Raw genomic sequence first — 57,671 nt, forward strand, 5'->3', positions numbered from 1 at the left:
GATTTTTCTAATCTAGGTAACATTTCAGGATATAAAGTGGATGTTTCCAATATTCAGAACATCCAAGATACTGCTATAAAAGTAAAGCAAGACCATGGGAACGTTGATGTGCTGATCAATAATGCAGGCATCATTGTTGGCGAATATTTTCATGACCATTCCACGGCTGACATCATTAAAACCATGGAGATCAATGCGAATGCTCCCATGTTAATTACCGCGGAATTTTTAAAGGAAATGCTCCAACAAAACTCAGGTCACATCTGTAATATTGCGTCTTCTGGAGGTCTTATTTCGAATCCAAAAATGTCAGTATATGCTGCCAGTAAATGGTCGTTAATTGGATGGTCAGATAGTTTACGACTTGAAATGAGGAAATTAAAGAAGAATGTAAACGTGACTACCATTATGCCCTACTACATTAACACCGGCATGTTTGATGGTGTACAATCCAAAATTCCAATTCTCGATCCTGAAGCTGCTTCCTTAACGATTGTAAAAGCCATTGAGAAAAATAAAAAAATGGTCACAATTCCCGGATACATTTACAGAGTAACACGTTTCGGACAAGCCATCATGTCTGTTAATGTTTTCGATTGGTTTACAGGTAGCGTTTTAGGAATCTACAGCACTATGGAACATTTCACAGGACGGAAAAAGTAACGTAAAATCAGAAAAATCAAATTAGAATTTCTTAGGTGAAACACCTAAACCCTACTCGTTTATCAAAGTTTAATTTTAATTAAAGCACTTTTTAGCTAAACTTTAATACAACTCCATACCCTTACACTCTCCGAATAGATTAATTTTGCAAAATTAAATTTTGAAGAAATGGTTTCTGATTTATTCATTGCAATGCTTTGGAGTATTTCACCTTTTGGCGAAGCAAAAGTTGGTATTCCTTATGCCCTATTGAATGGTGTGAATATTTATATAGCGTTCTTGTTTTGCTTTTTGGCGAATGTTTTGGTGTTTCCTATGATGATGTTCTTCCTTAAAGTAATCAATCTTTATTTTTTTAAGTGGTACTATTATAAAAAAGCAGCCCTCTATGTGGCTCGACGTGCTAAAGTTGGTGCGGGAGAAAATGTGAAGAAATACGGATTTTGGGGCCTTATTGTTTTTGTTTTGATTCCACTTCCGGGAACGGGTGTTTACGCTGGTACTATTGCTGGGTATTTATTTGGGGTGGAGCGTAAACGCGCGTTCTTAGCAAATACTATCGGTATCTTTATTTCATGTGCCATTGTTTGGACAACGACATTATTGGCGATGAAAGGCTTTAATTAAGATGTAAATTTCCGATATCACTCTATTGGAACATTGACAATGCTTCCCTTCTACTTTTAGTATCCAGAAAAACATACACAATGTTGCTAATAAAATGACTGGCCAAAACTGCAACAGCAGCACCGTTCACTTGCCAAATTGGGATCAGCAGATAACACAGTAACAAGTTTGAAACACATCCGAGAATAAAACGATACACATTCTTCTGTATATCGTTGGCGTTAATTAAGTGCTTCTCGTAAATCATTCCAACAAAGACAAAAAGTGGCGCCCAACAAAAAATCAACAAGGGATATTTTGCTTCGGCATAAGAGGAGGTGAAAAAAGTATCCAAAATGACATCTCCAAATAGCGTATAGAATCCACCAATTCCAACTCCAAGCAATAGCATTATTTTAAGAAGTCTCTTTATTTTTATTTTATAGAGCGTTACGTCATCCTGAAAGGATTCGGCGAGTGAAGGATATAATGCATTAATTATAGAAAATCCGATATTCCAACTCAATCCAATAACTAAAAATTGAACCGTTGCAAAAATCCCAATGGCATGATCGTCATGATAGTATTTTAAAAACAATTCATCAATAGTAATGTAGAACATGATTAATCCATTGGAAATAATCAATGGAAAAGACATTTTTAATAAGGTCTTTGCGTAGCTCCACGAAAACTTCCATTGGCTAAAGAAAACCAACTTCTTATACCTTAATATCACAGAATAGATAAGCCCTTGAATGAACATATCCAGCACAATAAGTTTGGCGAAATAATACACATCAAACTGATTTTGCACGCCATAAAACTGCAACGCCACAATAAGCATTAAGCTGGCTATTTTACTTATAAATATGATTTTAGTCCATTTTTTTGCCAATAAATAGTATTCAAATACATCCGTCAATTTGAACAAATAACTAAATGCTATTATCAGGTATAAACCTCGTAGCGGACTGCTATCAGTAAAACTAAAATAGATAAGAATGCCTATAAAAATCAGCAACCAACTGATGAGTCGGAGATAAAAAGCAGTGGCTAAAATCAGCTGCGTCCGTTTGGGATTAAATATAAGTTCCCGAATACAAATGGCAGATAAACCCAGGAAAAACAAAGGTGTGATCATTCCAAAAACAGATTCTACAAACTTAAGTTTCCCTATATCAACCGTTCCTAAAGCGCTAAATATCTTAGGAACTATAAAAACACCAGTTACAAGTTGTATAACTTTTTCGAGTGTAAACCACTTGGTGGCAATAAAATCTTTTCTACTAAAAACCGCTGTCATGAACTGGATTTGGGTGGGTAAATATATAAAATCCGATTCTCTATAATCGATTGAAAGTAAATTATTACATTCGTTTATCTAATCAACTTTATGACTCCAGAGTTTCTACGTCGTTACTATATTTTACGCGTTATATCAAACCCAAAAGTGTATGGGATTGAGAAAAATGGCTTTGTTCCTCTAACCGATTTACAACGCGCATTAGATCAATTACGTTTAGATAATATTGATGATCCGCTGTATGATAAATTAAGTCAAAATGGCCAAAAAACTATAAAACGTGATCTTCAAAAGATAAAATCCTATTACCAGACCATTATCTTACACAAGCGTAATTACGGGTATTATGTGGAAGAAACTGATGTGAGTGAATCGCTCAGGGACGTCTATGAGAAAACGGAAATCTACCTCCTCCACCACCATGCCCATAAATGGAAATCGTATGTCACAACCTCGCGGAACTCACTAAGCGATCAAATAGATTTGGTGCCCCTAATTCACGCCATAGAACAACAATACAGAATTGAGTTGGAGTATCAAGGTTGGTATGATGATAATGGATTTGAGACTATTTCTGGTTTTTTTCAACCCTTACATCTCAAAGAAATCAACAAGGCTTGGTATTTAATAGCGCATAAGGAGCAGTATGGAATTTATTCGTTTTGTTTAGACGAAAGGATTAAAACTTTTAAAATCAGCAAACAGCAAGTAAAGCACCCCATAGAATTCGATGCATTTGAGTATTTCAAAAATGCCATAGGTATTTTAAAGACAGGAATACTACCAGAATGGATTCATATTGAAGTGGCCAACCATCATTTTAAATACGCCATAAACAATCCGCTACATCATTCCCAGGAAATTGTCGCCTACCCAAAAATTCTAAATTCACACGAATTAGATTATAGCAATCCGGACATTTGGGGCGAAATAAAAGTGTTTTTAGAGCCTAATTACGAGTTCTTAATGGAGATTTTGAAATATAATCTTTGGGTAAGAATTGTTAGTCCGTTACATGTTAAAGCGTATGTAAAAGAGCATGTTGGAATGATCATGAAATATTACGAATAACATCTACTCCTCCAATCCTATTATATAGTCACGCTTAGATTTTTGTGGTTTAAAATTAAAGTTTTTTTAAACGGACATATTTTGTCCATTTAAGAAATAGCTTTGAAACTGAAATCAAAATATTAAACCCCAAATCTACCAACCTATGGCTACCTATAAATGTCGAAAATGTGGCATCCACAAGAACGACACGCTAACTTCCCAGTTAAATACACGTATTACCTGTACTGCATTTGAAAAGGACGCCGACGTGGTTTTTCACGACTGGCAGAAACTTTCGGAGGAAGACTTGGTGTTGCATTAACAATCAAACTATTAATTTATTTGGAAAAGTAAGGATAATGAACCTTTTAATTTTTCATGATGACATGTGGGTTACCGCATAATCCGATGAAATTTTAAAGATAGGGTTCAACAATTATGATTTTACAAATTCAATTTAAATCAGATTATAACGATGCTAACATTCGAGATTTTATCTAATGTTACTATAATATATCAACGATTTTAGGACTACATCAACTAATTATAATTTAAAGAAACAATAAAATGGATAAAGAGAAAATAGAAATCGATTTAGGAATTGAAGAGCAAAATTTACTTGCGGAAATAGAAGAACTCCAAAGTAAGATGAATGAGGTGGACCCCAAAAAACTTAATGGACAATTAATGGATGCTATTAAAGAAAAATCGATTGAGTCAATAACAATGGCTCTAGGTGTTTCCGATATTTTAGAACAAACAGGTCATACAAAAGCTATTAATTTTAAAAAAGAATTTGAAAATAAAAAAAAATGGGACAATACTCCCATAACTGAAAGAAGCAAAAAGTACAAACCAAAATTCACCAATGGTGATGAATTTGAAAAATTATTAAATAAAGAAATCCCAAAATACAATAGAGAGGAATATGTTGGTAAGGGAAAAGGGCTATCACAGGCGGAGACTCAAAAGGAAAAATGGTTAGAAAGTAAAAAAGAAGGAGGTATCTATGATGCGTTTAGAGGCAAGTTTATTGCGAACGATGAAAAAGATAAGAAAAACAAAGCATATGAGTGGGATCACTTCAAATCAGCTTATGAAGTACATAATGACCCTATCTTAAGTTTATTAAGTTTAGAAGAAAAAAGAAATTTTCTAAACTCAAATGAGAACTTAGTTCCTGTTTTAGGAAAATTAAATAATCATAAAAGAGCTGTAAGTCTTGACGATATTCCAAAATGGTTAAACGCACCTTCAAAAGAAGATCCAAATAAAACCAATAAACAATTTTTTGAAATTGACGAGGAGCGGATTAATAATGCAATGGAAAAGGTAAGAGAAAAGAAAATGAAATCTTAAAAAACAAAACAGTTATATATGGTCTTAAAACCCAATCTAAAATTGCGGTATCGAACGCTGCCAAAAGTGGTGTTAAAGCTGCAATTGGCAAATTGCTATCAATAACGGTTATTGAAGTAATTAATGAATTTAAAAATGAAGAAGAAGTTGATTTTAAAACTAAAGCAAATAATATTACTGCAAGAATTAAAGCGAAATCAAAAGATATTTTGAGCTCGTTTAGTCATCATTCAGTTAATAGTTTTCTCTCAACCTTTATAGATGCCCTACTGAATTCGGTATTTAAAATAGCGAAGAACATCTTTAAATTTGTTAAAACGGCAATTATGTCAATATTAAAAACTATTAAAATTTTATTTTCAAATAAGTACACTTTGGAAGAAAGGCTCAATGAGGCTATGAAAATAATGGGTGCTACAGTAGCAACATTAATAGGCGTAGCATTAGACGAGGTTATTGGAAATGCATTGATGACCTACTTACCTTTTACCGCTCCGTTTGCCGGTTACATCTCACCAGTTTTATCTGGTTTAATTGTTGGAATCAGTTCTGTATTACTTTTACAAGGATTTCAAGTGTATAAGAACGAAATTGCTTTTAATAAATTAGAAGGAGAAAATATTGATAAGTTAACAAGACTATCGAAAGTCAATATGGCCCAAGTTGGTGTCAGTGATTACAAGACGACACAATCTGTTGGTTTATCAATTACGGTTTTTCAAGGAGTACTACCTATTATTGCATCTTGCAAAAGTCAAATAAACGATGCAATTCAAGATTTATCAGAAATGAAAAATGAATTTACTTTAAGATCTATTAACGTAGAAAATGCACAGGACGAAGCAGACCATCTACTAGCTCAATTAAAATCCCTATCCTAATGACTAATACTCAACAAGAAATTATTCCGTCAAATCTTGTTCCTGAGGTAAAAAGACTTCAAAGTAGACTTAACGAATCTGGCAAGAACCTGGAACGACTTACTAAAAATTTAGAACAACATAGAGACTTAATTGGGGAAACACAAAAATCCGTTGACGATCAATGGTTCTCAAGTAGTCCAAGTAGAAATGAGTTGTGGAAATTAATCAAAAGCGATCAAGAATCAAATAGTAAAACAACTAAAGATATCGCTAACTTATTTAAAAGTGTTAATCAAAACACAGCAGATCTGGCTCAAATGGTTAGAGGTCTTGCTCAGTTATCATGTATGACGTATGAAGATTTAAATAAAAGTTTTAATGAAATCAAAGATAACAGAAAACAAACTAATGTTAATGGAGAGATACTTGAGAAAGGGCAATCACAGTTAAACCAACTTATAAAACTACATCTTGACAGAGCAAAAAATGAACGAGAAAAAGAGATATTATTTAACCAAAATATGGAAAAAATTGATTTTGCATTAGACGTAACTAATAAATCTGTTAATCTCAAAATAGAAGAACTTAATTCCGCTATGGAACAAATCTATTTTTTAAAAGAACTAAATAATAAATTAGTTTTAGAATCTAACCGATTTGATAGCGTAAAGAAGAGGTTAAAATTACTGACAACTTTAAGTGTAGTCGCGATAATGTTGTCAATAGCATCAGGAATTTTTATTTATATACAGCTATTTTAAAAAATGCCAATAAGAAATTAGATTTTGAAGACAACACATTTGCTGATTTTTATAATGATTTCATAATTGAAATTTAAATTTACAACTATGCAAACCACCACCCGCCCCTACCACCGCTCCGAAATAGATCTTCTATTCACTAAAATAAAGCAACAAATGCACCAAGAGGCCTTAAAGCAAGGCGGAGATGGTATCGCACTTTATAGAGATTGCTACACAGGTAAAATTCTGCGTGGTGGCGATCGCTATGATTATGAGCATATCCGCTCTTCAGAATCCATATTCATGAAGTATTGCGACCAATTGACCAATTCTGAAATTGCGGAAGTGGTCAACTGCCCAGAAAATGTGGCCGTGACCTTACGAACTATTAATCAGTCTAAAGGTAAAATGAGAATGGAAGATTGGCTTGCTAATGCGAACAACATTACCACCCACAGGATTGATCTTGGATTAACTAAAAGCACTTTGGCTTATGCTGATATCGGCATTCAGCGGAAAGTAAACGAAATACTTGCTAGGAAGTAATTAATTATAAGGGACCTAGTTACACGAAAACCAGAGGTGAATCCTCTGGTTTTAGTTTTTAAGCATTTTTTTAAAAGTAAGTTTGTTCTAACGATTCACCAAAAAATTCTGTGGATCAAGACGATCACGACAATCCTAATTAGATATTTCTAATTACTACTCCTGCTCGAATTCTAAAATATCTTTAGAATTGAATCCGATAAAAATAGTGTCTGCAATATTTTTGTCTTGTGTCATTACCGTCAATTGCTCGCCTGATTCCAATTTTAATAACAGTTGAATAGAATCGCCAAGTTCAATTTTTTTAATGACTTGAGCTGAAGTTAAATATTCACAATCGGCTTCAGCAGACGACGGACTCACAATAATCTTTTCATTCCTAATAGCATGGCAACAGGTTTCCTTTAACGGACATCTAAATGCATTCTGTAAATTTTTATTGATATGTATGGTGCTACCAAATAAAGACGCCACGTACAAGGTATTTGGTTTTACGTAAAGGTTTGTGGCCACATCTTTTTGAATCACTCTGCCCTTTTGTAAGATTAGAATTTCATCTGCAACGGACAATGCATCTTGGGTATCGTGGGTTACAAATAACACAGTGACACCTGTTTTCTTTATAATATCAAACACTTCATTGCGCAACTGTGTTCGCAACATGGTGTCCAAATTACTAAATGGTTCATCTAAAATCAATAAAGAAGGTTCTGGCGCAAGCGCTCTTGCCAAGGCCACACGCTGCTGCTGTCCACCTGAAAGTTGATGCGGGTAACGTTTCCCTAAATCGCCCAAGCCAACCAATTCCAGCATTTCTTGTGCTCTTTGCTTTTTATGCTTCATTTTTGAAATCCCGTACAGCACGTTGTCCAAAATTGTTAAGTGCGGAAATAAAGCATATTCCTGAAAAACCAATCCGATTTTTCGCTTCTCCGGTTGCACAAACTTATCCAACGAAGCAATCACCTTATCCCCCATGACGATACTTCCATGATCAGGCCTTTCAAGTCCTGCAATTAAGCGCACCAATGTGGTTTTTCCACTCCCACTCTCTCCAACAATAGCACACACTTGGCCAGCCTTCAAATTGAAAGTCACATTCTCTATGGCGTAATTTCTGCCTTTGTCAAAACTTTTAGAAAGAGCGTTTATAGTTAACATGGTTATTTCTTGATCAATAATTTATTTAAAAATATCACTGGTAGCATTGCTGTAAAGATAATAAAAAGTGAAGGGATAGACGCCTCCATGACCATCTCATCACTGGCATATTCAAACGCCTTTACTGCTAAAGTGTCAATATGATACGGTTTTAAGATGAGTGTTAATGGTAATTCTTTCATCACATCAATAAAAACCAATATTACCGCACTAAAAACACCTGTTTTTATGAGCGGAAATTCGATTTTAAAAAATGTTTTTAAATTTCCAACGCCCAAAACCTTCGAGGAATCTGGGATGGAATTATCCACTTTTAGAGCTGTCGAATCTATCGGATTATAAGCCACTGCCAAGAATCTGACGGCATAGGCATACAATAGCGCAATTAAGGTGCCATTGATGATTAAACCAGAATCTATTCCAACTTTTGCCAACATATTAATCAGCCATTTGTCTAAAGCCAAGGTAGGAATCATAATACCAATGGCAATCACAGCACCTGGAATGGCATATCCTAAAACCCCAATTCTAGAAATATTTTTAATAGAACTCAAGGTGCTCCATTTTGAAAAATAGATGAGCAAAAGAGCGAAAAACACAGTGATGAGCGCTGATGAAATGGCTATGGCAAAACTCTGAAGTGAAATCATAATAAATTCCATATCAAAAACAGTCGATGCTGTGATAACCGCCCAATACACCAACTGTGCTACGGGCAGCATAAAACCTAAAACTATTGGCAACAATACCACCGAAAATATCAGCCATTGCAAGCCTCCTTTAGGTTGCTTTCTCTGAATTTGCGTACTATTGGTTTTTGAAGAAGTGAATTTAACCTTTCTGACTTGCCATTTTTCAAACAAGATTAAGGCAAAAATAAATATGATCAATAAGGCCGATAAATAGACTGCTGTTTGTGGTTCTTCAAGTGAAAACCACGATCTGAAAATTCCCGTGGTAAACGTATTGACACCATAGTATTTAGCGGCACCATAATCATTGAGCACTTCCATCAACACCAACACCAAACCGGCAACAATAGCAGGACGCGCCAAAGGCAACATCAATTTAAAAAATGTTTTGAGCTCACTGACGCCTAACATTTTTGAAGCTTCCAATAAATTATTCGCTTGATTGAGAAAAAAGGCGCGAGCGCTCACATATACGTAAGGGAATAGAGAAATACTTAAGACGAAGGCAAGTCCGGCCCTATTCATAATATCGATGCGGACAAATTCCAATCCGAGTTGTCTAAACAAGAGATCCATACTGCCGCCGTAATCAAAAATTCCGGCATAGGCATAGCCAACAATGTAGGATGGGATGGCCAAGGGTAGAATTAATAGCCATTCCATTTGTTTCCGGAACATAAAGTCGAACCGCGATACAAACCACGCTGAAGACACGCCAAAAACCAAAACAAGAATACTGCAAAAAAAGACAAGGTATAAGGAGTTCCAAATATATTCTGGCAACAGGTACTCCACAATGTGGCCCCATGTTTCACCTGGTCCAGAAAACAGCTCTACACCAATGAATATGATTGGCAACGCTAAGAAAAAAACAATGGCCAGTGTAAAAACTGACCACCTGTTACTATCTCTTTTAAGCCTTTTTACCCTCGTTTTTAATGAGAACGCTTCATTTTTATTTCCACCCTGCTGCATCAAAAATCAAAACTGCTTTCTTGTTAAATTCTCCTAATTTGTTCAATCCTAATGTATCTTCCTTAAAGTCTCCCCAAGCTTTAATATCGGCAACAGGGGCAACACTTTCTAAAACAGGATACTCGTAATTAGCATCGGTAAACACTTGCTGTGCCTCTTCGCTAATTAAATACTCTATAAATAAAATCGCATTTTCTTTATTAGGTGCGTATTTAGCAACACCAGCACCGCTGACATTAATATGTGTTCCTCTATCGTTTTGGTTAGGAAAAAACAATCCTATTTTCTGAGCTGTATTTACTTCTTCCGCATCTGGCGAATTCAACATTTTACCGATGTAATAGGAATTGACAATCGCTATATCCCCTTCTCCAGCAACAACTGCTTTTACCTGATCTCTATCTGAACCTTTTGGAGAACGTGCCAAATTCGCAACGATTCCTTCAGCCCATTCCTTAGCAGCCGCTTCGCCATTGTTGCCAATAATTGACGCCATTAAAGATTGGTTGTAAATATTAGAGGATGAACGTACCAATATTTTACCTTTCCATTTTTTGTTTACCAAATCTTCATAAGATGATAAATCTTCAGGTTTTACACGGTCTTTTGCATAGGCGATAATTCGCGCTCTTTTTGTCAATCCGAACCACTGATTATCCACATCCAGTAAATGTGACGGAATGGCGTTTTCTAAAATTTCAGATTGTATGGATTGCAATAGACCTTCCTCCTTAGCGCGACTTAATCTTCCCGCATCTACGGTAATTAAAACATCAGCAGGCGATTGTTTGCCTTCCATTTTCATTTTCTGAATCAACTCATCGGCACTGGCATTAATCACCTTTACTTTGATTCCCGTTTTCTCTTCAAACATTTTGAAGATATTTTGGTCTGGCTCGTAATGACGGTGCGTGTAGACATTAACAACCTGTTCTTTGGCTGCCTTTTGTTCAGAAGTAGTGTCTTTCTTTTTGCTCTCGTTTCCGCAAGCAACTAATAAGGAAAATGTGGCTACTGCAAATAGTATTTTTTTCATGATATCTGTTTCGAATTGCAAATATAACAATTTAGAATAGATATAAATAACGAGATGGACATATTAGGAAAATAGCAGTAAATACATGTATTAAGCGCTAATAATATCTTTAATCTCTATCAGACCTCCCGTACTTAACATCTCGAAATGTAGGAAGATTTTCGGTAATGCGTCCTGCACCCTTTTTGTTAATTTTGAAGGTAACGTCCTTTGTGGTAGTGAATAAAAGTACCGATGAAAAAGAAGTTATGAGATGCGATTTTACCAATTGATAAGCTTCCTCTAAACTAAGTTCTTGCTCCTCATCCTCTATTTCTTTGGACCTGTAGTGTGTTTTTACCAAGACTTGAGAGTCATCCTCTTCATCTAATGGTCTGACGAATATGTTTTTCAAGTCAGGCTTACCAATGGTTTTTGCCATGGTCAATTTCGCAAAGCGCTTCTCTTTGATACTCTCCATTACTTGGTCCCAGAAAAGGTCGAAAACAGCTTGATATGACATATATGTAAAGATTATTGATAGGTTAATTTGAAGTTTCAAAAGTAATATTAATAATTTGATTAATGATGACACTGAACTTTCAGAATCGGCATTCCCTTTAGATATCAAATGAAGCGAGCTATTGAAAACTAATAGTCCACTGCCTTTCCCGGATAACTATAAAATAGTAAATTAGTATAATTGTTTCAATCTTGGAATACTATGCAAAATCAATCACAAAACCAATTCATTAGACCTTATGCGCTTCAAGACGAATTTCAGGTTATTGAACTTTTAAGGCAAAATATCCCTGCGTCTTTTGATCCTTCTGAGGAACAGGATTTTATAGATTATCTTAAAAACGGCTTGGAAGATTATTTTGTGTATGATGAACATTCCAAAATTTTGGGTGCGGGTGGCATCAATTATCTTCCCGAGGAACAACTGGCCCGAATTTCATGGGATATGGTGGATCCAAAGATGCATGGAAAAGGCATCGGTAAAAAATTACTTGAATTCCGCATAAACCATGTTAAAAACAATCCAAATGTAAATATGATCGACGTTCGCACCTCGCAACTCGCTTATAAATACTATCAAAAATTCGGTTTTGAATTGATGCATATCGAAAAAGACTATTGGGCAAAAAACTTCGATCTGTATCACATGCAACAGCGTAACAAAATATCATAGAAATGGAGCTGAATCTGGCAGACCCATACCCTATCATTTTAAATACATAAATCATGAAAACAAGAACAGTACAATTAGTTGCGAGCCCTGGCCAACCTCATTTTGTTGGCGATGGATTTCGCGTTCATAACTTTATACCTAGCAGCTATGGAATGAATATGCAACGCATGAGTCCGTTTTTGATGCTAGATTATAATTCCACCTATGCTTTTCCTCCGTCCGACAAACCGAAAGGCGTCGGAGTGCATCCACATAAAGGATTTGAAACGGTAACCATTGCCTATAAGGGTAAAGTGGCACATCATGACAGCAGCGGCGGTGGTGGCATTATTGGTGAGGGCGACATCCAGTGGATGACCGCTGCCAAGGGCGTACTTCATAAAGAATATCACGAAGAAGAATGGAGCAAAACAGGAGGCGATTTCCAAATGGTCCAGCTTTGGGTGAATCTTCCGGCCAAGGACAAGAAATCCGACCCGAAATATCAAGCTATAAAGAATGCAGACGTTCCTCTAGTTACATTACCGGAACATGCTGGAAGTATTGAAGTCATTGCCGGAGACTATAAAGGGACAACAGGAGCAGCTTCTACTTTTACCCCGGTACATTTATTCAATGCCAAGTTGCATAAAGGCGGCACAGCAGATTTTCACTTTCCTGAGCATTATAACACCGCACTCCTTGTATTGGAAGGATCAATCGTGGTCAACGACAAAGAAAAAGTTCCTACAGACCATTTGGCACTGATGGCAAATGATGGCGAAGCTTTTAAAATTGAAGCTACTGAAGACGCTTTGGTATTGGTATTAAGCGGGGAGCCTATCAATGAACCCATTGCAGCCCAAGGTCCTTTTGTGATGAATACTCGAGATGAATTGATTGAAGCGTTTAATGATTTCAATAGTGGAAAATTTGGTTATTTAGAAGATTAACGTCGAGGTAGCTATTATATAGAAATTAGGCGACCTCCTTCTTTTATAAATTTCCTCAATTCTGAAGCCAAAAATGACAATCCGATAATTACGCTGAGAGTATTATAATTCTCTACAGATAAACTTATAGAAATCTAATTATCAACAATCTAAAACCTCAGAATTAGTTAAAAGTGATTTAAAAAGCAGGTATAAAAGCGGTAATTTGATTAACTTTTAGAATTATTCACAGTATTCAACGCGAATAATCAAACTAAAACTATCGATTATGGAACATACGCAATGGCCAGAATTGTCTTTTAAATCCTCCAAAGACACCTATGAAACGATACACTTATGGACACAGATTATTGGTAAAATAAAATTGGCCTTAAATCCGTGGATCAATCATTCATGGCACTCTACATTAAAGGTGACCACTAACGGCTTAACCAGTGACCCGATATTTTCTGAGGATAAACAACTTGAAATTATACTTAACTTTTTAGAGCACCGTTTGGAAATAATTTCGAGCGCTAATGAAAAGAAAACCTTTGATCTCGAAACCCTGAAAGTATCCAGTTGTTATAAAAAGGTGTTAGCCTATCTTGAAGATATTGGGATAGCCATAAAAATAAACGCCGTTCCGAATGAAATTGAAGGCGCAATCCCATTTCATGACAATCATGACGGCACGTATGATACTGAGGCTGCCATTAACTTTCATAAAGCCATGCTAAAAGTGAATCAGGTTTTCACCCAATACCGTTCGGAATTTATGGGAAAAAGCAGCGATGTGCAGTTTTTCTGGGGCAGTTTTGATTTGGCAATTTCGCGATTTTCAGGACGTAAAGCACCCCAACATCCCGGTGGCATTCCAAATTTGCCCGATTGGGTAACACGAGAAGCCTACAGCCACGAAGTGATGAACTGTGGCTTCTGGCCAGGTAATGAATCCACACCTTTTGCTGCATTTTATAGCTACATCTATCCAGCACCCGACGGATTTAAAAAAGCGGCCATCAAACCAAGCACGGCCTATTATGACGACAATTTGGGGGAATTTATTTTGAAATATGAAGATGTTCAAAAATCAGAAAACCCTTCTGAAACGTTATTAGAATTTCTACGCAGCAGTTATGACCACGCGGCAAAACTCGCCGATTGGGATATAGAAAAATTACAATTTAAGCTAGAAAAAAAATAGAGTTCACACAACACATTATCAGATTCCCACCCTTCTACCCTAAAGGGTTTGTAATTTCATTCTTTTTTACTATTTTGAATTTAACAATCTATTGAGACATCATCATAATGTGAATTATCCCTAACAGAAAAATCCAAAACGATAACAAAAGCTATTATGGACACAAAAGAATATTCAAACGGAGAAATCACCATTTTATGGAAAGCAGAAAAATGTATCCATTCTGGAATATGCGTAAAAACATTACCACAAGTTTACAATCCAAAAGAAAGACCGTGGGTGAAACCCGAAAATGCAAGCACGCAAGAATTATTGGATCAGGTTTCAAAATGTCCGTCAGGGGCTTTGAGTATTAAGTAGTGAGCTGTTAGTATTAAGTAGTGAGATGTGAGTATTAAGAACTTAGATGTGAGTATTAAGAATTGAGTAATGAAATAAGTAATGGACAGAGCACATTGTTTAAATGATACGCTCATGTCCATTTTCATATGTACGCTACTCCTGTGATGACTTAGAAATTTAACTTTTAAAAACAGTTTGCTTTTCAATACCCAATTTCTTCATTTTGGCAAATAGGGTTTTGGCATTCATATCCAAAATTCCTGCTGCACCATTTACGCCACTGACCTTTCCTTCAGTGCGTTTTAAAACTTCAATAATATGCTGTTTTTGCATCTCCTCAAACGTTAGAAGCTCTGAGGTTTTAATCGGACCTGATTCTGTAGGCATCCAACTCCCCACATTTAGCGGGGTCTTTTGGCGACGAAGATATTAGCGCATGGACCATTTCCTTTATTGTAGAAAAGGAATTTAATACGTCGCATCCCTTTACGCTGGGTCTCAAAACAGAAGCTATAAGCGGCGATTCTGATGCTGATGACCATACTTTAAACACTTTTGATGCACTTTACCCAAGAGGCGCCTATTTTGGTCGTGTGGCACGTTTTGGCCCATCCAACTTAATAGATGTCCACCCCTATTTTAAAAGCACTATTGGTAAGGTAAATATCGAAATGGACTATGTGGCATTTTGGCGATTTTCTACCAATGACGGACTTTATAATCCTGCATTAATGTTAGATTATCCATCCGTCAACAATGAACGCTTTATTGCCAATCAAATAGGTGCCATTGCAGGTTACGAGATCAATAAATTTATCTCTATAGAATTAGAATCCAACATCATTTTTCCAGGTGCATTTCTAAAACAAAGCAATCAAGGAGATCCCTTATATCATTTTGTCTTTACTACTGCAACAAACTCATTTTTACAATACTCACAAATTCGTACAACTTCTATATTACTGCTCATTATTTAGTATCAATAAATACCTTTAAGGTAATTTAGCATAATTTAAGTGCCATTAAGCGACAAATAAAAAGGCAAAAACATAACATTTGTACCTCAACTACTACGAAGGTACAAATAAGGTACAAATTTGTACCTTGCAAACCTATAATACTTATTAACAGATATTAAACAATAGCAATAAAAAAGCCCTAATTAAAGGGCTTTATAGTGTTTCGTTATGTTTTTATTATTCTTTGTTTAATGATGGTTACTTTCCGATGCAAAAATTAGCAAAAATATTCCCCAGCAAATCATCATTGGTGATCTCTCCGGTGATTTCCCCAAAATGAAGAAGTGCTTGTCGGATATCAATGGCTAATAAGTCGCCAGACAGTTCGGAATCTAAGCCATATTTCACTTTCTGAATTTCTTCAAAGGCTTTTAATAAGGCATCATAATGGCGCGTGTTGGTCACAATAGTTTCATTGTTTCTAAGCGCTCCAGTATTGATTAAATTGAGTAAGGTATCTGTCAATTGCTCTACACCAGCTCCTGTTTTAGCAGAAATTGGAATGAGGTGTGTGGCATGAGGTGTGAGCGCTTTTATGAAGGACTCTAATTCACTCTCTGAAATTTGATCAATTTTATTGAGAACAATCAACAGCTGTTTTTGTGGAAATTTATTCTTTATTTTTTCTATTTCCACTGTAAAGGATTGCACGACTGTAGGATCATTTGCCAACTGAACACTGCTGATTAAGAACATCACTACTTGTGCCTGTTCAATTTTTTCGAAGGTCTTTTTGATTCCGATGCTTTCGACTACATCTTCGGTTTCTCTGATACCCGCGGTGTCAATAAATCGGAAGCCCATCCCTCCTATTACAATTTCGTCTTCGATGGTATCTCTTGTAGTTCCCGCTATTTCAGAAACGATGGCGCGTTCTTCATTAAGTAAAGCGTTTAATAAGGTCGATTTCCCCACATTCGGTTCCCCTACAATGGCGACAGGAATTCCGTTTTTGATGACGTTCCCCACCGCAAAAGAGTCTATCAATCGTTTTAAAACGTGAATGATTCTCGTGATCAACTTGTAAAACTCATCTCTATTGGCAAATTCAACATCTTCTTCAGCAAAATCGAGCTCTAACTCAATTAAGCTGGCGAAATTCAACAATTCATCACGTAAGTGCTTGATTTCATTACTGAATCCACCACGCATTTGCTGCATCGCTATTTTATGGGATGCTTCGCTATCACTAGCTATCAAATCGGCAACGGCTTCCGCCTGACTAAGATCTAACTTTCCGTTTAAAAAGGCTCTTAAGGTAAACTCGCCCGCATTCGCCATGCGACAGCCGTTTTTAAGGAATAGCTGAATGATTTCTTGTTGAATATAGAGACTGCCGTGACATGAAATCTCAATCACATTTTCGCCTGTATAGGAATGCGGATCTTTAAAAATGGTTACTAAAACCTCATCAATCACGCGAGGGCCATCAATAATATGACCTAAATGAACGGTATGCGACTTTTGCAAATTAAGCGTCTTTCCTGAAACCGATTTAAAAAATCGTGACCCAATATTTATGGCTTCTTTCCCCGAAAGTCGTATTACCGCAATAGCACCACTTCCTGATGGTGTTGCCAATGCTACTATAGTGTCATTTAAAATCATAAGTTTTGATTTATCAGTAAATCTAGTTTTAAAAAAGTCTCATCCAACAGATAGCAATCTATTAAAGTTTACCCATTTTGTGCATTACAAATAATACAATAATCGGTAATGCCAATAAGCCAATCATCAACAAATCTGTTTGAAAAAGTGATGGCATAAGTATCAAGGTTGCCACATAGCCGCCAATCGCACCTCCAAAATGGGCATCATGACCAATATTTCCAATTTTACTTTTCATCCCATAAATGGAATACATCAAATATAAAATCCCGAAAACATACGCAGGAATTGGTAACGGAATGAACAACAAACCTAACTGCATGGAAGGCTGTAACAAAATGGCAGAATATAACACTCCCGTAACCGCACCACTCGCTCCTACTGCACTGTAATAATGCTCGTTTTTGTGGAAATAAAAGGATAACAAATTCCCCAACAACAAACTAGCTACATAAATAACCAGAAAATGAAAGGTACCTAAATGGAAAACAACCACCGGTGCAAAAAAGTAAAGGGTAAACATATTAAAAATGAGGTGCATCATGTCTACATGCAAAAAGCCAGAACTGAACATTCTGATTTTCTCTCCTCGGACAATGCCACCAACATTAAACTTATAGCGTTCAAAAAAACTATAATCGTTAAAACCTTTGTAGGAAATAATGGCATTTGCCGCGATTACAATAATGGTGACCAAATCTAAATTACCCATAAACTCCAAACGTATTAATTATTTTTAAGCATATCTTTGCACCTGCAAATCTAATATTAAAAAATGCAATTTCTCATTTACATCTTGGTTTATCCACTAATTTGGTTGATTTCAATCTTACCTTTTCGGTTGCTTTACGCCTTTTCAGATGGTCTTTATATTATTATCTACAAACTTGTAGGCTATCGAAAAAAAGTGGTACAGGACAACCTTAGATTAGTATTCCCTGATAAACCTGAATCTGAAATAAAAACCATTACAGAGAAATTTTACCACCACTTTTGTGATATGATGGTTGAAGCGATAAAATCGTTGACCATTAGCGAGAAATCAATGAATGAGCGCCTAAAATTCACGAATGTGGAGCTCATTAATGAATTTGGCAGACAAAATAGAAGTATTGTTTTAATGTGTGGGCATTATGGGAGTTGGGAATGGATTTTTATTCTACAAAAACACGTTATCCACAAGGGTTACGCTGTATATAGCAAATTAAGCAACAAGTATTTTGATAGGTTGGTAAAGAAGATTCGCGCCAAATACAACAGTACTTTAATAAGCACCAAGGAAACGGTTCCTACACTAACCCGAACGAAACTCAATGGTGAGCTGACCATTAACGGCTTTGTTTCAGATCAATCACCACAATTGTCGAGAACATTCCATTGGAGTGAATTCATGGGAATTAAAGTTCCGATCCATACCGGGGCTGAAATGCTCGCCAAACGATTGGATATGTCCGTCGTGTTTTTTGGCGTGAAGCGAATTAAGCGCGGCTTTTACGAAGTTACTTTTGAAACCCTTGCGGCTAATCCGCACGATTTTAAGGATTACGAAATTTCAGATCTTTTTACCAAGAAAGTAGAAGCGCAAATCTACGAGGCACCGGAGTATTATTTATGGACACACCGACGCTGGAAACATAGAAATTCAGTGCCTGAGGAGTTTAAATAATCCTAAGCACCTAAAGGTTATTAAGCGAAATAAACTGATGAATTCATGTTTCAGACCTAGTTCGTGCTAATTCGTGAAATTCGTGTCTAAAACTTACTAAAGCAAAGTTCTAACGCCATAATCATTCATACACATTCGTCCCATTAATGTCTAAAAGCGACACCTCAACTTGAGTAGTGATTCGTGACAATTCGAGTAATTCGTGGCAAAACTTTCAAGCAAAGTTCTAACGTCACAAGCATTTATCCGCATTCGTGAAATTAACGTCTAAAAGCGACACCTCCAACTTGAGTAGCGATTCGTGACAATTCGTGCAATTCGTGTCAAAAAATATGCGCCCATCTGTACAATCAGCATCCCTAACAAGGTCTGCGTTCCATACAAATTAGGCCAAGTATTGTTTGCGCAATTCGTGTCAAAAAATCTGCGCCCATCCGCACAATCAGCATCCCTGACAAGGTCTGCATTCCATATAAATCAAGTATAGTGTGTAATTCTTATCAAAAACTACAACTCAAACCAAGCATCCACCGGCAACTCGAACTTATTTTCCACCGCAGTCGATTTATGAACAAACTCATTAGTCGCCGCTATATAATCATAATCCTTAGCCCATTCTTTATGGTGCTGTGCCAATTCCTTTAAACTTTCACAGAAATAAACAGCCTCCTCAGTGGACGTTGTTGGATGGATGGACATACGGATCCAACCTGGTTTACGCATCAATTCACCTAAAGAAATCTCTCGCGTTAAAGCGTTGGAAGTTTCCATATCTACATGCAATAGGAAATGGCCGTATGTACCCGCACAACTACAGCCACCACGGGTTTGGATTCCAAAACGATCATTCAAGAGTTTAACTCCCAAATTATAATGTAAATCGTCAATATAAAACGAAATAACACCCAATCGCTCTTGGTGCTGACCTGCCAGAATATTGATATTTTCAACTGGACTCAATTCGCTGAAAATATAGTCGATGAGTTCATGTTCACGTTCCAAAATTTTAGCGACATCCATTTGCTCTTTCAGCTTAATAGCCAACGCCGTTTTAATGGTTTGCAAGAACCCAGGCGTACCGCCATCTTCACGATCTTCAATATTGTCAATATACTTATGTTCGCCCCACGGATTGGTCCAACTCACGGTACCACCACCCGGACTGTCAGGAATCATATTTTTATATAATTTCTTATTGAAAATCAACACTCCCGAAGTCCCAGGGCCGCCCAAGAACTTGTGTGGTGAAAAGAAAATAGCATCCAAAGCTTCCTCCTCATCATCCGGGTGCATATTGATATCTACATAAGGAGCAGAACATGCAAAATCAACAAAACATACGCCACCATGCTGGTGCATCACTTTTGCAATATCGTGATACGGGGTTTGGATTCCCGTTACGTTAGAGCCACCAACTACCGAAGCAATTTTAATTGGTCGGTCTTCATGTTTCTTAAGAAGCTCTTTCAGATTTTCAATACAGAACAAGCCGTCTTCCCCTGGAGGAATGACCTCAACCTTAGCCATGGTTTCCAACCAAGACGTCTGATTTGAGTGATGCTCCATGTGCGTGATAAACACAACAGGTTTCATTTCATCAGGAACTGTAGTGTGTTTTCGTAAATTTTCAGGCACTTTCAAGCCTAAAATACGTTGGAATTTATTGATGGCTTCAGTCATCCCGCTGCCACAGCAAATTAGCACATCATCCGCATTACTGTTAACGTGATCTTTAATTATGTGTTTAGCTTTATGATAGGCTTTAGTCATTGCCGTACCTGAAACTGTAGTCTCCGTATGCGTGTTCGCAACATACGGCCCAAAGTCATTCATCAACTTTTCTTCAATTGGCCTGTACAAACGCCCAGAAGCCGTCCAATCCGTATAAATGATCTTCTGTTTTCCATAAGGCGTCATGAACTCCTGATCAATGCCTATAATATGCTGTCTGAATTGCTGGAAATAAGCTTCTAGTTCAGTTGTAGTGGTTTCTGTTGTCTGTTTTGAAATCATTTGGATTACATTTTTCAAGTCAATAATTCCTACAAAATAGTAGGTCAAATTCATTAGGTAATAGCGATGTCATTATTTAAAATCCATCGCCATTACAGTCAATAATAAGTCTTAAATATTAGCAATGGCCTTGATTTCAGAAATAATCTTATCGCCAAGTGCATCCGCTTCTTCTTGCGAAGGTGCCTCGGTATAAATTCTGATAATTGGCTCCGTATTACTCTTACGTAAATGCACCCAACTGTTACTAAAATCTATTTTAACACCATCAATAGTGGTTAAATTTTCGTTCTGATAACGATCTTCCATTTTCGCCAAAATGCCATCGACATCCATTCCTGGCGTCAATTCTATTTTCTTTTTACCCATAAAGTAGTTAGGATACGTCGCTCTAAGTTCGCTGGTAGTCATTTGCTTTTCAGCCAACAGACTTAAAAACAACGCTACACCAACAAGTGCATCACGTCCGTAATGAAGTTCAGGATAAATAATTCCGCCATTTCCTTCTCCACCTATAATGGCGTTATTTTTCTTCATCAGTTCAACAACATTCACCTCACCAACGGCACTCGCTTCATAACTACCACCATGCTTTTCGGTAATATCTCTCAAAGCTCTTGTGGAACTCATATTACTCACTGTGTTTCCTGGAGTTTTGCTCAATACATAATCTGCACAAGCTACAAGGGTGTATTCTTCGCCAAACATCTCACCTTTTTCATCCATAAACGCTAAACGGTCAACATCCGGGTCAACTACAATACCTAAATCGGCATTTTCTTTAACAACTTCAGCAGCCAAATCGTATAAATGTTCCTTTAAAGGTTCAGGATTATGTGGGAACTGGCCATTTGGCTCACAAAATAATTTTACCGTATGTACACCTAAACGTTCCAATAATAATGGGATGGCGATTCCTCCCGTAGAATTAACCCCATCTACAACCACTCTAAATTGTGCGTCGGCAATGGCTTCTTTATTAACTAAAGGCATTTTTAGCACCTCATCAATATGAATGTCAATATACGCTTCGTTTTTTGTGATCTCGCCAAGATGGTCTACTTCAGCGAAAATCATTTCACCGTTTTCAGCAATATCTAAAATCTTCGCACCTTCTTCCCCATTCAAAAATTCACCTTTAGCATTCAAAAGTTTTAAGGCGTTCCATTGTTTCGGATTATGGCTCGCGGTTAAAATAATTCCACCATCAGCATGTTCCATAGGTACAGCCACCTCAACCGTTGGTGTTGTGGACAACCCAAGGTCAATTACGTGGATTCCCAAACCAACCAAAGTGTTCATGACTAAGTTTTGAATCATTTCACCTGAAATACGAGCATCACGACCAACTACAACACGGTAATTTTCCTTGTTGCGTTGTTGTTTTAACCACACACCGTAAGCGGATGCAAATTTTACTGCGTCAATCGGCGTTAAGTTATCGCCAACATTGCCCCCAATGGTCCCTCGTATTCCTGAAATTGATTTTATAAGTGTCATATGTGTCTTTTAAAGTGAAAAGCAAATATACAATTACAATTTTGGAATTCTAAATTGCAATTCCGTAAATTAGACCAATGAATTTTTTAGCCCACATTTATCTCTCAGGAGACAACCCTTCCATTACGATTGGAAATTTTATAGCAGACGGCATCAAAGGCAAACGCTATGAAAAATACCCAAAAGACATTCAAATTGGCATCCTGCTACATCGTGAAATTGACACGTTTACGGATGCGCATCCTACGGTGAGATTGAGCACCAAAAGACTTCATGAAAATTACGGACATTATAGCGGGGTGATTGTTGATATTTTATATGATCATTTTTTGGCTAAAAACTGGTCGCGGTATTCCAATACGCCATTGGAGCTTTATATTGACGATTTTTATGAAACGTTGAAAGCCCACTTCACCATCTTGCCTTTACGCATTCAGAAAATGATGCCTTATATGATTGCAGATAATTGGTTGTTGAGCTATGCGAAGATTGAAGGCATTCAGAAAGTGCTCAATGGCATGAACCAACGGACAAGGAATATTTCTGGAATGCATAAAGCAACAGACGAGCTGCAGGAGTTTTATGAAGAGTTTGAGGAAGAATTCACCACTTTTTTCGAAGAATTGCGAGCCTTTTCCACCGAAAAACTAACGCTGTTACAGCAGATGTACGCTTCAGAATAATTTTTTATTTCTAAAAAACATCATAAGTTGCCGACGCATAATATTAAAAAAATTACAAAACCTATTTAGAATATAATTTAGATCTCAAAAGCAAATCTCTGTTCTCTGTTCTTATTTCTTAATAGCACATTAACAAAACCAAACACTTTATACCAGTGGCCACACCAAAAAAAATACTCAAGATAATTGCAGGAACCATTGTTTTCCTGACGTTGCCTACCTTGCTTCTATTCGGTTTTATCTATTTTAAATATGATGAAGATTTACCAAATGGCACAAAAGGTGCACAAGCAGAGCAATTAGCAACCAAAATGCTCAATGCCTTGGATAGCGAAGCCTATCAAAATACCAATTATTTAGAATGGACTTTTAAAAAACGTCATCATTTTAAATGGAACAAAGCCGAGAACACCTGCGAGGTTTATTGGAAAGATTACAAGGTGACTTTAGACTTGAAAAATCCATCCAAAAGTGAGGCTTTTCAAAACGAACAAAAAGTTAATAGCAAGGAAGCTCAAGAACTCATTGAAAAAGCAATTTCTTATTTTAACAACGATTCTTTTTGGGTCGTAGCGCCTTATAAGGTTTTTGATTCCGGAACGGAGCGCCGTGTGGTAACCTTAGATGATGGATCTGAAGCGCTTTTGGTAACCTATACTTCTGGAGGCACGACTCCAGGAGATTCTTTTTTATGGCATTTGGACGACTCAGGAAAACCTAAAAGCTTCCAAATGTGGGTGGATATTTTGCCTATTGGCGGATTGGAAGCGTCGTGGAGCGATTGGACCACTACCGAATCGGGGGCTCATTTGCCGACCTTTCATAAGTTTCTATTTTTCGGATTAGAAATCACCGATTTAGTCGGACGGAAATAGCGTTTCTACTTTCATTTTTTTTACCGTATAAGCTAACCCCTATAACGCTTCCCTTTCAGCTTTTTAACAAAACTCTAAATAGCAACTTCTTTATAGTTAACGTCATTATCAGTACCTTTGCAAACTTATCTGTAAATCAGGTAAGATTGTACTACTATGAGTAAATTTGAAGAAACAATCGAGGTCCAAGGCGCACGCGTTCACAACCTTAAAAATATAGACGTTACCATTCCACGAGAAAAACTTGTAGTCATTACAGGCTTGTCGGGAAGCGGGAAATCTTCATTGGCTTTTGATACTATTTATGCCGAAGGTCAGCGTCGTTATATCGAAACGTTTTCGGCCTATGCGCGTCAGTTTTTGGGCGGCTTGGAACGTCCTGATGTAGACAAAATTGATGGCCTCTCGCCTGTTATCGCCATAGAGCAAAAAACAACCAGCAAATCGCCACGTTCTACCGTGGGCACCATTACTGAGATTTATGATTTTTTACGTTTGTTGTACGCAAGAGCGAGTGATGCTTACAGCTACAACACCGGCGAGAAAATGGTGAGTTATACAGATGAGCAAATCAAAACCTTAATCAAGGAAAGTTTTAACGGCAAGCGCATTAATATTTTGGCGCCGGTGGTCCGTTCTCGTAAAGGGCATTACCGCGAATTGTTTGAGCAAATTGCAAAACAAGGCTTTGTAAAAGTTCGTACGGATGGCGAGGTGAAAGATTTGGTGAAGGGCATGAAGTTGGATCGTTATAAAATGCACGATATTGAAATTGTCATTGACCGTCTTAAAATTGACGATTCTGTTGACAATGAGAAGCGCCTGACGGAAACCATCAACACTGCCATGTATCATGGAGATGATGTACTTATGGTTCTTAACCAGGACACCAATGAAACACGTTACTTCAGTAGGAGTTTAATGTGTCCGACCTCTGGGATTTCTTACCCAAATCCTGAACCTAATAATTTCTCTTTCAATTCACCAAAAGGCGCTTGTCCTAAATGTAACGGAATAGGAAAACTGTATCAAGTGAATGAGAAAAAAATCATTCCTGATGACAGTCTTTCTATCAAAGGAGGCGCATTAGCACCACATGGCCCTTATAAAAACAGTTGGATTTTTAAACAATTTGAAACGATAGCACAACGCTTCAACTTTCAACTTACCGATCCTTACAAGGACATTCCTCAGGAAGCCAAACAAATGATTCTTTACGGTGGAAACGAGAAGTTTTCAATTGAAAGTAAGACCTTAGGTGTGACACGCGATTATAAAATCGATTTTGAAGGGGTTGCTAATTTTATTGAAAACCAGTTCACGACTGCAGAAACAACGTCTTTAAAACGTTGGGCGAAAGACTATATGGATAAAGTGGAGTGTGACGCTTGTCACGGTTCCCGCTTACGTCAAGAATCGCTTTATTTTAAAGTCAACGGACTCAATATTGCCGAGTTGGCTAATAAGGACATTGTTGACTTAGCGAGTTGGTTCGCAGGTTTAAAGTCGCACTTATCAGACAAACAACTACAGATTTCGGAAGAAATTATCAAGGAAATCAGAACGCGCTTACAGTTTTTATTGGATGTTGGTCTGGAATATTTATCGCTCAATAGAAGCTCAAAATCGCTGTCAGGTGGTGAAGCGCAACGTATCCGACTTGCCACGCAAATTGGTTCGCAATTGGTTGGTGTACTTTATATTTTAGATGAACCAAGTATTGGTTTGCACCAACGCGATAATGAGAAATTAATTAAATCGCTGATTGCGCTGCGTGACATCGGGAATTCCGTTATTGTTGTTGAACATGACAAGGACATGATTGAATGCGCCGATTATGTGATTGATATTGGACCGAAAGCCGGTAAATACGGTGGCGAAATCATTAGTGTAGGCACGCCGGAAGAATTGAAAACGCATCATACCTTAACAGCAGACTATCTTAATGGGACCAAACAAATTGAAGTTCCACAAACGCGTCGTGAAGGCAACGGTAAATTTATTGAGCTGAAAGGCTGTACCGGAAATAATCTAAAAAACGTATCGGTAAAGTTTCCTTTAGGTAAAATGATTGGTGTTACTGGTGTTTCAGGAAGTGGCAAATCGACGTTGATCAATGAAACCCTCTATCCTATTTTTAATGCCTACTATTTTAATGGCGTTAAAAAGCCAATGCCTTACAAGAGCATTAAAGGTTTGGAGCTTATAGATAAAGTGATTGACATTAACCAATCGCCAATTGGCCGCACGCCACGTAGTAATCCTGCGACTTACACTAAAACTTTTGATGAAATTAGAAGTTTATTTGCAAAAATTCCAGAAGCGATGATCCGTGGTTACAAACCAGGGCGCTTTAGTTTTAATGTCAAAGGTGGGCGTTGTGAAACCTGCCAAGGTGGTGGTTTGCGGGTTATTGAAATGAATTTTCTGCCAGACGTTTATGTAGAATGTGAAACCTGCCAAGGCAAACGCTTCAATAGAGAGACCTTAGAAATCCGCTATAAAGGAAAATCCATCAGTGACGTGTTGGACATGACCATCAATGAAGCGGTCGATTTTTTCGAGCACATTCCAAAAATTCACAAGAAACTAAAGACCATTAAGGATGTTGGCTTGGGCTACCTTACCTTAGGCCAACAGAGCACCACGCTCTCAGGAGGTGAAGCACAACGTATCAAACTGGCAACAGAATTGAGCAAACGCGATACCGGAAATACGTTTTACATTTTGGATGAACCTACAACAGGGTTGCATTTTGAAGATATTCGGGTGTTGATGGATGTTCTTAATGAATTGGTCAACAAAGGCAATACTATTTTAATTATTGAACACAATATGGATGTCATTAAAACTATGGACCATATTATCGATGTTGGTTATGAAGGTGGTAAAGGTGGCGGACAGATTATTGTTGAAGGAACGCCGGAACTAGTAGCGCAACACAAGAAAAGCTACACTGCTAAATTCCTAAAAAAAGAGCTTGAAATTGGAATGAAACAATAATAATTAAATATTTATTTACATTCTATTTACGGATAGTGTTAAAGATTTAATCATATTCGCACTCCAATAGTTCAAAAACTTTATTACCTTAGTATCATAACTTAAAAACAATCAATTATGAGAGGTATTCTTTGGCTTGTAGCCGTAATTTTAATCGTAGTGTGGCTTTTGGGCTTTTTAGGAGTTGTGCCAGGCATTGGAACAGGTGGTCTTATCCACGTTCTTTTAGTCATTGCAGTTATTGTAATTTTGTACAACATCATATCAGGTCGTAAACCACTTTAAATAGTGTTACACACAAAAGAACTTGTTAAAAAGGCAAATTGAAAGATTTGCCTTTTTGTATTTTATATAGTGGCAACTTCTAAATCCTTCTACCCCTGGCTTTCCAATTTTCCTCGAAACCTTTTTAAAAATCAACCGAATACGTCTTTTTATAGTATTTTCTATTAAATTTGTGTGTTTTGGCATATCTCAGGGCAGGCACTCTGATTGACAAAAGCCATTTCTACAAATCAAAAATTAAAAACCTTATAATACAAAACATGAGATTAGAAAAACACAGTAAAGCTTGGAATGAAATAAAAACAAACGATTCGTGGGCCATTTTTAAAATAATGGGCGAGTTTGTTAATGGATATGAGAAATTGAGCAAAATTGGACCTTGTGTTTCCATTTTCGGCTCAGCACGTACCAAGCCAGATCATAAATATTACAAATTAGCGGAAGAAGTTGCCAAGAAGATTGTAGAACACGGCTACGGTGTCATCACTGGCGGTGGTCCTGGGATTATGGAAGCTGGAAATAAAGGCGCTCATATAGCGGGTGGTACTTCTGTAGGATTAAATATCGATCTTCCTTTTGAACAACATGACAATCCTTATATTGATTCCGATAAAAGTTTAGATTTCGATTACTTCTTTGTAAGAAAAGTGATGTTTGTTAAATATTCTCAAGGCTTTGTTGTAATGCCTGGTGGTTTCGGAACTTTAGATGAGTTATTTGAAGCGATTACATTGATTCAGACCAATAAAATAGAAAAATTCCCAATCATTCTTGTGGGAAAAGAATTCTGGTCTGGCCTGTTGGATTGGATTAAATCAACGTTATTGGATTCTTTTGAAAATATTAGCCCTAAGGATTTAGACCTTGTACATTTGGTGGATACACCAGATGAAGTCTTAGATATCCTTGACAGTTTCTATAAGGAATTCGAATTGAGTCCAAATTTCTAATCGCTTTTTAGAACATAATTCACACGTAAAACTTAGAGCGCATTTTAATTCTGTTGAATGCGCTCTAAAGTTTTTCATATAATAGTGGGAACTTTCTGAAATTTATCACAAATTACTACATTTAAAAACCGTAACTATAATTCATACGTTATATAGTTGAGCGCATGCAATTCTTTGTTGAACACAGCATGAATGAAGCTCCAAAATGGTATTTTAAACACTCAAATCGTCATAACATATTGCAAAGGCACCTTCTTTTTAGTTTAATCGTTTTGTATTCGGCTTTAATGTTTGGTCAGAATGAGATCAACATCAATGCCCAATTCAACATGCCTAAAAGAAGCGCGCAAGTTTCCCAAATTATACGTTATCAAAACACATCAAACGATACTTTAAAAACCATATATCTCAACGATTGGAACAATAGTTTCTCTACAAAGCGCACCCCTTTAGCTGATCGGTTTACAGAAGAATACAGCACCAAATTCCATTTTGCCAAGAGTCATATGCGTGGTTTTACAAGCATTACCTCTATTAAATCGTCTAATGGTGAGGAGCTGGAATTTACAAGATTAAAACCGCATCCCGATGTTGTTGAAGTACAACTCGCTGAACCGTTACTTCCAAACCAGTCCTACCAAATTCAGTTGTTTTATAATTTACAGTTTCCTGATCATACGTTTACAGAGTATGGCGTGACTGAAAACAACGAATTCAATTTAAAATATTGGTATATCACGCCTGCCGTTTATGATGGGACTTGGCATTACTACAGCAATAAAAATCTCGACGATCTCTATGTTCCAAAAGCGACTATTGATTTGAAATTGGAATTTCCGAAGAATTATGGTCTGTTTTCTGAGTTGGATGTTGTAGACGTTACACAGAATGACAGCACCCAAACCTTTCATCTCTATGGAAAAGACCGCGTGGACAGCAAACTGTATCTCAATAAATTTCCGAAATTCAATTTTGTACAAACTGACAATTTCACCGTAATCACCAATATCGAAAATGAAGGTATCGCCCCGACGGATCGTGCGATCATCACGGATAAAATCACCCAATTCATTTCTAACAACTTAGGCTCGTATCCGCACAATTACTTATTGGTTACAGATATTGAATATCGAAAAGACCCTCTTTACGGCATCAATCAACTGCCAAAATTCATCAATCCGTTTCCAGGGAATCTACAATATGAATTAAAGCTTTTAAAAACGGCGTTAAAGAATTATTTGGATAACACGCTCAGCCTAAATCCGAGAAAAGACTATTGGCTTAAAGACGGCATTCAAATTTATTATTTGATGAAATATGTGGAAGAACAATATCCTGACCTAAAATTGCTGGGCACCTTATCTAATATTTGGGGCATCCGTTCTTTTCACGCGGCAGATGTCAATTTTAACGAGCAGTATAATCTCTATTACATGCAGATGGTGCGTACCAATAGAGATCAAGCATTAACGACGCCAAAAGATCGTTTATTAAAATTTAACGCGAATATTGCTGGAAAATACAAAGCTGGTATCGGACTAAAATATTTAGATGATTTTGTAAATGCTGATGTGATTGAAAGAACCATTCATCAGTATATTGAACAGTCAAAATCTGAGACAACAACCATTTCAGATTTTGAAAACTTACTGAAGCAAAACACTGATAAGGATGTCGATTGGTTTTTTACGGACTATATCAATACCACAAAAAAAATAGATTTCAGAATCAAGGATGTTGTCAAAACGAAGGACTCCGTCACCTTCACCATTAAGAACAAAAGAAACACTGATGTCCCTGTATCCATCTTCAGTTTAAAAAATGATTCGATTCTTTCAAAGCAGTGGATTGAGAACGTTAGAGGGTCTAAAACTTTGACAATTCCGCATAACAACGCCACAAAACTGGTCTTGAATTACGACAACACCATCCCTGAATACAATCTTAGAGACAATTGGAAATCTTTACAAGGTTGGTTTTTCAACAACAAACCTTTACAGTTTAGATTATTTAAAGACATTGAAGACCCAAATTACAATCAGGTGTTTTTTATGCCTTTGGTAGAGTTTAACAATATTTACGACGGATTTACCCTAGGCGCAAAAATGTATAACAAGACGCTTCTTATGAAGAATTTGAGTTATCAAGTATCCCCAAAATATGCCTTCAATTCAAATACTATAACAGGAAGTATCCAAACCGTTTATACGCAACATATTGAAGATAAAAATTTATTTAGGATCAATTATGGCATCAGTGCCGGGTATTCCTCTTTTGCTGAAAATGCCTTTGTAACGGTCATCAGACCTAGTGTTTCCTTCTATTTTAGGGATAATGAGCATTTCAGATCCAATAAATCCAGTTATTTAAATTTTAGATACTTGGACATTTCCAGGAGCAACAAGAATCCGTTGCTAACCGTTACAAATCCGGATTATAGTGTTTTTAATGTGCGATATGTAAATGCACATACGGATTTGATTGATTTTTCAAGGTTTCATTATGATCTTCAAGCAGCGAAACAATTTGGGAAAGTCTCCGTGAATTATGAATGGCGAAAACTTACAGAAAACAACAGGCAGTTTAATTTCCGCTTCTTTGCCGGAACATTTCTCTATAATAAAACCGATAAAAATTCAGATTATTTCAGTTTTGCGTTGGACCGCCCAACCGATTATATGTTTGATTACAACTATTTAGGCCGCTCTGAAGCTTCAGGTATATTTAGTCAGCAGATTATCATTGCAGAAGGTGGATTTAAATCTAAATTAGATACCCCTTTTGCAAACCAATGGATGACCACAGCTAACGTAAGCACAACCTTATGGCGCTATATTGAAGCTTATGGTGATATAGGATTGGTCAAAAACAAGTCCGTCAATCCTCAGTTTATGTATGATTCGGGAATCCGGCTGAATTTAGTAACAGATTACTTTGAACTTTACTTTCCTATCTATTCCAACTTAGGCTGGGAAATTGCTGAACCAAATTACAGCCAACGTATCCGGATTAAATTCACTTTAGACCCGGAAGTGCTTTTAGGTCTTTTTAGACGTAAATGGTATTAATTCCCAAATCTAACCTTTTAGCTTATTTATCGGCTGCTGCAGCACATTTCCAATTTTAATTAATAGGATTTCATTGGGTTTATATTTTCAAAATTATGTAGTTTAGTCCCTTTGTGTTTTAAACTATAAATAATGACAAAGTCCTATTTCTTCAGTATTCTGTTTTCAGTACTATTTATCAACCTCTACGCGCAACAAAGTGATCTTACCGTAGAAAAAATAATGCAAGATCCTAAATGGATGGGCACCTTCCCTTCCAATGTTAAATGGGATCAAAGTAGCAGCGCCATTTACTTCAATTACAACAAAGATGCTGATCCTGCAGATTCCCTGTACCGCATCAATTTGAAAAACACCAAATCCATCGAAAAGGTAAGTTGGACGCAAGAAAAAGACACCGATTTTGCAAGAGGCACTTACAATAAATCGAAAACAAAAAAAATATCCACCAAAGGCAATACCTTAATCATTTATGACATCAAATCTGGAAAGGAAACCGAATTGCTTCAATTATCAGAAAGCATAAGCAATCCGACATTTTTGGCTGAGGAAGATGTGATTGCTTTTAATATGGACAACAATGCCTATCTGTATTCGCAGAAATCGGGTACCATAAAAAGATTGACCCAAATACAATCTGGCGACGAACCAAAAAAGAAAGATGCGAAATCTTCAGAAAAAGCCTCCTATCTTGAAGCAGAAAACCTCAAATTATTGACGGTTGTTAAGGAGCGAGAAGAACAAAGTAAAACTTCAAAAAAAGTTAGGGAAAATCGTAAAGAAAAAGACGCCTACACCTATTATACTGGAGACCGACAACTTTTCAATCTGCAAGTCTCTCCTGACGTTAAATATGTCACCTTTACACTATATGAGCGTGGTAAAAGCGAGAACACCATCGTTCCAAATTATATTGACGCTTCCAGCTATACTAAAGATTTGAACACCCGTTCTAAAGTGGGTGATGATAAAACTAAGGTGGAATTGGCCATTTATAATATTGAAAAAGACACCGTTTATACAGTTAATACGAGCACATTACCTGGTATTAAGGATTTACCGGATTATGTTAAAGACTATCCAGATAAAGAATGGGAAGAAAAAGAACGTGAGGTCATTTGTTCGCAGGCTTATTTTTCTGATAATGGGCAGCACGCTATTGTAAATGTGCGCTCTAAGGATAACAAAGACCGTTGGATTGCTAAAATAGATTTAACCTCTGGCGAATTGACCACTTTAGACAGACAGCATGATGAAGCTTGGATTGCTGGCCCTGGAATTGGTTGGACCATGAGCGGCGGCACTATGGGATGGTTGCCTGATAATAAACACATTTATTTCCAATCGGAAGCCACAGGGTATTCTCATTTATACCTTTTAAATGTTACAAATGGTAATAAAAAAGCCTTGACATCTGGGAATTATGAAGTTTTTGATCCCTTCATGTCCAATGACAAAAAGAGTTGGTATTTAACGACTTCTGAAGTTGGGCCTGGCGAAAGACACTTCTATAAAATGCCGTTGATGGGCGGAAAAATGGAAAAATTGACATCCATGACCGGTAATAATGACGTCAGTCTTTCTCCTGATGAAAAATATTTGGCCATTTTACATTCGTACAGCAATCAGCCATGGGAGCTTTATTACAAAAAGAACTCATCAAAAGCAGAGGCTATACAATTAACTTCAGGGCAATCTGAAGCTTTTAAATCGTATACCTGGAGAGATCCACAACTCGTTACGTTTAAGGCTCAAGATGGTGCCAATGTTCCGGCTAGACTTTATTTACCTGAGGCATCGGTTAAAAATAATGCTGCGGTAATTTTTGTGCATGGTGCAGGATATTTACAAAATGTCCATAAATGGTGGTCTTCTTATTTTAGAGAATACATGTTCCATAATTTATTGACCGATTTAGGATACACCGTTATCGATATTGATTATAGAGGAAGTGCGGGTTACGGTAGAGATTGGCGTACCGGAATTTACAGACATATGGGCGGAAAAGACCTTTCTGACCATGTAGATGGTGCTACATATTTAGTAGAAAACCATGGCATTGACAAAGAGAAAATCGGTATTTACGGTGGTAGCTACGGCGGATTCATCACGTTAATGGCGCTATTTACAGAAGCTGAAACCTTTAAATCGGGTGCTGCCTTAAGATCGGTAACGGATTGGGCACACTACAATCATGGCTACACTTCCAATATTTTGAATGAACCATTTAACGACCCAATTGCCTATGAGCGCTCCTCGCCTATTTATTTTGCGGAAGGCTTAAAAGGTAATTTACTAATCGCCCACGGTGTGGTAGATGTGAATGTGCATTTTCAGGATGTGGTGCGCTTATCACAACGTCTTATTGAACTCGGTAAAGACAATTGGGAAATGGCTATTTATCCTGCTGAAGACCATGGCTTTGTGGAACCAAGTAGCTGGACAGATGAATACAAACGCATCTTAAAGCTGTTCAATTCCACACTTTTAGACAATTAAAAACATTAACAACTTAATTATCAGCACTTGACACACAGACTTATAGCCTGTGAAGTGCTGATAATTAATCGTTAAATCCTCCCATCATCACGTTAATCAATTGCAATACTTGTCTGATTTGACTACTTTTGCAATATCTAAAAAGTACATTAATGCAGACAAGTCCAAAAACAATCAACGATATATCTTTTGAAGAATTCCAATCAGAAATCCTTAGTGATTATAAAATAGCCATGACCAGTAGAGAATGTAGTCTACTAGGAAGAAGGGAAGTTTTAACCGGAAAGGCAAAATTTGGAATTTTTGGAGATGGTAAAGAAATACCGCAATTGGCTTGGGCCAAAGTTTTTCAGAATGGCGATTTCCGTTCAGGATACTACAGAGACCAAACCTTTATGATGGCTATTGGAGAGTTAAGCATACAACAGTTCTTTGCTGGTCTTTATGGCGATGCTAATATTGACAACGATCCGATGTCAGGAGGCCGTCAAATGGGAGGTCATTTTGGCACGCATAGTTTGGATGAAAAAGGCGATTGGAAAAACTTATTAGAACAAAAAAACTCAAGTGCTGATATCTCTCCTACTGCGGGCCAAATGCCACGACTTTTAGGATTGGCACAAGCATCAAAAATTTATAGAAACGTAAACGGTATCCACAGTCCGAAGTTTTCCGATAAAGGAAATGAAGTAGCTTGGGGAACCATTGGAAATGCAAGTACGAGTGAAGGCTTATTTTTTGAAACCATAAATGCAGCCGGTGTTTTACAAGTGCCAATGGTGATTAGCGTTTGGGATGATGAATACGGCATTTCTGTTCACGCTAAACATCAAACTACAAAAGAGAACATTTCCGAAATTTTAAAAGGTTTCCAAAGAGATAAAAACAACAAAGGCTACGAGATTCTAAGAGTTAAAGGTTGGGATTATGTAGAATTGGTAGAAACCTATCAACGTGCTTCAAAAATTGCAAGAGAAGAACATGTGCCGGTATTGATCCATGTTACTGAATTGACGCAGCCACAAGGACATTCTACGTCTGGCTCTCATGAACGCTACAAAAATAAGGAGCGTTTGGATTGGGAATTAGAACATGATTGTATTCGCAAGATGCGCGAATGGATAATTACGCATGGTATTTCAACAGAAGTTGAATTGGATGCCATCGATAAAAATATCAAAAAACAAGTAAGAGAAGGCAAAAAAGCCGCTTGGGAAGCTTATCAAACACCTATTAAGGAAGAGCAACAACAAGCCCTACAATTGCTTACTAATTTGGCTAATTCTAGTGCCAATAAGGTTTTTATTGAACGTGTTGTGACGGAATTATCAAATGTTGCTGAGCCGATTAGAAAAGATATCGCTTCAGCCGTTAGAAAATCCTTACGTTACGTTATTACTGAAGACTCTGTTGAGAAAGACGCAGTTAACGAATGGATTGATGCGTATTTAGAGCGCATTCAACCTAAATACAGTTCACATTTATATAGCCAATCTAAAAAATCAGCGTTACACATTAAGGAGATAAAGCCTACTTATGACGCTTCCGCAGATGATGTAGACGGCCGATTGGTACTCCGTGACAACTTTGATGCTATTTTCAAAAAGTATCCACAATCCTTAATTTTTGGTGAAGATGCCGGAACCATTGGTGATGTTAATCAAGGTTTGGAAGGTCTTCAAGACAAATATGGCGAATTACGAGTAGCCGATGCAGGTATCCGTGAGGCAACTATTATGGGTCAAGGTATAGGAATGGCAATGCGTGGCTTACGCCCTATTGCGGAAATTCAATACTTAGATTACATTCTTTATGCGCTACAAATCATGAGTGATGATTTGGCAACCTTGCATTACAGAACCCATGGCCGACAAAAAGCACCAGTTATTGTGCGTACAAGAGGTCACAGATTGGAAGGTATTTGGCATTCAGGATCGCAGTTAGGTGGTATTTTAAACTTAGTTAGAGGCATCCATGTATTGGTGCCAAGAAATATGACCAAAGCAGCAGGTTTCTATAACACACTTTTAGAAAGTGATGAACCAGCGCTTGTTATTGAATGTCTTAATGGCTACCGATTAAAAGAAAAACTACCAACCAATTTAGGTGATTTCAAAACGCCAGTGGGTGTTGTAGAAACTATGAAAGAAGGAAAAGACATTACCCTTGTTTCTTATGGTTCTACCTTGCGTTTGGTTGAACAGGCCGCCAAAGAATTATTGGAAGTTGGCATAGATGCAGAAGTCATTGATGTGCAGTCTTTATTGCCATTGGACATCAACCATGACATTGCAAAGAGTGTTGAGAAAACCAACCGCTTGATGGTCATCGATGAAGATGTCCCTGGAGGTGCTTCTGCGTATTTACTCAATGCTATTTTAAACACACAAAATGCTTATCAATTTTTAGATAGCCAACCACAAACATTAACTGCTCGAGCGCATAGACCTGCTTATGGAACTGATGGCGATTATTTTTCAAAACCATCGTTAGAGGATATCTTTGAAAGCGTGTATGCAATGATGCATGAGGCTAGCCCTAGCAATTATCCAAAATTGAGATAAACCATTGAAATCAAGAGGGTTTTTATTAAAAAAAAAGTATCTTTATAATAAAATATCCCTCTTGAAATTTCCTTCTTATAGATACGTCACTGCATGCGTCATAGTCGCACTCTTCTTTCAAATCAGTGCGTTTTCGCAAAAAGAATCGGCAAATTGGTATTTTGGAGATTTAGCAGGATTAGATTTTAATAGCGGTAGCCCTGTTCCGTTAATGGATGGGCAATTAGTGACACGTGAAGGCTGTGCCACGATTTCAGATCCTCAAGGAAATTTATTGTTCTATACGGACGGAAGTATCGTTTGGGACAGAACGCATCAAATCATGCAAAACGGGACGGGACTTTTGGGTCATAGTTCCAGTACGATGTCCGCTTTAATTATTCCAAAACCTGGAAATCGAGATTCCTATTATATATTCACGATAGATAAACCTAGTTATTATCTCACCGCAGGAGAACCTATTGATGGCGTTAACTATTCAGAGGTTGACATGACGTTAAACAATGGTCTTGGTGGTATTGTCGCCTCTAATAAAAATGTCCACTTAGTTACTTACAACCAAAATGACTCGGTTGAGAACGAATACAAATCTTCGGAAAAAATCACAGCGGTTACCCATAGTGACGGTAGCACTATTTGGGTATTGACTCAGTTTATCAATAAGTTTTATGCCTTTAGGGTAGATGCTAATGGCGTCAATAAAACCCCAGTAATTTCTACTGTGCCACAAAGTGTATTTCCACGAATTGATAATTTGGGAGTGAATATCTCAGCTATTGGCTATATGAAACTATCCCCCGACGGAAAAAAATTAGCTATAGCACATAGCTCAACATCTTTAGGAAGTCCAAAATCTGGCACCAAACGCTCTGGTACGGTTTTACTTTATGATTTCAACAATAGTACAGGCAAAGTTTCCAATCAGCAAACCCTTATCTCGGACACGTATCCCTATGGCCTTGAGTTTTCACCAAATTCAAAATTGTTATATGCAACAATTAGTAATTTCACAGAGACGGATATTTTTATTGATAGTAATTTGTATCAATACAATTTAGAGAGCTCTAACATTACAGGTTCAAAATACGACGTCAAAACCTCATTAAATGTTGCCGGTGCTTTGCAACTGGCAATCGATGGAAAAATATACAGAGCAGGTTACGAAGTTTTTCAAAAGGGCGGGAAAAAACTGTCTGTTATCAATAAACCGAACGTCATTGGGGCAGGATCAAATTATTCTCATAATACTGTAAATCTGGGCAACTATCGTACTGCTGAACTTGGGTTGCCACCTTTTGTACAATCCATTTTCAAATATACGTTTGATTATAAATTTACCTGTTTGGGCGATGAAACTCATTTTATGATCACGTCTGAAGACCCGTATGATACTGTTGTTTGGGATTTTGGTGATGGAAAAACATCAACTTCAGAAGCACCATTGCATACATATGCCAACCCTGGCACTTACACTGTCCGTTTATCGTTGACGCTTAACGGAATAACTAATGATCCTTTAATTAAGCAAATTACTATTTCTGATGCGCCTAAGGTGATGACAACGCCTTATGAATTAACGCAATGTGATTCTTTTGATACTGATTCTACCGATGGGAAAACAACATTTAATTTAGATCTTGCCAATAGTCCGCTAACCTTTAATACGCCTGATAAAATAAAGGTGTATTACTACCACAGCTTAACTGAGGCTCTAGACGACACTATCAATTCCAAAGCCTTAAATCCTATTTACACCAATACTAAGCAAGACGAGATACTACATGCCAAAGTTTTTAAGGCGCATACGGACTGCTATAGCATGGCGACAATTAAATTAAAAACGACCCGGGCGATTGATTTTAAAGTGTTTCAATTGGAAGGCTGTGATCCTAACAATACAGGAAAAGGTACTTTCGATTTGAATAGTGCAAGAACCGATATTATAAACACTCTCAACTTACCAACTCATGTTACTGTAAATTTTTACGAAAACGAAGCGGATGCTGCTATAGGGGTGAATCCTGTTTCTGATTATTTCATGTCTGCAGACACCACCTTATTTATAAGAGCCGAAAGCAATTATGTGTGTTATGGCAATGGACTATTGGAACTTTCTGTTCAAGCATTTCCAACACTTCAAGATCAAACCATTTTAGTTTGTCAGTCAGATTTTCCAATTCGTATTGATTCTGGATTGATCGCAACACAAGCCGTACATTATGCTTATTTATGGAGCACAGGTGATGCTACCAATAGTATTTTGGTCGATAAACCTGGCACCTATCAGCTTAACGTTAAGGATCCGGTGCTTTATTGTGAAGACACCATATCCATAACTGTGGTTCAAAATGAAATCGCCTCAATTAAAAACGTTACTGTTAATGACTACGATGTGACGATAAACCTAAATCAACCGATTGACGGATTTGAATTTTCAATGGACGATGAATTTGGAACCTATCAAACCAGTAATGTGTTTTTGAATAATCCTCCCGGCACCCACACGGTTTACGTCCGAGATAACAATCAGTGTAATACCATATCGAAGGAGATTTATGTGATAGGATTTCCTAAGTTTTTGACCCCTAATAACGATCAGAATCACGATTATTGGAATATCAAAGGCTTAGACCCCGCTTTGGCTTCCAATAATAAGATTTTCATTTATAACAGGTTCGGCAAACTCATATTTACTTTCAATCCGTTACAATCTAAGGGATGGGATGGCAAATACAACGGACAATTGTTGGTGCCCGACGATTATTGGTATTCCTACAAATTGTCTGAAGATAACATCTACACTGGCCATTTTAGTTTAAAATTGTAGAAGTCTGACATTAGAAACATTGACAACTCCATATTTTATTATATTTGCCACTTCACAATTTAACAAACACCTATGAAAAACAACAACCTTAACGATTTAGCTTTTGCATTATTAAGAGTATCATTCTCAGCAATGATGCTTACTCATGGCATTCCAAAACTTAACAGACTTCTTGAGAGCTCTTCAGGATTCCCTGACCCTTTTGGAATAGGAAGTACGCCATCATTAATATTGGCAGTTATCGGTGAAGTTGTAGCACCATTTTTTGTACTGATCGGTTTTAAAACAAGAATTGCTGCAATTCCAGTTATAATTACAATGGCTGTGGCTGGATTTTATATCCACATTAACGACGATTTTGGCACTAAAGAAAAGGCGTTTCTTTACCTATTCGGATTTATAGTGATTGCCTTAGTTGGTGCTGGGAAACATTCTGTAGACGGTAGAAAATAAAATTTAATGAAAGCAGTCTCTGTTGTTACCATAAAGAAAGAATTAAAACATAGGTCTTCAGAAGAATTACTGGAACTGTGTTTGCGCCTTTCTAAATTTAAAAAAGAGAACAAAGAACTGCTTACCTATTTATTATTCGAATCTCACGATGAGACTGGGTATATTGAAACTGTAAAAGCGGAAATTGATGAGCAGTTTGAAGCCATCAATACCAATAGTTATTTCTATATCAAAAAGAGTGTTCGGAAAATTTTAAGGAACATTAAAAAATACGCACGCTATTCTCTAAAAAAAGAAACTGAAGTGGAATTGTTACTCCATTTTTGCGCTGTCTTAAAAGATTTCAAGCCATCTATCAAAAATAACCTCACTCTGACCAATATCTACGAGCGTCAAATTGCGCTAATTAAGAAAATAGTCAGTACTCTGCATGAAGATTTGCAGTATGATTATACTATGAAATTGGAGGAATTGGAACTATAAGGTTATCTTCATAAAATAGAATTATAACCTAAATAAAAAGCGTCACACATATTAATGGATGACGCTTTTTTTATTGGTTGAATTTTCGATTGAATCTACATTCAAAGCTACATCATAATACGCACCAAGAGTTCTTTTAGCAAATCGCCTTGAGATACAGCATTGGCACCAACACCTTTACTTTTAACGTCAAAATCGCGCAGGGTAGCCACCACGCTACTCACTTTTCTCATCGGAAAATTACGCGCTGCAGTAATATATTCGTTGACAAAATAGGGATTTATTTTTAAGGCAACGGCCACATTACGGGGCGATTTATCAGTCATACCATGAAAATGGAGCAGCTGCGAGAAAAAATTAAACAACAAAGAAACCGTCATCACCATTGGATTGTCCTTCGGATTCTCAGCAAAATAAGTTATAATTTGGTGGGCCTTTTTAAAATCGCCTTCTCCAATAGCCTTGCGCAATTCGAAATTATTGAAGTCTTTACTAATTCCAATATTCTCTTCAATATGTTCTGGCGAAATTTGAGTGCCTTTTGGTAAGATAATCTGCAGTTTTTCCAACTCGTTATTAATCTTACTCAAATCAGTTCCTAAAAACTCCACCAGCATTTGCGCTGCTTTTGGCGCAATAGTAAAATCTTTTGGAGCGAGCACCTTTCTAATCCAATCGCCTACTTGGTTGTCATAAAGCTTTTTGCTTTCGTAAACCACACCCACTTTATTCAGGGTTTTATATAATGACTTACGTTTATCAATGGTCTTGTATTTATAGCTCATGACAAGAATCGTAGTTGGCTGCGGATTTTTCGCATAATCCACCAACTTTTCGATGCTTCTGGAAAGATCCTGCGCTTCTTTTACAATGATCACTTGGTATTCCGCCATCATCGGAAAACGCTTTGCATTCCCCACAATATCTTCAACCGTCACATCACGACCATAAAGCACCATCTGATTGAATCCGCGCTCTTCTTCCGTCAGCACATTATCTTCAATAAAATCTGAAATCTTATCTATATAATAAGACTCCTCACCCATTAAAAAATAAATGGGCTTTAATTTTCGGTTCTTAATGTCGGTGGCTATCTGTCTAACTTCGTCCAAAATTTGTAAAATTTACCAATTCTCAAACGCCAAATTCCAATTTCTCCTTATGAAGTTTGGTAATTGGCTATTGAAGATTAACTTTGGGTTTGTCTAATTAAGAAGCCTTGCAACCACTCAATTTTCCAAAGTTTTCGTTTCGATTCAAAAATAGCGAAAATAAAGTATCTATTTTTGACACTGTTCGTAAAAAGTTTATCGTTCTACAACCAGAAGAATGGGTGCGCCAACACTGCGTCCACTACCTAATGACCGCAAAAAATTACCCGCATTCATTGATTAATGTTGAAAAAGAATTGACGGTCAACAATTTAAAAAAACGATACGATATTGTAGTGTTTAATCCGCAGGGTGATATCCATTTAATTGTGGAATGTAAAGCGCCAAGCATCAAGATTGACCAAAGTACGTTTGATCAAATTGCACGCTATAATCTCACCTTAAAAGCATCGTATTTGATGGTCACCAACGGTTTGGAGCATTATTACTGCCAAATGGATTTTGAGGCAGAAACCTATGTGTTTTTAAAAGACATTCCGGAATATCATCAAGGTTAGAAACAATTCATTGCACATTATTCAGAAAATAAAAATTAAAGATTAGTGATAAAAAAAGACATCGCCATAGTCATATTAAATTGGAATGGTAAAGCGCTGTTGGAAGAATTCCTTCCTTCGGTAATCGCCCATTCTACTGATGCCACCATTTATGTAGCAGATAATGCATCAACGGACGATTCCATAAAGTTCGTAGAAACGCATTACCCAACGGTAAAAATCATTCAAAATAAAGAAAACGGCGGCTATGCCAAAGGCTATAATGAGGCTTTAAAACATGTTGACGAAGAACTTCTATGTCTTTTAAACAGTGATATTGAAGTCACTGAAGGTTGGTTGACACCAATACTTCATACTTTTAAATCGCAGTCCGAGACTGCTATAATACAACCAAAAATTCTAGATTATAAAAAGAAAGACCATTTTGAATATGCTGGTGCTGGTGGCGGATTCATCGATAAATACGGCTATCCTTATTGCAGAGGACGCATTTTCGACACCATAGAAAAAGATCATGGGCAGTATAATGATACCACATCAATCTTTTGGGCTTCAGGAGCATGCTTTTTTATCCGAAAATCTGTTTTTGACACCCTAAACGGATTTGACGTGTCCTTCTTTGCACATATGGAAGAAATTGATCTCTGCTGGCGTGCACACAATATGGGATTTGTTACTAAATATGTTGGTACTTCTACGGTTTTTCATGTTGGCGGAGCGACTTTGGATAGTAGCAATCCTAAAAAAACCTATCTCAATTTCAGAAACAGCTTATTCACTATCACCAAGAACACGCCTAAAAATCTGTTTAGTATAATTTTCACTAGACTCATCCTTGACGGTTTTGCGAGTTTAAAATTCTTATTTGGATTTAAATTTTCACACATTTTAGCCATTCTTAAAGCCCATGTCAGTTTTTATGCCCGTCTTCCGAAACTTTTAAAAGAACGCAAATTGTTAAATCAAAATCTAAACCCTTATAACAGCTCAAAATATTACAATATTCACTCTATTGTGTGGTTATATTTCATAAAAAATAAAAAGATATTTAACAGTTAAATAAATCTGTTAAATTTTTTGTTAATTCTTCTTGTAACTACTGTTTTTTATATAATTTTGATGTGTTAAATTTCTAATTTTTAATCGCTACCATTATGAAAAAAATCATGTTATTAAGTGTGTTTTCAATGTTAGTTTTAAGTTCATGTGTATCTAAAAAAGAATACTCTGCACTTCAAGCAAAGCAAAAAGAAACACAAGATTTATTAAACACTGCAACTGTTAAATTGAACAGCTGTTTGTCTGATTACGCTGCTGCAAACGCACGTGTACAAGGCTTACAGGAACAATTAGCTGACATGCGTAAAACCAATCAAGATTTAATTGATACAAAAGGCAACTTAACTACCTTAACTCAAAAAGGTGCTGAAAACCTTGAGAAATCTCTAGAAAGTCTTAAAGAAAAAGATCTTAAAATTACACGTTTACAAGATGCATTGACTAGAAAAGACAGTGTTACCCTTGCAATCGTTACTAGTTTAAAGAAAGATGTTGGCCTAAACGATCCAGATATTCAAATTAATGTTGAAAAAGGTGTTGTTTACATCTCTATCGCTGACAAGTTATTATTCCAAAGTGGAAGCTACAACGTTACTTCTAAAGCTAAGCAAATCTTAAGCAAAGTTGCAACTGTTGTTAACGGTAAACCAGATTTCGAATGTATGGTTGAAGGTCATACTGATAGCGTTCCTTACAAAAAAGGCGGTATCTTAGAAGACAACTGGGATTTAAGTGTTAAACGTGCAACTTCTATTGTTAGAGTATTGGAAGATTTAGGTGTTAACCCTAAACAACTTATTGCTGCTGGACGTAGTGAATATGTACCTTTAGTTCCTAATGATTCTGCAGAAAACAGATCTACAAACAGACGTACTCGTATTTTAGTACTTCCTAAAATTGACCAATTCTACGAAATGGTTGAAAAAGAAATGAAAAATATGATTGCTGCTGACGCTAAAAAATAAGCAGTAAACTTTATAAAATTAAAAAGCTCAACTTAAGTTGAGCTTTTTTTATATCTATATAATCAAATGTGTTCTTCGAGAATTAACTTAGAAGATTTCGAGACTTCCTTTTCCTTCCCTAACGATTACAGGCTCCTCTTCTGACAGATCTATAATCGTAGAGGCTTGATTGTCTCCATACCCGCCATCAATTACCAAATCTACAAGGCCATCCCATTTTTCAAGAATCAATTCAGGATCTGTGGTGTATTCAATAATCTCATCTTCATCTCTAATGGAAGTTGAAATAATTGGCCTTCCTAACTGTCTTACAATTTCTAAAGCAATATTATTATTCGGCACCCTGATTCCCACCGTTTTTTTCTTTTTAAAAGGATGTGGTAGCGTTTTCGCTCCGGGAAGAATAAAAGTATATGGCCCCGGCAGAGCGCGTTTTAAGATCTTGAATGTTGTGGAGTCAATTTGCTTAACATAATCACTAAGGTTACTCAAATCACTACAAATAAATGAGAAGTTCGACTTTTCCAGCTTAACGCCCTTTATTTGTGCAACCCGCTCCAAAGCCCTAATATTATTGATATCGCAGCCCAGACCGTAAACCGTATCCGTCGGATAAATAATAAGTCCGCCAGCCTTTAATACCTTAATTACCTTTTTTATTTCCTTGGCATTAGGATTCTCTTCGTAAATTCTAATAAATTCAGCCATACTATGTCTCTTATTTTATCTCTTACAAAGTAATTAAATATTTTATTATGAGGGCAATAAAACTAAAGTTACTATGCATACGGCTTGTTTCAACGCATTTTAGCAATTAAAAATAACCTCAGATGAGCATCACCTCCACAAAGGCAGGTATAGAATCGATAAAATCCTAATTGGTTATACTAAATATTGATTTCAATACTTCTAACCTAGCACATCCAACTTCGCAAAACGCAACAATAATTTTTTGACCCCGCCATGTTCAAAATTGATTTCAGCTTTAGTATCCGCACCAACACCTTCAATTTTTAAAACTTCACCTTTACCAAATCGCATGTGTTCTACCACATTTCCAACAGTCAGCTTACCATCAAATAGGTTAACATCAGGACTTCCTGTAGATTTCCCGATAGGTTTTAACTTTGGTGGCGGAATGAATTTCGCTGGTTTTTCTTCAGATTTCCGCTTAACAGGCTTTTTGAATCTGATTTTATTAGGTTCTACATCTCCAAAAATATCAGCAGAAAGCATCGGATTGAAACGTTTTTCATCGATTGGTGTTAAGATCTCCAAGAAGCTTTCGTCAATTTCTTCAATAAATCGGCTCGGTTCAGCATCAATCAATTTCCCCCAACGGTAACGAGACATGGTGTATGTTAAATAGGCTTGCTTTTCTGCTCTTGTCAACGCCACGTAAAATAAGCGTCGCTCCTCCTCCAATTCACTTCGGGTGTTCATACTCATCCCACTTGGGAAAAGATCCTCTTCCATCCCCACAATATACACATATGGGAACTCCAAACCTTTAGCCAAGTGAATGGTCATAAGCGCCACATGGTCTGCATCGCCTTTATTCGCATCCAAATCTGTTGCCAATGCTACGTCCTCCAAAAACTCTGGTAAAGATCCTGTGGCATCAGCCAATTCTTCCTGACCTTCAACGAAATCCTTGATACCATTAAGCAATTCCTCAATATTCTCCATTTTGGCAACCCCTTCTGGTGTGCCATCATTTTTAAATTCCTTGATTAGCCCTGTAACCTTTGTAACATGTTCAGCCAAATCAAAGGCATTTGCGGTTTGACTCATCACCTGAAAGCTTTCAATCATGGTGACAAAGTTCTTAAGCTTATTTTTTGTTCCTGAATTGATATTGATATCTACTTTATCAATATGTTTCATCACCTCAAAAATGGAACGTTTATAGCCATTGGCAGCCACTACCAACCGATCGATGGTAGTTTGACCAATACCACGCCCAGGGAAGTTAATGACACGTTTTAGCGCTTCCTCATCTGCCGGATTGATGATCAATCGCAAATAAGACAGGACATCTTTAATCTCCTTACGCTGGTAAAAAGACAATCCTCCGTAAATTCGGTAAGGAATATTACGCTTTCGCAACGCATCCTCCATGGCACGAGATTGTGCATTGGTACGGTATAAAATGGCAAAATCGCTATTATTTAACTGGTGTTCCATTTTATTCTCAAAGATGGAACTCGCCACATAACGACCTTCATCACCATCCGTCATCAGTCTGTTTACCTTAATTTTTGGGCCATCGTCATTAGCCGTCCATACCACTTTTTCAAGTTTGGTCTGGTTTTTATCGATTATAGAATTGGCCGCATTGACAATGTTTTTAGTGGATCGGTAATTCTGCTCTAATCGAAACAGTTTCACGTCATCATAATCCTTCTGGAAGTTTAAAATATTGTTGATGTTGGCACCCCTAAAGGCATAAATACTTTGCGCATCATCACCTACCACACAAATATTTTGGAATTTATCAGATAATGCACGAACAATCAAGTACTGGGAATGGTTGGTATCCTGGTACTCATCCACCAAGATATAACGGAAACGATTCTGATATTTAGCCAACACATCAGGGAAACGCGTCAGTAACTCATTGGTTTTTAATAATAGATCATCAAAATCCATTGCACCTGCCTTAAAACAGCGTTCCACATAATTCTTGTATATATCACCCATTCTTGGGCGCTTGGCCATGGTATCAGCCTCAATTAAATCAGCATTCTGAAAATAGGCTTTTACCGTAATCAAGCTGTTTTTATAGGATGAAATCCGCGAACTGATCTGTTTGGTTTTATAGATATCCTTATCAAGCCCCATTTCCTTAATAATAGCGGAAATCAAGCGTTGCGAATCTTGAGAATCATAAATGGTGAAATTGCTTGGATAGCCTAACTTATCCGCTTCAATTCGCAATATTTTTGCGAAAACGGAGTGAAAGGTTCCCATCCATAGATTTTTCGCTTCACTAGCGCCTACAATTTCAGCAATTCTGCCCTTCATTTCGCGAGCAGCCTTATTGGTAAACGTTAATGATAAAATATTAAATGGGTCAACTCCTTGACTCATTAAATAGGCAATTCTAAATGTCAATACTCTTGTTTTGCCCGAACCGGCGCCTGCAATCACAATCATAGGACCATCCTTTTGCAGGGTTGGCGCTAGTTGTGCCTCATTTAACTGACTTAAATACTTTTCCAAATCTCTTCCATTTTTAAGAGTGTGAAATTAACCAAAGCTTCTGTTTTGAGTAAGCGTTTTTATCAATAATTATAAACAATTGCTATTGTTTTAACACTTCAAAATAAATTGAAAATCACTTAAAAGATAATCGTAGTTATTTTATTACAAAAAACATTCTAGCTTCGACTTTCCACATTATACGATAGTCTTTGCGATTGATGAAATCGGAGTTTTAGTAGGCGTTAAAAAACATCACCGTTAGCGATTGCCTTTTTAATTAAGAAATGGAGTTTGCTAACTTAGATAGCTCAGAATGCTCTCATTTTTTCTTTCCATCTCCGGTCAGAACGCTGATGAGTCCTGAGCGGACACTTAACCAAAGAAAATTAAATACAGATTTTGTGTGATCTCTCGCGATACCTTCTTTTGAACCTTCTCTAAAATTATCGGATGCCGATTTACTGTCCTTCTTTATAAAAAGATTCGCAATGGCGGATAACACCTCCTTTTTACGCGCTCCTTCTTTATCTAAGACATTCACCTTAAACTCATCATAATTCACCTTCATATCTACTCTCGAAGTATTGACATCGCCGGAAATCGTGGCATAGGTTTTAGAAAGTTCACCTTCAAAGCGCACCTTCAAATTTGGCTGTGAGAACGGATTTAAATCTGCTGCTGGTAGTTTGCCAATATCAACTTTAAAAACAAACACGTCATTAACATCATTGACATCAAAAGTCCAAAGTACATGTATGGGTGTTTTTGCCATAAAAATAGCATCGATATCCAAACTCGTTTTTTCCGAACGGTCATAAGTGTTGCTCACATTTTTAATGTCAGCATTCATTTTTGTGAATGAAATTTTACCCGCTTCCATGTTAGCATTTACTTTTTCAGAGTAAACAATGGTCGCATTTTTTAATTCGATTTCACTTAAAGTTAAATCGAAAGTCAATTCTCTTAATGTTTTACTATACAGGTTTTTACGTGTAAAATCATCCGCTACCAATTTATTTCTATACAGATACATTTCAGGACTTTCCAACATTACTTTTGGACTTTTAAAATAGAAGATGGAATCCTTTTCGTAACCAAATTTTTGACCTTCCAAAACCAACGATGGGATCGAAACATCGAAATGGTCACGCTCCTCAGTGATGATTTGATTCAGCTTAGATTTCGAATATTTTGTAAATAAATGCAATTGCTTAAACTCAGCTTTATCCTGTGTAACCTGTGCCGATGCCATTTTTAAATCCTCATACTCCCCAACAACATAAAACAGATCATTAAATGACAGATTATAATCGCCATAATCAAAAGGAATACGCCTTTTAACAGTTTTACTGTCGACATGAATCCCCATCACATTGGCGGTAAATTTCTCGGTATGTAGCAACAGGGAATCAGTTTCGTAATTCCTAATATTAAGTTCGCCATTTTGAATATTGAAGCGACCAATCTTAACCTCTTGCTTCAATTGCTCTAAAGCGGAATATTTATATTCATCCTTAGGCGTTGCACTATTATGGTTATACAGCAGCTTCGGACTCCTTAGCTGTACACTTTCAACATCAATTTTATCGTTCAGTAGATAGTTCCAAGTGGCAAAACCATCCACCAGAAGGGTATCTAATTCTAAATTCGCAACATTTTTTGAGCCATAACTCCCTTTACTTACAATTTTAGGCCGTACCATAATGACGCTACCGCTCCAAATATTCACATCTATCGCTTCGTAATCTACACTAATGGTCTCAGGAAGTTCTTTTTCGAGAAAAGCTTCTAGCTTTGAAGAAATCATGGCATCAGCCACAAAATAGCCCACAATACCAATCACTAAAATGCTTAGCAATGCTATTAATGTAATTTTTAAAGGTTTAGTCATGAGTTAAAGATATGATTTTAGCAATATGTTTTTAACTGTTGTAAGAAAAAAGTTAATCTTATCACCAAGGCTTAATTCTGCTACTTATAGGATTTCTGTTTTTTAAAATTCTTGATGAAATTTTCAAAAAAACATCTTATGTTTGATGAAACTTAATTGCCCTTATGGATTTAGAAACAAAACTAATTGACGCTCTACTTTATGCAATTCCTGCAGTAATTACCGGACTTGTTGCTTATTATTTTTTTAAGGAACACACGAAGAATGAAGATGGCAGAAGACGCTTTTTATTGCAAAAAGATATGCAGGTCAATTCCATGCCTTTACGCCTACAAGCTTACGAACGAATGGCTATTTTTCTAGAACGCATCACACCTTCAAAACTAATCGTTAGAGTTTCACCAACATCTTCAAATAAAGATAATTACGAAAGCTTACTTATAGCAAACATTGAACAGGAATTTGAGCATAATTTATCACAACAAATCTATATTTCTGATGAGTGTTGGAGCATTATTACCGCCGCAAAAAATGCAACAATTCAACTTATTAGAAAATCGAGTCTTTCAGAAAAAACCGACACTGCTGACAAATTAAGAGAAGTCGTTTTAAATGAAATGATGGACAAACGCGCCCCAAGCGACGCTGCTTTATCCTACATAAAACAAGAAGTCAGCAAGATGTGGTAATTACATCAAAGCGCCATTTCTATTTGCGTAGCTTCATGCTTTGATCGGGCATATTCAAATCCTTGCTCCCACCACGTTGTCATCAACTTTTTACTAAAAATCAGTGAATTTTCAGTTAACAATGTGGGCGTGTAATACAGATTTAGCTTCACATCTTTATTAAGAGCCGCCAATTGCCCAATGGTCACATCGCTTTTCTCCACCTGATCCATTAAATAGGAAAACAAGTTGATCATCAATGAGAACGGGTTCTTACCGAGCACCTTATGCCCCTCCATGTTTTCAGACTCCAGAATGACGGCATCAATCTCAGTAGCGCCGCGCAAAATAGCCTCCCTGATTGGAACCACACAGCCGAATCCACCATCAGCATACTCACAATCATTTTTAGTCGCCAAAGACATAAAGGGAATGTAGTTGCAGGAAATCCAAATCCAATCACAAAATTCATCGTAGGTAAAATCCCTGAGCGATTTATATTCTACAGCGCTTTTCGTGAGATTGGTAACCGTAACCACCACATCAATTCCGGAGCTTTTTATCTTATGGAATTCATACTGAGTGAAATTGCGCTTAATATTCTTTCGCAACGCACCACTCTCTCCAAAAGTCCGCTTACGCTTGATAAACTGGATTATGGAGTTGAAGTAATTTATGGAAACAAATTCGCGCCCATCTTTTTTATGCTGCACAAACGGACTGATACTAAAAATATCCTTCTGACTTACATTGGTAAAAATATCATACAACTTTCCAATATCATTGACAGCCAAATGCGGCACCAGTAAACTGCCCGTAGAGGTCCCTAAAAACATATCATAACTTTTGTTTTGATGCTCCATCAAATATTGGGCAACACCTCCTGCAAAAGCACCTTTACTTCCACCACCTGAAATCACTAACGCTTTCTTCATCTATTCGGTTATCTCCGTTTCTAACGGACTTGTTTCTACATCCTTGTATTTGGCAAAATCAAATCCACTTTGCCACCATGCTGTCATTTTCTCTTTATTAAATACCAAAGAATTGGTTGTCAAGACCGTTGGCGTATAGTAAAAGTTGATAATTGCGTCCTGATTCTTTGCTACAAACTTTCCTATTCGTATGTTCTGAAACTCTATTCTATCCACCATAAACGCAAACATATTGGTCAGCAAAGAGAACGCGTTTAAAGACGGCATCCTATTTAGTTGCGCCACTTCGGTCTGCAAAATAATAGCATCCACAACGGTCGCACCTCTTTTGATTGCCTCTTCTATTGGCACCATCGACCCTAATCCGCCGTCAGCATACTCACAGCCATTCTTTTTAGCTAAAGACATAAACGGCGTGAAGTTACAGGAAATCCACACCCAATCGATAAAATCTTCATAATCAAAATCTTTAATCGACTTATACTCAACCTGATTTAGAGATAGATTGGACACCGTTACAACAACATCCTTCTTCATTTTTTTCAAGGCATTAAAACCCTCCTCAGTGACATGCGAATGAATAAGTTTTTTAAGATTTTGGCTTTCGCCGAAGGTTTTACTGCCATTAAAAAGGTTTCGTAACACATTAAAATGATTGATACTAATGGTTTCTATCCCCTTTTTTCGCTTGATATTGAACGGACAGACATTAAAAATAGACTGCTGATCAACATTCGTATAAATCTCCTTGATTTCCTTAACTTTATTTAAAGCCAAATGAGACACCAACAAACTCCCGGTAGAAGTACCGATAAACAGATCGTAATTCAACTTTTTATGCTCAATGAGGTATTGCGCTACGCCCCCTGCAAATGCGCCCTTGCTCCCACCTCCTGATATCACCAATGCTCTCATCTAATGCCTGTTGCCTGTTTTAAATTGAACTCTTTATATTTTCAATAATACTTTTATAAGCTTCCACGCTCTCCAATTCCTCAAGCATTTTTTTTGCAAACTGCTGAAACCTCCAATTGTGATGCTTTGTGGCTTGAAATAAATTCTCCAGAGATCCCACATCGAAGCCATTAATCAACTTGAGATAATTAAAGGCATTCATCCTTAATTCAAAGCCAAATTGCGGACCTGTATAGCTTTTTAACTCATCATACACTGCTTGTTTCCTATCTGGCTGATATTCCAAGGTATTTAAATGCAAAGCCAGCCACAGCAGCTTGACATTATAATCGCTAAATCCGTAAACATCTTTCGTCTGCTGTAAATACTTAGCGCGATCTTCAGGGAAATTGACCCATAAATTGTACAATGCCGATTCAATAGTCACATAAGAAGCATCATTCAACAAGCTTTCATAAGACTTCTTTAATCCTGACGGAATGGTTATTAATTTCTGAGCGATGGCTTGTCTGACTTCCACACTATTGTTGAAATCCTCAAGCTTGACAGCATAACTATCCTGCAAGAGAATTTTTATTTTCGCTTTATCAGAAATATCAGACACCAAATAATCAGGGCATTTTAGAGGATATGTCTCACAGCTCACCTCCAAATATTCTTGGATAAAAGCAGATTTTTTCAAACTCTTCACCATCGCATCTTGAGGAAGCGCGATGTCCTCTAGCCATATTTTCACAAATTCCGTCAAATCCTGACCACTTGTTTTTTCAACTTCATTTATAAAATCAGACGTTTGAACATTCTGAAACTGATAGTTTTCCAAATAATTCTTTACGGCCAATTTAAAGGCTTCATCACCTACCTGCTCACGCAGCACGTGCAGCGCCCAACAGCCTTTCTGATAAAAAGTTAAGCTGCTAGATTTCGGATCGAGCAACGAGGTGCTATTACCAGCATTCTCCTGCGCCAACAACTGTTGTGCATACTCATGCAAACGCCAATAATAATAGTCTTCACCAAAAACGTGACGTTCTGCCAAAAGCGCGTAATAGGTCGCAAATCCTTCTTGGAGCCAATGATGATTACTGCTCGTGGCAGTCACAAAATTGCCAAACCACTGGTGCGCGAGCTCATGAGCATTGACATTAACATAATTACGATCGTTAAAACCAACCGCATCAACCACCAAGGCGTCGGAAAAAATAGTCAACGCCGTGTTTTCCATGCCCGAATACAGAAAATCCTTCACAGGCGCCTGTTTATAAATTTTCCAAGGATAAGGCACACCAATTTCTCTTTCCAAAAAATCGAACATTTGCTTACTGTAACGGTATGTGGACTCGGTTTTAGAGGAATCTTTCGGATAATAGTAATATTCTAAAGGGATGCCACTTTCTGAAATTTCAGTTTTTTTATGATAATCACCAATAGCCAACGCCACAAGATAACTACTCATAGGCGCTTCCATATCATAATGCCATTTCGTAACATTTTCTGCAACCGACTCTTTGCCAACAAGCTTTCCATTAACCAAAACCTCATAGCCATCAGCATAAGATACAGACAAATCAAATTCGATTTTATCATTTACGTCGTCAAGACTTGGCAACCAATTACTAGTGTATTTCCCTTGACCTTGCGTCCAAATTTGATTTCCTACAAAATATAGCGCGTTATTAGGCTTAGCCGAATATTCAAAATGCAACTCATAGCTGTTGTTTTCAATAAAATCGCTCAAGATGACCAACTTATTGTCTTCATTTCGAAAATCAACTTTCACTTGAGAATCACTTGTAAGATTCTTTAACTTCAAATCTTTAAAAACCATGTTGACAGCGTCAAGATAGACAGAGCCTGTGTCCTTTAAAATTTCAAAACGAGCACTATATTCGCCTGAAACCTCGCCAGGTGCCTCAAAACCTAAATCAGCTTTAATCACTTTAAAATCGACAATCTCCGTCTGTTGAGCCGAAGCCAACACAGCAAAAAGAACAAGGTAAACTGATAAAAAACAGCGCATAGATTGGTAATTACTAAGATGAGTCCAAAATAAGAAAAATAAATCGCTATAACCCATTGCACCCAAGCAAACTTTAAGCTTAGAGAAATTGAGACTTCACCAAGGATTAGCACATTTTACAACATTGAGATAAGTCAATTAAAAACGCAATTGAACCTTCATAAGGATTTCCGCATTCAAAGGAATTAGTTAAATTCGCAACAATGAATGCCAAACTTCAAACACCAATAGATTACTTAAAGGGCGTCGGACCAAATCGTGCAGATTTGCTCCGTTCAGAACTTGGCATCCACACTTATCAAGACCTGATCAACCTATTCCCAAACCGCTACATCGATAAAACCCAATATTACAAAATCAACCAATTACAGCGTAACAACGCTGATGTTCAAATTATTGGAGAAATCACAAGCTTAAAAGAAGCCGGTCAAGGCCGCGGAAAACGCCTGGTAGCAACCTTTAAAGACGATACCGGAATTCTTGAACTCGTTTGGTTCAGAGGACACAAATGGATTAGAGACAGTATCAAATTCGGGAAAAAGTATGTGATTTTCGGTAAAACAAACTGGTTTAACGGCATTTTCAGCATGCCTCACCCAGAAATGGAACTGCTTGAAGAACATGAAAAGAACTTACGTTCTGCCATGCAGCCCATTTATCCATCCACAGAAAAACTTGCAAATAAAGGCGTCACGAATCGGGTTTTGAACAAAATAATGCAGCAATTATTTCTTGAATCCAATGGACGATTTGAAGAAACTTTATCCGAAAATCTGCTCACAAATCTGAAATTAATTCCGAAAAGCAAAGCGCTTTTTAACATCCATTTTCCGGAAAGTCAAGAGCTATTATCGCAGGCGCAATTTCGTCTTAAATTTGAAGAATTATTTTACATCCAGCTGCAATTAATTATCAAAAATCTGATCCATAAATCCAAAATTAAGGGTTTCAATTTTGAACATGTAGGCGATTATTTCAATACCTTTTTTCAAGAGCATTTACCCTTCGAATTGACCAATGCCCAAAAACGGGTTTTGAAGGAAATTAGGGCCGATTTAGGAAGCAATGCACAAATGAACCGACTATTGCAAGGTGATGTAGGTTCCGGGAAGACCATTGTAGCGCTCATGTCAATGTTAATGGCACTTGACAACGGTTTTCAGGCCTGCCTAATGGCCCCGACTGAAATTTTGTCAGTCCAACACTATCATGGATTAACGTCACTATGTAAAGAACTGAACATCAGTATAAAACTACTTACAGGCTCAACCAATACTTCAGAACGACGAAAAATTCATGAAGCGCTAGAAAATGGCGAATTAGACATCCTAATCGGCACACACGCGCTCCTTGAAGATAAGGTAAAATTCAAGAATCTGGGACTCGCGGTCATCGACGAGCAGCACCGATTTGGCGTTGCGCAGCGCAGTAAATTATGGCACAAAAACACCTCGCCTCCACACATTTTAATCATGACCGCAACGCCAATTCCGAGAACCTTGGCGATGTCCGTTTATGGCGATTTGGATGTGTCCGTAATTGACGAATTACCGCCAGGAAGAAAGGACATAAAAACAGTCCACAGGTACGATAAAAATCGGTTGAAAGTTTTCGGTTTTATTCGAGATGAAATTGAGAAAGGACGACAGATCTATATCGTCTATCCGTTGATTCAAGAAAGCGAAAAAATGGATTATAAAGACTTGATGGATGGCTATGAAAGTATCTCAAGGGAATTTCCAATGCCTAAATACCAAATCTCCATTGTTCACGGACAAATGAAACCTGCAGACAAAGATTATGAGATGCAGCGTTTTGTTAAAAGGGAAACCCAAATTATGGTCGCCACAACAGTGATTGAAGTAGGTGTTAACGTTCCAAACGCCTCGGTAATGATTATTGAGAGCGCGGAACGGTTTGGATTATCGCAATTACACCAATTACGAGGCCGTGTAGGTCGTGGCGCGGAACAAAGTTACTGTATTTTAATGACGAGCCATAAATTGAGCGAAGACAGCAAAACCAGACTACAAACCATGGTCAATACTAATGATGGGTTTGAAATTGCAGAAGTCGACTTACGTTTACGAGGTCCAGGAGATTTAATGGGCACACAACAAAGTGGCGTATTGAACCTTAAAATTGCAGATGTCATAAAGGACAAAGATATTCTGCAGCATGCGCGCTATTATGCGAAGGCTATTTTAAAAGCAGACCCTTCCTTATCGCTTCCAGAAAACAAAGTTTTGCGTTATACTTACGCTCAACTAAGCAAGTACAAGAATGTCTGGAACTATATTTCCTAAGCTGTATCAATTTAGGTGACCTGTTTGGATAATTGTTCAATCTAAACACTGACCAAGCAGCCACATTGACCCTTACAAAGCATAAGAATCATTTAAAACCCACTATCCTTCCTATCAAGCCCACTATCCACAACTATTAAAATAGTAGTATCTTCGGCGTTTAGTTTTTAAAAGCTTACCCTTTAATTTTACATTATGTTACACCTTAAATTAGAAACAGATCCGCGTTGGGCTGCCATTGCTGAAGAGAATATCGAAGAAATCTTAACGGACCACGCTTGGTGTGAGCAAAAGGCTGCTACCAATGCCATCACGATTATTACGCACAATTCGCAATATGAAGATTTGGTGACTGATTTATTGGAACTCGCCAAAGAGGAACTGGAACACTTCCAGATGGTACATGACATCATCAAAAAACGAGGCTACACTCTAGGGAGAGAGCGAAAGGATAGCTATGTTAACGAACTGTATAAATTCATGAATAAAGGCGGCAATCACCTGCAAAGCATGGTGGACAGACTGTTGTTTTCCGCAATGATTGAAGCAAGAAGTTGCGAGCGCTTTAAAATGCTATCGCAACACATCAAAGATCCGGAACTTTCGAAATTCTATTACGATTTAATGGTCAGCGAAGCTGGGCACTATACCCTATTTATCGGATACGCAAGAAAATACGGCAAAGACATAAACGTGGATAAACGCTGGAAAGAGTTGGTTGAATTTGAAGGCGAATTGATCAAAAGCTACGGAAAAAGCGAAAGTATTCACGGTTAATTCTCCATCCGAAACTAAAGACGGAATTACACAAACTATTCCGCTAAAAGCATATCAATAAAGCTGCTGAATTCCTTTTTAAACGCTACATATTTTTCTCCGGTTGCAGGACCGTTAAAACCCGTATGAATTTTTCTAACCTCCCCTGTTTTATCTAAAAACACAGTCGTAGGATAAGACAAAACTTCGCTCAGCATTGGCAACTTTTTATGCGCCTCCAACTTATCAGAAGAACCGTGCTGCGCCAACAACACCGGATACTCTATGCCTAGTCTGTCTTTTAAACGTTTAATGCCCGCAAACGCTGAAGCCTCTGTTTTGGCATTTTCAAAAGCTAAGGCTACAAATTCAACACCTTTATCAGCATTATTCTTATAAAATTCAGAAAAATATGTGCTCTCATCCAAACAGTTAGGACACCACGTCCCCATCAACTGCACCACCACAACTTTATCTTTAAATCGCGCATCGTTTAGAGACACGACCTTACCGTTTTCATCAGGAAAAGCGAACTCAAAACGCTCATAACTACTGTTGAACGTTGTCATCGTATTGGCATCCGGTAATTTAAAGTTTTCATTTCTTTTCGCATCCATTGCCGCTTCCCACGTGTTTCCGGAATAAAAAACACCGTTCATCACGCTGTCCTTAACGGTCGCCACAAACAAGTATGCATGCGCACCATCAAATGTGGATAATTTTAACTGATCTCCATCAACAACACCCTCCAAATATCTATAATCGCCTGTTTTGGTTCTAAAAGTTCCCGTCACTTTTTCTCCAGTTTGCTGAAAAACACCTTTCGCTACAAAACTATCGTCACCTGATTTAGGAGAAAACAAGACTTCCCAATTCCCCGAAACGTCTGCAGATGGCTTTCTTTCAGTAACAAACCGCTTTTTTGAGTTAGGTAAAGCTTCAAAAGGAATGTTTTTATTCATAGTATTATCAATAAAACGACCTGCCATACCTTCATCCGTAAACTTTACCGCGAAATAACCGTCAAAAACAGGCATTTTAATGAAAATTGAATCATTTTTATAAGTGATATCATCCACCAAAATGACTTCGTCGGCATTTGTGATTTTCAAACTACGATCTGAAGTCACCTCAAAATTAAAGGGCAATT

At 37.3% G+C, this 57,671-nt stretch carries 47 protein-coding genes and 1 pseudogene (2 of these 48 only partly in view); 30 read left to right on the forward strand and 18 right to left on the reverse strand.

Annotation, left to right across the window (positions count from 1 at the left end):
* On the forward strand, positions 1 to 663 hold the 3' portion of the coding sequence (locus Q0947_RS04050; RefSeq protein ID WP_299391742.1) for an SDR family oxidoreductase. It extends 141 nt beyond the left edge of the window; only the last 663 of its 804 coding nucleotides appear in the window; its start codon lies beyond the left edge, outside the window; its stop codon occupies positions 661 to 663.
* Between the two features lie 168 nt (positions 664 to 831).
* Positions 832 to 1,290, forward strand: coding sequence for a small multi-drug export protein (locus Q0947_RS04055; protein ID WP_299391747.1), 459 nt, complete (start codon positions 832 to 834; stop codon positions 1,288 to 1,290).
* Positions 1,291 to 1,312: 22 nt separating this feature from the next.
* Here the strand turns inward: Q0947_RS04055 and Q0947_RS04060 are convergent, their stop codons facing one another.
* Positions 1,313 to 2,572, reverse strand: coding sequence for a flippase (locus tag Q0947_RS04060; protein WP_299391751.1), 1,260 nt, complete (start codon positions 2,570 to 2,572; stop codon positions 1,313 to 1,315).
* A gap of 90 nt (positions 2,573 to 2,662) precedes the next feature.
* Here Q0947_RS04060 and Q0947_RS04065 point away from each other — a divergent pair, with 90 nt between their 5' ends.
* The 5 genes from Q0947_RS04065 to Q0947_RS04085 all read left to right on the forward strand — a co-directional run bounded on the left by Q0947_RS04065 (position 2,663) and on the right by Q0947_RS04085 (position 7,136).
* Complete coding sequence (locus Q0947_RS04065; protein WP_299391756.1) at positions 2,663 to 3,643, forward strand: WYL domain-containing protein; 981 nt, start codon at positions 2,663 to 2,665, stop codon at positions 3,641 to 3,643.
* 549 nt (positions 3,644 to 4,192) lie between these two features.
* A complete protein-coding gene (locus Q0947_RS04070; RefSeq protein WP_299391760.1) occupies positions 4,193 to 4,984 on the forward strand; it encodes a hypothetical protein in 792 nt (263 codons plus the stop codon).
* A 92-nt stretch (positions 4,985 to 5,076) separates the two neighbouring features.
* Positions 5,077 to 5,865, forward strand: coding sequence for a hypothetical protein (locus Q0947_RS04075; protein ID WP_299391763.1), 789 nt, complete (start codon positions 5,077 to 5,079; stop codon positions 5,863 to 5,865).
* Positions 5,865 to 6,608 carry a hypothetical protein gene (locus Q0947_RS04080; protein WP_299391768.1) on the forward strand — a complete coding sequence of 248 codons (744 nt, stop codon included), beginning with the start codon at positions 5,865 to 5,867 and terminating at the stop codon, positions 6,606 to 6,608. Before Q0947_RS04075 ends, Q0947_RS04080 begins: the two co-directional genes overlap by 1 nt.
* Positions 6,609 to 6,695: 87 nt before the next feature.
* Complete coding sequence (locus Q0947_RS04085) at positions 6,696 to 7,136, forward strand: hypothetical protein (protein WP_299391773.1); 441 nt, start codon at positions 6,696 to 6,698, stop codon at positions 7,134 to 7,136.
* Between the two features lie 156 nt (positions 7,137 to 7,292).
* Here Q0947_RS04085 and Q0947_RS04090 read toward each other — a convergent pair whose 3' ends face one another.
* The 4 genes from Q0947_RS04090 to Q0947_RS04105 form a co-directional block, all read right to left on the reverse strand.
* Positions 7,293 to 8,297, reverse strand: coding sequence for an ABC transporter ATP-binding protein (locus Q0947_RS04090; RefSeq protein WP_299391777.1), 1,005 nt, complete (start codon positions 8,295 to 8,297; stop codon positions 7,293 to 7,295).
* A gap of 2 nt (positions 8,298 to 8,299) precedes the next feature.
* Positions 8,300 to 9,847, reverse strand: a complete 1,548-nt coding sequence (locus Q0947_RS04095) for an iron ABC transporter permease (RefSeq protein WP_299391779.1) — start codon at positions 9,845 to 9,847, stop codon at positions 8,300 to 8,302.
* A 97-nt stretch (positions 9,848 to 9,944) separates the two neighbouring features.
* Entirely contained in the window at positions 9,945 to 11,000 is a 1,056-nt protein-coding gene (locus tag Q0947_RS04100; protein WP_299391783.1) for a Fe(3+) ABC transporter substrate-binding protein, read from the reverse strand.
* A gap of 109 nt (positions 11,001 to 11,109) precedes the next feature.
* Entirely contained in the window at positions 11,110 to 11,502 is a 393-nt protein-coding gene (locus Q0947_RS04105; RefSeq protein ID WP_299391787.1) for a hypothetical protein, read from the reverse strand.
* Positions 11,503 to 11,703: 201 nt separating this feature from the next.
* Between Q0947_RS04105 and Q0947_RS04110 the strand changes: the two genes are divergently transcribed.
* The 4 genes from Q0947_RS04110 to Q0947_RS04125 all read left to right on the forward strand — a co-directional run bounded on the left by Q0947_RS04110 (position 11,704) and on the right by Q0947_RS04125 (position 14,652).
* Positions 11,704 to 12,174, forward strand: a complete 471-nt coding sequence (locus Q0947_RS04110) for a GNAT family N-acetyltransferase (RefSeq protein WP_299391791.1) — start codon at positions 11,704 to 11,706, stop codon at positions 12,172 to 12,174.
* A 53-nt stretch (positions 12,175 to 12,227) separates the two neighbouring features.
* Positions 12,228 to 13,106, forward strand: a complete 879-nt coding sequence (locus Q0947_RS04115; RefSeq protein WP_299391795.1) for a pirin family protein — start codon at positions 12,228 to 12,230, stop codon at positions 13,104 to 13,106.
* 268 nt (positions 13,107 to 13,374) lie between these two features.
* Entirely contained in the window at positions 13,375 to 14,292 is a 918-nt protein-coding gene (locus tag Q0947_RS04120; protein ID WP_299391800.1) for a DUF5996 family protein, read from the forward strand.
* 156 nt (positions 14,293 to 14,448) lie between these two features.
* Positions 14,449 to 14,652, forward strand: a complete 204-nt coding sequence (locus tag Q0947_RS04125; RefSeq protein ID WP_299391805.1) for a (4Fe-4S)-binding protein — start codon at positions 14,449 to 14,451, stop codon at positions 14,650 to 14,652.
* A gap of 159 nt (positions 14,653 to 14,811) precedes the next feature.
* Here the strand turns inward: Q0947_RS04125 and Q0947_RS04130 are convergent, their stop codons facing one another.
* Complete coding sequence (locus Q0947_RS04130; RefSeq protein WP_299391810.1) at positions 14,812 to 15,021, reverse strand: helix-turn-helix domain-containing protein; 210 nt, start codon at positions 15,019 to 15,021, stop codon at positions 14,812 to 14,814.
* 23 nt (positions 15,022 to 15,044) lie between these two features.
* Here Q0947_RS04130 and Q0947_RS04135 point away from each other — a divergent pair.
* Positions 15,045 to 15,611, forward strand: a pseudogene (locus tag Q0947_RS04135) (alginate export family protein); the annotation flags it as partial.
* A 240-nt stretch (positions 15,612 to 15,851) separates the two neighbouring features.
* Here Q0947_RS04135 and mnmE read toward each other — a convergent pair.
* Together mnmE and Q0947_RS04145 are read right to left on the reverse strand one after the other, a co-directional pair.
* Positions 15,852 to 17,261 (reverse strand): tRNA uridine-5-carboxymethylaminomethyl(34) synthesis GTPase MnmE, encoded by a 1,410-nt coding sequence (mnmE, locus tag Q0947_RS04140; RefSeq protein WP_299391816.1) that lies wholly within the window; start codon positions 17,259 to 17,261, stop codon positions 15,852 to 15,854.
* A 61-nt stretch (positions 17,262 to 17,322) separates the two neighbouring features.
* Positions 17,323 to 17,973, reverse strand: a complete 651-nt coding sequence (locus Q0947_RS04145) for a rhomboid family intramembrane serine protease (protein ID WP_299391820.1) — start codon at positions 17,971 to 17,973, stop codon at positions 17,323 to 17,325.
* A 63-nt stretch (positions 17,974 to 18,036) separates the two neighbouring features.
* Between Q0947_RS04145 and Q0947_RS04150 the strand changes: the two genes are divergently transcribed.
* Positions 18,037 to 18,927, forward strand: coding sequence for a lysophospholipid acyltransferase family protein (locus Q0947_RS04150; protein WP_299391824.1), 891 nt, complete (start codon positions 18,037 to 18,039; stop codon positions 18,925 to 18,927).
* Positions 18,928 to 19,434: 507 nt separating this feature from the next.
* Here the strand turns inward: Q0947_RS04150 and Q0947_RS04155 are convergent.
* Positions 19,435 to 20,940: an aminotransferase class V-fold PLP-dependent enzyme gene (locus tag Q0947_RS04155; RefSeq protein ID WP_299392795.1), complete on the reverse strand. Its 1,506-nt coding sequence runs from the start codon at positions 20,938 to 20,940 to the stop codon at positions 19,435 to 19,437.
* Positions 20,941 to 21,051: 111 nt separating this feature from the next.
* Positions 21,052 to 22,440, reverse strand: a complete 1,389-nt coding sequence (gene glmM, locus Q0947_RS04160; RefSeq protein ID WP_299391827.1) for a phosphoglucosamine mutase — start codon at positions 22,438 to 22,440, stop codon at positions 21,052 to 21,054.
* A gap of 77 nt (positions 22,441 to 22,517) precedes the next feature.
* Here glmM and Q0947_RS04165 point away from each other — a divergent pair, with 77 nt between their 5' ends.
* The 11 genes from Q0947_RS04165 (at position 22,518) to Q0947_RS04215 (ending at position 40,130) form a co-directional block, all read left to right on the forward strand.
* Entirely contained in the window at positions 22,518 to 23,123 is a 606-nt protein-coding gene (locus Q0947_RS04165; RefSeq protein ID WP_299391831.1) for an ACP phosphodiesterase, read from the forward strand.
* A gap of 155 nt (positions 23,124 to 23,278) precedes the next feature.
* Entirely contained in the window at positions 23,279 to 23,998 is a 720-nt protein-coding gene (locus Q0947_RS04170) for a hypothetical protein (RefSeq protein WP_299391835.1), read from the forward strand.
* A gap of 156 nt (positions 23,999 to 24,154) precedes the next feature.
* Positions 24,155 to 27,001: an excinuclease ABC subunit UvrA gene (uvrA, locus tag Q0947_RS04175; RefSeq protein ID WP_299391840.1), complete on the forward strand. Its 2,847-nt coding sequence runs from the start codon at positions 24,155 to 24,157 to the stop codon at positions 26,999 to 27,001.
* 117 nt (positions 27,002 to 27,118) lie between these two features.
* Positions 27,119 to 27,286, forward strand: coding sequence for a lmo0937 family membrane protein (locus tag Q0947_RS04180; protein WP_299391845.1), 168 nt, complete (start codon positions 27,119 to 27,121; stop codon positions 27,284 to 27,286).
* Between the two features lie 260 nt (positions 27,287 to 27,546).
* Positions 27,547 to 28,236, forward strand: a complete 690-nt coding sequence (locus Q0947_RS04185) for a TIGR00730 family Rossman fold protein (RefSeq protein WP_299391849.1) — start codon at positions 27,547 to 27,549, stop codon at positions 28,234 to 28,236.
* Between the two features lie 164 nt (positions 28,237 to 28,400).
* Positions 28,401 to 31,304, forward strand: coding sequence for a metalloprotease (locus tag Q0947_RS04190; RefSeq protein ID WP_299391854.1), 2,904 nt, complete (start codon positions 28,401 to 28,403; stop codon positions 31,302 to 31,304).
* Positions 31,305 to 31,436: 132 nt separating this feature from the next.
* Positions 31,437 to 33,803, forward strand: a complete 2,367-nt coding sequence (locus Q0947_RS04195; RefSeq protein ID WP_299391858.1) for a prolyl oligopeptidase family serine peptidase — start codon at positions 31,437 to 31,439, stop codon at positions 33,801 to 33,803.
* Between the two features lie 152 nt (positions 33,804 to 33,955).
* On the forward strand, positions 33,956 to 36,367 hold the full coding sequence (locus Q0947_RS04200; RefSeq protein WP_299391862.1) for a thiamine pyrophosphate-dependent enzyme: 2,412 nt from the start codon (positions 33,956 to 33,958) through the stop codon (positions 36,365 to 36,367).
* Between the two features lie 61 nt (positions 36,368 to 36,428).
* On the forward strand, positions 36,429 to 39,194 hold the full coding sequence (locus tag Q0947_RS04205) for a T9SS type B sorting domain-containing protein (RefSeq protein WP_299391866.1): 2,766 nt from the start codon (positions 36,429 to 36,431) through the stop codon (positions 39,192 to 39,194).
* A gap of 72 nt (positions 39,195 to 39,266) precedes the next feature.
* Complete coding sequence (locus Q0947_RS04210) at positions 39,267 to 39,647, forward strand: DoxX family protein (RefSeq protein ID WP_299391871.1); 381 nt, start codon at positions 39,267 to 39,269, stop codon at positions 39,645 to 39,647.
* 6 nt (positions 39,648 to 39,653) lie between these two features.
* Positions 39,654 to 40,130 carry a hypothetical protein gene (locus Q0947_RS04215; protein ID WP_299391876.1) on the forward strand — a complete coding sequence of 159 codons (477 nt, stop codon included), beginning with the start codon at positions 39,654 to 39,656 and terminating at the stop codon, positions 40,128 to 40,130.
* Between the two features lie 107 nt (positions 40,131 to 40,237).
* Here the strand turns inward: Q0947_RS04215 and holA are convergent, their stop codons facing one another.
* Complete coding sequence (gene holA, locus Q0947_RS04220; RefSeq protein ID WP_299391881.1) at positions 40,238 to 41,242, reverse strand: DNA polymerase III subunit delta; 1,005 nt, start codon at positions 41,240 to 41,242, stop codon at positions 40,238 to 40,240.
* A gap of 107 nt (positions 41,243 to 41,349) precedes the next feature.
* On the opposite strand from holA, the gene Q0947_RS04225 reads away from it, so the two are divergent.
* The 3 genes from Q0947_RS04225 to Q0947_RS04235 all read left to right on the forward strand — a co-directional run bounded on the left by Q0947_RS04225 (position 41,350) and on the right by Q0947_RS04235 (position 43,823).
* Positions 41,350 to 41,799 (forward strand): type I restriction enzyme HsdR N-terminal domain-containing protein, encoded by a 450-nt coding sequence (locus Q0947_RS04225; RefSeq protein WP_299391886.1) that lies wholly within the window; start codon positions 41,350 to 41,352, stop codon positions 41,797 to 41,799.
* 45 nt (positions 41,800 to 41,844) lie between these two features.
* Entirely contained in the window at positions 41,845 to 42,858 is a 1,014-nt protein-coding gene (locus Q0947_RS04230) for a glycosyltransferase family 2 protein (protein WP_299391890.1), read from the forward strand.
* A 95-nt stretch (positions 42,859 to 42,953) separates the two neighbouring features.
* Complete coding sequence (locus Q0947_RS04235) at positions 42,954 to 43,823, forward strand: flagellar motor protein MotB (protein WP_299391894.1); 870 nt, start codon at positions 42,954 to 42,956, stop codon at positions 43,821 to 43,823.
* A gap of 87 nt (positions 43,824 to 43,910) precedes the next feature.
* On the opposite strand, the gene Q0947_RS04240 is transcribed toward Q0947_RS04235, so the two are convergent.
* The 3 genes from Q0947_RS04240 to Q0947_RS04250 form a co-directional block, all read right to left on the reverse strand.
* Positions 43,911 to 44,531: an L-threonylcarbamoyladenylate synthase gene (locus tag Q0947_RS04240; protein WP_299391899.1), complete on the reverse strand. Its 621-nt coding sequence runs from the start codon at positions 44,529 to 44,531 to the stop codon at positions 43,911 to 43,913.
* A gap of 201 nt (positions 44,532 to 44,732) precedes the next feature.
* A complete protein-coding gene (locus tag Q0947_RS04245) occupies positions 44,733 to 47,048 on the reverse strand; it encodes an ATP-dependent helicase (RefSeq protein WP_299391904.1) in 2,316 nt (771 codons plus the stop codon).
* A gap of 301 nt (positions 47,049 to 47,349) precedes the next feature.
* On the reverse strand, positions 47,350 to 48,921 hold the full coding sequence (locus Q0947_RS04250) for a hypothetical protein (protein ID WP_299391909.1): 1,572 nt from the start codon (positions 48,919 to 48,921) through the stop codon (positions 47,350 to 47,352).
* A gap of 164 nt (positions 48,922 to 49,085) precedes the next feature.
* Here Q0947_RS04250 and Q0947_RS04255 point away from each other — a divergent pair, with 164 nt between their 5' ends.
* A complete protein-coding gene (locus tag Q0947_RS04255; protein ID WP_299391913.1) occupies positions 49,086 to 49,610 on the forward strand; it encodes a hypothetical protein in 525 nt (174 codons plus the stop codon).
* A gap of 5 nt (positions 49,611 to 49,615) precedes the next feature.
* Here Q0947_RS04255 and Q0947_RS04260 read toward each other — a convergent pair whose 3' ends face one another.
* Genes Q0947_RS04260 through Q0947_RS04270 form a run of 3 tightly spaced genes read right to left on the reverse strand, consistent with a single transcriptional unit; the run spans position 49,616 to position 53,459 of the window.
* Positions 49,616 to 50,524 carry a patatin-like phospholipase family protein gene (locus Q0947_RS04260; protein WP_299391917.1) on the reverse strand — a complete coding sequence of 303 codons (909 nt, stop codon included), beginning with the start codon at positions 50,522 to 50,524 and terminating at the stop codon, positions 49,616 to 49,618.
* Positions 50,525 to 51,439: a patatin-like phospholipase family protein gene (locus Q0947_RS04265; protein ID WP_299391922.1), complete on the reverse strand. Its 915-nt coding sequence runs from the start codon at positions 51,437 to 51,439 to the stop codon at positions 50,525 to 50,527.
* Positions 51,440 to 51,458: 19 nt separating this feature from the next.
* On the reverse strand, positions 51,459 to 53,459 hold the full coding sequence (locus Q0947_RS04270) for a M1 family metallopeptidase (RefSeq protein ID WP_299391928.1): 2,001 nt from the start codon (positions 53,457 to 53,459) through the stop codon (positions 51,459 to 51,461).
* A 203-nt stretch (positions 53,460 to 53,662) separates the two neighbouring features.
* Here Q0947_RS04270 and recG point away from each other — a divergent pair, with 203 nt between their 5' ends.
* Both recG and Q0947_RS04280 read left to right on the forward strand, forming a co-directional pair.
* On the forward strand, positions 53,663 to 55,765 hold the full coding sequence (gene recG / locus Q0947_RS04275; protein ID WP_299391933.1) for an ATP-dependent DNA helicase RecG: 2,103 nt from the start codon (positions 53,663 to 53,665) through the stop codon (positions 55,763 to 55,765).
* Between the two features lie 195 nt (positions 55,766 to 55,960).
* Positions 55,961 to 56,542: a tRNA-(ms[2]io[6]A)-hydroxylase gene (locus Q0947_RS04280; protein ID WP_299391938.1), complete on the forward strand. Its 582-nt coding sequence runs from the start codon at positions 55,961 to 55,963 to the stop codon at positions 56,540 to 56,542.
* 35 nt (positions 56,543 to 56,577) lie between these two features.
* Here Q0947_RS04280 and Q0947_RS04285 read toward each other — a convergent pair whose 3' ends face one another.
* Positions 56,578 to 57,671: the 3' portion of a TlpA disulfide reductase family protein gene (locus Q0947_RS04285; RefSeq protein WP_299391943.1), read on the reverse strand. Its footprint extends 118 nt past the window's final position; the window shows 1,094 of its 1,212 coding nt (coding positions 119-1,212); its start codon lies off the right edge, out of view; the stop codon is at positions 56,578 to 56,580.

Source organism: uncultured Gelidibacter sp., from assembly GCF_947500795.1.
Lineage (GTDB): Bacteria > Bacteroidota > Bacteroidia > Flavobacteriales > Flavobacteriaceae > Gelidibacter.

Coding starts and splice junctions, on each gene's coding strand:
- Q0947_RS04055 (WP_299391747.1), top strand. CDS start 832: ATGGTTTCTGATTTATTCATTGCAATGCTTTGGAGTATTTCACCTTTT.
- Q0947_RS04060 (WP_299391751.1), bottom strand. CDS start 2,572: ATGACAGCGGTTTTTAGTAGAAAAGATTTTATTGCCACCAAGTGGTTT.
- Q0947_RS04065 (WP_299391756.1), top strand. CDS start 2,663: ATGACTCCAGAGTTTCTACGTCGTTACTATATTTTACGCGTTATATCA.
- Q0947_RS04070 (WP_299391760.1), top strand. CDS start 4,193: ATGGATAAAGAGAAAATAGAAATCGATTTAGGAATTGAAGAGCAAAAT.
- Q0947_RS04080 (WP_299391768.1), top strand. CDS start 5,865: ATGACTAATACTCAACAAGAAATTATTCCGTCAAATCTTGTTCCTGAG.
- Q0947_RS04085 (WP_299391773.1), top strand. CDS start 6,696: ATGCAAACCACCACCCGCCCCTACCACCGCTCCGAAATAGATCTTCTA.
- Q0947_RS04090 (WP_299391777.1), bottom strand. CDS start 8,297: ATGTTAACTATAAACGCTCTTTCTAAAAGTTTTGACAAAGGCAGAAAT.
- Q0947_RS04100 (WP_299391783.1), bottom strand. CDS start 11,000: ATGAAAAAAATACTATTTGCAGTAGCCACATTTTCCTTATTAGTTGCT.
- Q0947_RS04105 (WP_299391787.1), bottom strand. CDS start 11,502: ATGTCATATCAAGCTGTTTTCGACCTTTTCTGGGACCAAGTAATGGAG.
- Q0947_RS04110 (WP_299391791.1), top strand. CDS start 11,704: ATGCAAAATCAATCACAAAACCAATTCATTAGACCTTATGCGCTTCAA.
- Q0947_RS04115 (WP_299391795.1), top strand. CDS start 12,228: ATGAAAACAAGAACAGTACAATTAGTTGCGAGCCCTGGCCAACCTCAT.
- Q0947_RS04120 (WP_299391800.1), top strand. CDS start 13,375: ATGGAACATACGCAATGGCCAGAATTGTCTTTTAAATCCTCCAAAGAC.
- Q0947_RS04125 (WP_299391805.1), top strand. CDS start 14,449: ATGGACACAAAAGAATATTCAAACGGAGAAATCACCATTTTATGGAAA.
- Q0947_RS04130 (WP_299391810.1), bottom strand. CDS start 15,021: ATGCCTACAGAATCAGGTCCGATTAAAACCTCAGAGCTTCTAACGTTT.
- mnmE (WP_299391816.1), bottom strand. CDS start 17,261: ATGATTTTAAATGACACTATAGTAGCATTGGCAACACCATCAGGAAGT.
- Q0947_RS04145 (WP_299391820.1), bottom strand. CDS start 17,973: ATGGGTAATTTAGATTTGGTCACCATTATTGTAATCGCGGCAAATGCC.
- Q0947_RS04150 (WP_299391824.1), top strand. CDS start 18,037: ATGCAATTTCTCATTTACATCTTGGTTTATCCACTAATTTGGTTGATT.
- Q0947_RS04155 (WP_299392795.1), bottom strand. CDS start 20,940: ATGATTTCAAAACAGACAACAGAAACCACTACAACTGAACTAGAAGCT.
- glmM (WP_299391827.1), bottom strand. CDS start 22,440: ATGACACTTATAAAATCAATTTCAGGAATACGAGGGACCATTGGGGGC.
- Q0947_RS04165 (WP_299391831.1), top strand. CDS start 22,518: ATGAATTTTTTAGCCCACATTTATCTCTCAGGAGACAACCCTTCCATT.
- uvrA (WP_299391840.1), top strand. CDS start 24,155: ATGAGTAAATTTGAAGAAACAATCGAGGTCCAAGGCGCACGCGTTCAC.
- Q0947_RS04180 (WP_299391845.1), top strand. CDS start 27,119: ATGAGAGGTATTCTTTGGCTTGTAGCCGTAATTTTAATCGTAGTGTGG.
- Q0947_RS04185 (WP_299391849.1), top strand. CDS start 27,547: ATGAGATTAGAAAAACACAGTAAAGCTTGGAATGAAATAAAAACAAAC.
- Q0947_RS04190 (WP_299391854.1), top strand. CDS start 28,401: ATGCAATTCTTTGTTGAACACAGCATGAATGAAGCTCCAAAATGGTAT.
- Q0947_RS04195 (WP_299391858.1), top strand. CDS start 31,437: ATGACAAAGTCCTATTTCTTCAGTATTCTGTTTTCAGTACTATTTATC.
- Q0947_RS04200 (WP_299391862.1), top strand. CDS start 33,956: ATGCAGACAAGTCCAAAAACAATCAACGATATATCTTTTGAAGAATTC.
- Q0947_RS04210 (WP_299391871.1), top strand. CDS start 39,267: ATGAAAAACAACAACCTTAACGATTTAGCTTTTGCATTATTAAGAGTA.
- Q0947_RS04215 (WP_299391876.1), top strand. CDS start 39,654: ATGAAAGCAGTCTCTGTTGTTACCATAAAGAAAGAATTAAAACATAGG.
- Q0947_RS04235 (WP_299391894.1), top strand. CDS start 42,954: ATGAAAAAAATCATGTTATTAAGTGTGTTTTCAATGTTAGTTTTAAGT.
- Q0947_RS04240 (WP_299391899.1), bottom strand. CDS start 44,531: ATGGCTGAATTTATTAGAATTTACGAAGAGAATCCTAATGCCAAGGAA.
- Q0947_RS04250 (WP_299391909.1), bottom strand. CDS start 48,921: ATGACTAAACCTTTAAAAATTACATTAATAGCATTGCTAAGCATTTTA.
- Q0947_RS04255 (WP_299391913.1), top strand. CDS start 49,086: ATGGATTTAGAAACAAAACTAATTGACGCTCTACTTTATGCAATTCCT.
- Q0947_RS04260 (WP_299391917.1), bottom strand. CDS start 50,524: ATGAAGAAAGCGTTAGTGATTTCAGGTGGTGGAAGTAAAGGTGCTTTT.
- Q0947_RS04265 (WP_299391922.1), bottom strand. CDS start 51,439: ATGAGAGCATTGGTGATATCAGGAGGTGGGAGCAAGGGCGCATTTGCA.
- Q0947_RS04270 (WP_299391928.1), bottom strand. CDS start 53,459: ATGCGCTGTTTTTTATCAGTTTACCTTGTTCTTTTTGCTGTGTTGGCT.
- recG (WP_299391933.1), top strand. CDS start 53,663: ATGAATGCCAAACTTCAAACACCAATAGATTACTTAAAGGGCGTCGGA.
- Q0947_RS04280 (WP_299391938.1), top strand. CDS start 55,961: ATGTTACACCTTAAATTAGAAACAGATCCGCGTTGGGCTGCCATTGCT.